The following is a 43,382-nucleotide window of genomic DNA, read 5'->3' on the forward strand; positions in this document are numbered from 1 at the left end:
TGCCGACCGTCACGGTGATCGGGTTGGACCGCGCTTCCTTGCCCCGGGCGGTGACGCGGGCCACGAGGGTGAAGCGGCCGGCGCGGCGCGCCAGCAGCGTAAAGACGAATTGGCGATTGACCGACAGTTGCCCGTTGACGAAGTTGACGCTGCTCTGGGTCGAACTGCCGACGATTTCCAACCCGTCGGCCCCCAGCAGCTCCGGTGCACTGCCGGAGCGGCCTTCCGCGCTGACGACCGCCTGAAAGGTGTCGCCCACCGCGACCGCCGTCGGCTGAACGGACAAGCGCAGCGACACCCCCTGCGCGACGGCGGGCACCGCCGCCAGCAGGCAGGCCAAACAGGCCGCCGCGATCAGACTACCAATCCTTGTCCTCATCCTCATCCGACTTTTCCGTCTGCAACCGTTGCTGCAATTGTTGTTGTTCTTCCTTTTGTAATGCGTCCAGGATGGCCGCCGCAACCGCGGGATCGATCTGGTCGGGAGACGGCGTCGCCTCCTGAGCCTCGCCGGCCTCGCCTTGCTGTTCCTCGGCGGATTGCTGTTCTTGTTGTTGTTGCTGCTGCTGGTCCTGCGGCTGGGGGGTCGATTGCTGCTCGCCCTGTTTTTTCTGCTGATCCTGTTTTTGTTGATCCTGCTTGTCCTGATCTTGCTGATCCTGATCCTGCTTGTCCTGATCCTGCTGTTCCTGGTCCTGTTTGTCCTGATCCTGCTTGTCCTGATCCTGCTGATCCTGGTCCTGTTTGTCCTGATCCTGCTTGTTTTGATCCTGCTGTTTCTTGTCCTGATCCTGCTTTTTCTGTTCGTCCTGCTCCTGTTTTTTCTGCTGGGCGTAAAGCAGGTTGTGCTTGGCGTCCTCGTCGTTCGGATTCAGGCGCAGCGATTGGCGCAGGCTTTGAATGGCGCTGCCGTAATCCTGCAGCGCGATTTGCGCGGTGCCGCGATTGTACAGGGCGCGGGAACGCAGGCCCGGGTCGTCGGTGGTCAGCGCGTTGGTATAGGCCTTGAGGGCGTCGGCCGGATTGCCTTTCTTGAACAGCGCGTTGCCCAGGTTGATCTGCACCTCGGGGCGGGACGGATCGAGTTCGGCGGCCTGCTGATAATCAGCCAGCGCCTCGTCGATCTTCCCCGCCGCGAACGCCTGATTGCCGCGGCTGACCAACCCGGGAACGCTGTCGGCCCGGCTCGCCGGCGCCCAGGCCAGCCCGCCCAGGAACAACAACAGCAGCAGCCATCCCGCGCGTTTCATCCCTGCCTCCGCTTACGCCGCCCCAGCAGGCTTTCCGCCGCCAGCAGCGCCACGGCCGGCAGCAAAAACCACTGGTATTGCTCCTTGTACCGCACGACCGTGCTCGACTTGAGATCGCGGCCCTTCATCGCCGCCAGCGTGCCGGCGATTTTTTGCACGTCCTCGCCGCCGTAAGAGGCAGGGACGAACTGGCCGCCGGTGACGGCCGACAAAATCTGCAACGGTTCCGGTTCGAGCCGCGTGTAGACGATGTTGCCGCTCCGGTCGCGTTTGAAATTCTCTTCCTTGCCGTCGTGAAGCGGAATCGGCACGCCGTGCGCGCCGCCGATGCCGATCGTATGGATGATGAGCTTCTGTTTCTCGGCCTGGCGCGCCGCTTCCTCGATGCCGCCCGCGTGGTCCTCGCCGTCGGAAAGAATGATCAGCACCTTTTCGAACTGCTCGTCGGCGGTGAACAGCTTGAGCGCACCCTCGACCGCCGTCTTCAGCCCGGTGCCCGAGCGGCCCACCGCCTGCGCGTCGAGCGCGTCGATCAGCATCTTGGCGGCGCCGTGGTCGAACGACAGCGGCCAGCGCAGCACCGACGAACCGGCGAAGGGCAGCACCGCCACGCGGTCGCTGCCGATCGCGTCCAGCAGCCGGCCGGCGATCACCTTGGCCTGGCCGAGACGGTCGGGCATGGCGTCGCGGGCCAGCATCGAAACCGATACGTCGATCGCCAGCACGATGTCGATGCCGCGGCGCTGCACCTCGACGTAATCGAAGCCGAATTGCGGCCGCGCGGCCGCGATCACCAGGAACGTCACGGCCAGCGCCTGCAAGGCCTGCCTTAGCGCCACCCCGCCGGGCCGCGCGGTTCGCAAGGCCGCGCGCTGTTCGGCCGCCGGCAACAGCCTTTCCAGCCGCCGCCGCGAGCGGCGGCGCAGGAGCCAGGCGCCCAGCAGCATCAACGGCACCAGGGCCAGCAGCGACAGAACCTCGGGATGCGCGAACCGCATTTACTCCACCTTCCGTAGCGGGCCGCCGCCCAGCAGCAGTTCCAGGAACAGCAGCGCGACGCCGGCCCAGACCAGCGGCTCGAAACGGTCCTGGTAGTGCGTGGCCTTCTCGCGCTCGACCTGCGTTTTTTCCATCCGGTCGATTTCGTCGAAGATGTGCCCCAGGCCTTCGGCGTCGGTGGCGCGGAAATACTTGCCGTTGCCGGTCCGGGCGATCTGCTGGAGCGCTTCCTCGTCGAGCTGGTCGTCGATCGGCACGAGCCGCTGGCGACCGAACGCGTCGCGGATCGGAATCACCGACCGGCCGCGGATGCCGACGCCGACGGTGTAGATTTTCATGTTCAAGGACTTGGCGAGGCGCGCGGCGGTGATCGGGTCGATTTTGCCGGCGTTGTTGTTGCCATCGGTCAGCAGCACGATGACGCGGCTCTTGCCCGGCGCGTCGCGCAGCCGGTTGACCGCCGTGGCCAGCGCCATGCCGATCGCCGTCGAATCGCCGAGCATCCCCGATTGCGCCTGCTCCACCAACTGCACCAGCACCTCGTGATCGACCGTCAGCGGGCACTGGGTGACGGCTTCGGTGCCAAACAGCACCAGCCCCAGCCGGTCGCCCACCCGGCCCTCGATGAACTTCGCGGTGACGCGCTTGGCCACCGTGATGCGGTCGTCGGGCTTGAAATCGAGCGCGCGCATCGACTCGGACACGTCGAGCACCAGTAGGATGTCGATGCCCTCGCTCTTGATGCGCTCGGTCACCTTGGCGGCCATCGGCCGGGCGACCGCGAAGGCCAGCACGGCGATCGCCAGAATCCGCAGCAGCAGGGGCAGTTTGCGCAACCGCTGCCGCCAGCCGGCCGGCAAATCGCGGAACGCGGCGGCGTCGCCGACCAGCAGCGTCGCCTCGCGCTTGCCCCGCCAGCGCAGGACGAGCACCAGCAGCGGCAGCAGCAGCAACAGCAAAAACCAGGGTTGCCCGAAGCTCATGCCTTTTTCTCCCCGGTTTCGTCCGCCGCCGTTTCAGCGGCCGCGGCCGGATCGGCCGCCTCGCCTTCCGGCGCAACGCCCACGGCGGAAGTCGCCACCGGCGGCGCTAGAATCGGCCGCGTATCCTGGACCAGCTTGCGAGCCCCGTCGCGGTCGGCGGTCCAACGCCCCGGCGGCACCGGCAGGCCGGCGAATTTCGCGCGGTCGGCCACGCGCAGCAGATCGGCCAGAAAATCCTCGTGGCCTTTCAGATCCAGCCCGCGCAGATCGGCCAGGATTTCGGTCGTGGTCCGCTCGAGCGCCGGAAAATGGAAACGGCCCTCGAGGTATTCGCGCACGATGTCGGTCAGTTCGCTGTAATAGGGCTTGGCCTCCTGGCGAAACAGCCATGCTTCGAGTTCGGGGCCGACCAGCCGCCGCAGGGCGCGGATGTCGGGCGGTTCGTCGGGTTCGGCCTTTGCGAGTTTGCCGCCGCGCCGGCGCAGCCGGCGCACCAGCCAGACGATCAGCACCACGAGCAGGGCGGCGCCGAGGGCGGCCGCTGCGGCGATCAGGCCGATCTTCAGCCAGTCGCGCTTGATATTCTCCTGCCCCTTGATCGCGCGGGCGTCCTGATCGACGAGCGGCGCCACCACCTCGAGGATCAGCTCCGGCGGGGTGTCGGTTTCGACCTTGCCCGCGGAATCGGTCAGGCGCAGCGGCCAGGCCGGCAACGGCACCTTGCCGGAACCGAAGACGACCAGATCGCAGGCCATTTCCAGGCGGCGATGCCCGCCGGGAAAATCGTGGATGACCGGCTGGGCGCAACCGACCACGTCGAACTGATCGGTCGCGGCGGGCGGGCGCGGCGGCGCGACGTTCCAGCCTTCGGGCCATTCGGCGAACAGGGTGTAGGTCACGTGCTGGGCCATGGAAACCGTTTGGGGCGTGACGGAAGCGCCGAGCACGACCTCGTGCGCGAAGGCCGCTCCGGCCCCGGCCAGCAGCAATCCGAGGGCAAGGAGGAAGGCGCGTTTCATCGACGCCTCCGCTGGCGCGCGTCGAAAAAGCGCATCAGCGCCGGCGCGGCGCCCTCGTCGGTGCGCAGGGTCAGAAAATCCACGCCGTTGCGCGCGAACAGTTCGGCCAGGCGGCGGCGCTGCTGGGCGGCCCGCAATTCATACCGCCGCCGCACCAGCGGCTGCGAGGTGTCGATCCACAGCCGTTCGCCGTTCTCGGCGTCCTCCACCTCGATGAGGCCGACCTTCGGCAACGCCACGTCCAGCGGATCGAGCACCTCCATCGCCACCAGATCGTGCCGGCCGGCCACGGCGCGCAATTCGCGCTCGAACGGCAGCGGCGAACGGAAATCGCTGATCAACACCACCACCGCGCGGCGGTGGCGCACCTTGCGCAGATGGGCCAGCGCCTGGGCGATGTCCGTGCCGACGCCGACGGTTTCGCCGGCCAGCAGATCGCGGATGACGCGCCAGACGTGCTTGCCGCCCTTACGCGGCGGCACGTACTGCTCGATGCGGTCGGTGAACCGCAACAAGCCGACCTTGTCGCCCATGGAAACGGCGGAGAAGGCGAGGATGGCGGCGGCCTCGGCGGCCAGTTCGCGCTTGCCGCGCACCGAGCCGAAAATGCCCGAGGCGCTGACATCGACCACCAGCAGCAGGGTCAGTTCGCGTTCCTCGGTGAACAGTTTGACGAACGGCTCGCCGGTGCGGGCGGTGACGTTCCAGTCGATGTCGCGGATCGGATCGCCCGCCTGGTAGGGACGCACCTGGTCGAATTGCGAACCGCGGCCGCGGAAGACGGAATGGTAGGCGCCGGAAAATCCGGTTTCCACCTGTTTCCGGGTCGTGATCGCCACCCGGCGGATGCGGCGTATGGCCTGTTCGGTCAGCATGGCCCCCGGCTCCCGCGCCTCACGGCACCTCGACGTTGTCGAAGACGGCCTTCACCAGATCCTCAACCGTTTTCTCCTCCGCCTCGGCCTCGTAACTGGGAATGATGCGGTGCCGCAGCACGTCGGGGCCGATGGCTTTGATGTCCTCGGGCGTGACGTAGGCGCGGTGCCGCAGGAAGGCGTGGCAGCGCGCGGCGGCCAGCAGACCCAGGCTGGCGCGCGGGCTGGCGCCGTACTCGAACAGCGCCGCCCAATCCTTCAGGCCCCGAACCTGATCCGGATAGCGGGTCGCGAACACCAGGTCGAGGATGTAGCGCTCGATCTTCTCGTCGACGCGCACCCGGTGCGCCACCTGGCGCATTTCCAGCAGGTGGGCCGGCGTCAGCACCTTGTCGATTTCCGGCAGCACCGCCGAGCCGATGCGTTCGATAATCAGCTTTTCCTCCTCGCGCGTCGGGTAATCGATCCGCAGCTTGAGCAGGAAGCGGTCGCGCTGGGCCTCGGGCAGCGGATAGGTGCCTTCCTGCTCGATCGGGTTCTGGGTGGCGAACACCAGGAAGGGCGACGGCAATTGGTGGGTGGCGTCGCCGATGGTCACCTGGCGTTCTTCCATGGCTTCGAGCAGGGCGCTTTGCACCTTGGCGGGGGCGCGGTTGATTTCGTCGGCGAGGATCAGGTTGGCGAAAACCGGGCCGAGCTTGGGAACAAATTCGCCCGTTTCCTTGCGGTAGATCAAGGTGCCCACGAGATCGGCGGGCAGGAGGTCGGGCGTGAACTGAATGCGGGAGAACTTGGCGTCGATGGCCGCGGCGAAGGTCTTGACCGCCAGGGTCTTGGCCAGGCCGGGCATGCCCTCGAGCAGCACGTGGCCGTCGGCCAGGATGGCGATTAAAATCCGCTCGACCATACCCTTCTGGCCGATGATCCGCTTGCCGATTTCCGTCAACAAGCGATCGACCATCGCCGACTGGTCGACGATTTCCCGTTCGATACGTTCCAACTCGCTGGATATCATGGCCTTTTCTCCTCAATAACCGGTCGAACCACCCGTTGGCGAATACCGGGATTTTGCCACACAGACACCCGGATTCGCCTCCTGGTTTGATCGAATAAAAGCGGATGCAAAATATGTGGAAAATCAACCGGTGGCAAGCCACGCCGCGATCGTCGTTTTTATAAAACGGCGATCCCTTTGAACCGATCAACCGATCGGTCTACCTCGTCTTTTCATTCAAACGGCGACCATTGCGGCTCGCTCTTCAACAGGCACTGGCATTCGCTGCCGACCAGGTCCAGTCGGTTGGCCTCTTTCAACGCCTCGAACACGTACCGTTCGTTCTGCGGCTTGTAAAATTGGAAGAGGCTGCGCTGCAGTTTGCGCTCGCGGTAGGCCAGCGGCCGGTAGACCGGTTCTTCGGAGGACGGATCGATGCCGGTGTAGTACATGCAGGCGGAATCCGTGCCCGGCATGGGTACAAAATCCTGGATCTGGCATTGATCCAGGCCGTGCTGTTTCAGGAATTGGGCGATCTCGATCGCGCTTTCCAACCGGCTGCCGGGGTGGGCGCTGATGAAATACGGGGTGATCGACAAGTCGCCCAGCTCGAACTTGCCCTTCAAATGGTTGAATTTCTCGATGAAGCGCTCGATCGTGCCGTTGTGATATTTGCGCAGGCGCCGATTCACTTCTTCAGAGACATGCTCGAGCGGCAATTTGAGGTGGCCGGAAAGGAAATGGCGCATCACCTCTTCCAGAAATTTTTCGCCGACCGGATCGGCCTCGAGCAAGTCGATCCGCAAGTGGCTCGACAGATAGCAACGTTCCACGCCGTCCACCGAACGCACCGCCTGCAGCAGATCCAGGTAATCCGAATGATCCACCTTCAGGTTGGGACAACGATCGGGTTCCAGGCAACTGCGGCGGGTGCATTGCCCCTTGGCGTCGATGTCGAGCTGGCAGCCCATGCCGTACATGTTCGCCACCGGGCCGCCGACGTTGCTGATCCAGCCCCGGAAATACCGGAACCCGGAAATCAGCATGGCTTCCTTGATGATCGATTCCTTGCTGCGCTGGCTGATGTAGCGGCCTTCGTACTGCCGTTGATTGCAGAACGTGCAATCGCCGAAGCAGCCGCGATGGGTCGTCAACGAGAATTTCACGGTTTCGAACGAGGGTATCGGCCCGGCTTCGCGATACCGCGGATGCGGGGTCCGCGAATACGGCAGCGCGTGGATCCGGTCCAGTTCGCCGGTGGACAGCGGCCGCTGCGGCGGCGTCTGCACCAGCACGCAATCGTCGTAACGCTGCACGAGCGGGCGGGAACCGCAGTGGTAGTCGCTGTTGGCCGCGACCAGCCGCTGAAAATCGACGAAGGTCTGTTTGGAAAGTTTCAACTCGCCGTAGCCGGGCAATTCGATGTATTCCGGCGGCAGCAGCTTTTCCGCCTCGTTCATTTTGTCTTTGGTGATCTTGTAGACCAGGCCGCGAATGTTCCGGCAGTCGAACACCGAGCCGTTGCGCGCCAGCACCTGCGCGACCTGGGTCATCGCCCGTTCGCCGGGCCCGATGAGCAAAAGGTCGGCCGGGCATTCGGCGAGCAGGCCGGGGCGCAGCGCGTCGTCCCAGAAATCGAAATGAGCCAGCTTGCGGCCGGACGCCTCGATGCCCGTCAGCACGATGGGCACGTCCGGAAAGGTGTCGTGAATCAGTTCGGCGTAAACCTTACAGGCGCTGTCCGGGCGCAATCCCGGCAACCGTCCAGGGCTGAAAAAATCGATTTTGCGCGGTCGTTTCGTGGGGCTGTAGTTGGCCACCATCGAATCGTTCTTGCCCGCCGAGACCGCGAAGAACAGGCGCGGTTTGCCCAGTTGTTGAATGTCGTTTTTCGATTGCCAGTCCGGCTGGGCGATATATCCGATGCGCAGACCCATCGTTTCCAACACCCGGCCCAAGATCGCGATCTCAAAGCCGGAGTGGTCGATAAAGGCGTCGCCGGTCACCAGGATCACGTCAAGTTGATCCCAGCACCGCCATTCCATTTCCCGCCGGCTCATCGGCAGGTGCCGAAAAACCCGAGTTTCGTCGTTGGGGGTATTCGCTTGCATTGCTTCTCAGCTCCCTCTGATCCAATAAATGCCGTCTCGGATTCAAGACCCGAGATAGCACCAGCCGGTCGCGGATTCCGCGGCCGGCGGCCAGGCAGTTTGGATTCCTCCCCGAACCCGGCGAATGGATTTCGCCACTGCCTCCGTAATTGGCTTCCCCAAAGCCAGATATCCGGCCGCCATCGAGGACAGCATGCATCCCGTGCCGTGGATTTGCCGCGTTGTCAGGCGTTTGCCTTTCCAAAGGCGCATGCCTTCCGGCCCCGCCAGGATGTCTGTCGGATCTCCGGGCAAATGGCCGCCCTTGATTAAAACGTACCGCGCGCCCATTTCCCGGATTGCGATTGCGGCTTGCTTCATCTCCGCGACCGAGCGGATCTTCATTCCAGTCAGTGCCTCGGCTTCCGGCACGTTCGGCGTCACCAGCAGGACGTACGGCAATAAACGATGCCGAATCGCCTGCATCCCGTCAGGCGCCAACAAATCGCCCCCGGCGCCGGCCCTCAATACCGGATCCAACACGACTGGACAATTCAAAGATGATTTTTTTAAAAAGTCCACGCTTGCTCTGACTATTTTCGTTTCGGCCAACATGCCGATTTTAATCGCCGCCGGTTTCAACTCGGCGATCAATTCATTTAGCGTTCGTTTCACTTGCCGGACATCCACCGGAAAAATGCGAGCAGGGCCACTGGGCCGCTGGGCTGTGAGAGCCGTAACAACTCCCAGGCAACGCGCGCCGACCATCGTTAATGACCGCGCGTCCGCAAGCAAACCGGCGCCCCCGGTTGGATCGAAACCGGCAATGCAAAGAACCAACGGTTCCCGTTTCACGCTATCTCGCATCTTTAATAACCGTAACTAAATGATTTGAAAAGGGGTTTACCAATGTCAGGAGGCACCAAGTGCCTAATGTCATCCGGTGAAAAACTTTTAAAAATACCGGCAGGTACTTTTCCAAAAATTCTTTGCTCTTTTCTGACTCACGGCATTACAGGCCGAATATTCCCCATCTCCCAATCATTCATTACTACTAAAAAGCAAGTGAAATCAAGCCCTAGCCGCCAAGCGACTTTTCGTGGTATTGCAGCTTCCTTCGCAAGGTGTTGCGGTGGATTCCCAAGAGGCGGCTGGCGGCCAATTGGTTGCCGTTGCATTCGCGCATGGCCAATTCCAACAGGCGCCGTTCAAAAAAGCCGATGACGGTTTCGTGGACGTTGCTCAATTCGCCGGGTATTACCGAATGGAGATACCGCAGGCAAAAATGATCGAACGCGCCGACCAACTGGCGATCCATTTTTTCTTTCATGGCTCTTCTCCATCCGTTTGACGCAAGACCTGCGCGGCCAAGGCCAGCATTTCGGCGATGCTTGCGGCCGAGGCGATATCGCGCCGGGCCGCCGCCGCTCCGGGCATTCCTTTAATAAGAAACAAGGCGAATTTCCGCATTTCCTTGGCGGTCCGGACCTCGCCCTTGTAGCGGCACGACAACTCGACGTGTTCCCGGAGCAAGGCCAATCGCCGCAATCCGTCGTAATCGGGCGGTTCCGGCGCGCCGGCCAGCACGGCTTTGACGGATTGAAAAATCCACGGCCGCGCCACGGCCGCGCGACCGATCATCACCGCGTCGCAATGCGTGGTCGCGAGCAGCCGCGCCGCGTCGGCGCCCGATTGAATGTCGCCGTTGCCGATCACCGGAATCCGCAGTTCCTGCTTGACTTGGGCGATGAGCGACCAATTCGCGACGCCGCCGAACATTTGCGCCCGCGTCCGCGGATGCACGATGACCGCGTCGGCGCCTTCCCGCTCGCAGATAGCTGCGCACTCGAGCGCATTGACCTGTTCCGCGCCGGCGCGCAGCTTGACGCTCAGCGGCAGGTCCGTCGCCCGCCGCAGGGCGCGGACGATCCGCCCGAGCAGCGGCGGGTCGCGCATCAACGCCACGCCGTGACCCGAGTTCACCACCTTGCGCACGGGACAACCGGCGTTGAGATCGATCCATTCCACGGGCCGCTCGTTTTGCACGATCCGGCAGGCCGTCGCCAGGTGTTCGGGATCTTTGCCGAAAAGCTGCACGGCCAGCGGATGGTCGTCGAACTCGGCATCGAGCAATCCCATCGTTTTCAGAAAGCCCTTGCTCTGGGGCCGCGCGAGCGCCAGGCTGTCGGCGCTGACCATCTCGGTAAAGGTCAGATCGGCGCCCTGGCGGCGGCAGACGGCGCGGAACGGCGCATCGCTGTAGCCGGCCAGCGGCGCCAGCAGCACCGGCGGCAACGAGCCGAGATCAAGCTGCCGCAATTTCATGATCAGCGACCCGGTTTGAGCAGCAGCGGTCCGGGCCGGTCCAGAATCCGGCCGACGATCGCGGGCGAGGCGACACCCGCTTCGCGCAGGGCGAGGCGGGCTTCTTCGGCCCGTTCCGGCGCGACCGCCATCAGCAACCCGCCGCTGGTCTGGGCGTCGTTGGCCAGCAGCAGGAGATCGTCGGAGATCGCCGCGTCGATCTGCATCCATTGATAGGCATAATCGCGGTTCGCGTACGTGCCGGCCGGGATCAAGCCCATTTCCAGGCACGCCGCCACGCCGGGCAGAACCGGCACCTGGTCGAGCCACAATTCGCCGCCGAGCCCCGAGGCGCCGAGCAGCTCGTGAAAATGCACCACCAGGCCGAAGCCGGTGACGTCGGTGACCGCGTGGGCCGCGACGCGCCGCGCGACGGCCGCCGCCTTGTCGTTGAGGAACGAGCAGGTTTCGATCAGCAACGGTTCGGTTCCCGGCGGATCCATCTCCGCTTTCAAAGCGGTGGCGAGAATTCCGGTGCCGATCGGCTTGGTCAGAATGACCAAATCGCCGGGCCGCGCGCCCTTCTTGGCCAGCAATTCGCGCGGGTCGATCAGGCCGGTCACCGCCAGGCCGTATTTCGGTTCCCGGTCGTCCACCGTGTGGCCGCCGATGATCTGCAGGCCCGCCTCCGCCGCTTTGTCGTAGCCGCCGGCGAGGATCTGCGACAGCACTTCCATGCCCGGCGGCCCCTTCTGCGGAAAGGCGACGATGTTCAAGCCGGTCAGCGGCGTGGCGCCCATGGCGTAGATGTCCGACAGGCTGTTGGCGGCGGCGATGGCGCCGAAGGCCCGCGGCTCGTTGACGATCGGCGTAAAGAAATCGACCGTCTGGACCAAGGCCAGGTCGTCGCGCAGCAGATACACCCCGGCGTCGTCGCCCAGGCCGAGCAGCACCCGGGCGTCAGTCGGACGAGGCAGTTTCTCCAACACGGCGGCCAGCTCACCCGGAGCCAGTTTGCAGGCTCAGCCGCTGCCGTGGGATAGCTGCGTCAACTTGACTTTGTCCACCACGCTCCCCATATTTGGTTCAAGCATAAAGAATAGGCGATCGCCCCCGGGCGATGCAACCTGATCCGAATGAATTCTTCGTTCCCGACAAAAACAGGAGCGGTCCGCCAACCCGTCAGCAAATGGCCGGAGGGAAGTACTCATGGTGCGTAAAAAAATCACGATCGTCGGCGCGGGCAACGTCGGCGCGGCCCTGATGGCCTGGGCCGCGGCCAAGGATTTGGGCAACCTGGTGCTGGTGGACGTGGTCGACGGCCTGCCGCAGGGCAAGGCGCTCGACCTGATGGCCGCCGCGCCGCTGATCCGCTTCGACACCAAGATCGTCGGCACCAACGACTATCGCGAAACCGCCGACTCCGACGTCATCGTGATCACCGCCGGTATGGCCCGCAAGCCGGGCATGAGCCGCGACGACCTACTGGCGGCCAACGAAGAGATCATGAAATCCGTCGTGCAGGAAGTGACGCCGCTCAGTCCGCACGCGATCCTGATCATCGTCAGCAATCCGTTGGACGCGATGTGCCACGTGGCCAAGGCGGTGTCCGGGTTCCCGCGCGAGCGCGTCATCGGCATGGCGGGCGTCCTCGATTCCGGCCGGCTGCGTACCTTCATCAGTTGGGAACTGGGCGTTTCGGTGGAGGACATCAGCGCCCTGGTCCTCGGCGGCCACGGCGACAGCATGGTGCCGCTCATCCGCTACTGCTCGGTGGGCGGCGTGCCGCTCGAACAATTGATCTCGGCCGACCGCATCGCCGCGCTGATCGAGCGCACCCGCAACGCCGGCGCGGAGGTCGTCTCCCTGCTGAAAACCGGCAGCGCCTTCAATTCGCCGGGCGCCGCCGCGTTGCAGATGATCGAGGCGATCATCAAGGACGAAAAACGCATCATGCCTTGCGCCGCGTATCTCCAGGGCGAGTACGGCCACAGCGGCATCTATCTGGGCGTACCGGTGCTGCTGGGTATCGGCGGCATGGAACGAATCTTCGAACTGAATCTGACCTACGAGGAAAAGCTGGCGCTCGATAAATCCGCCGCGGCCGTCAAGGAACTGGTCGTCAAACTGCGCTACAAATAAGGGAGGAAACCACGCCTTTCTCCCGCGTTCCGCGGGATAAAGACGTGGCACACCAACTTGGTTTCAACGGGAAAAGACAGGGAAGAAACCACGAATAAACACGAACGGAAAAACAATTGTTGTTTTCTAATTCGTGACTCTCATTCGTGGTGATTGACGACTACCCGGAGTTCAATCCAGTCCGGCTAGCAACCGGACCGTGATCTTTTTCGCTTCGCGATCGACGTTTAAGACTACGTCGTCGATATAGGGCAGCAGCCACTCGCGACCGCCGCCGGTTACCTGCAGAACGTCGTTGGCGCCGGTGGGGATGATCGATTCCACGCGGCCGAGGCGGCGGCCCTCCTCGGTCGTGACTTCCATGCCGACCAATTCGTACCAGTAGAATTCGCCTTCCGGCAACGGCTCCAAATCTTCCTGAAGCGCCAGAATCTCGCCGCCGACCAGGCGTTCGGCCTGCTCGATCGAATCGATGCCCTCGACCTGGAGAATATAGACGGGGCCTTTTTGACGACAGGATCGCAACTGCGCGGCGAATCGATTGCCGGCGGGATCGGCGACGGTCACCCGGTCGAGAGTGGCGAGGTTAGCGGATTCGCCGCCGTGGGGAAAAACGCGAAACTCTCCCCGCAGTCCCTGGGTTTTAATGATTTTACCCAATGAGACGAACAAGGGAGCTCCGCGAAAGCTTGTCGTAACGGAAGACAGTTACTCCAGGATCTCCAGCACGGCGCGTTTGCGCACCTTGGTGGAGGCCGCCGACAAGATGGTCCGCATCGCGCGCGCCGTCCGGCCGTTCTTGCCGATTACTTTTCCCAGATCTTCCTTGGCGACGCGAAGTTCGAGAACCGAAGTGGATTCACCGGCGATCTCGTTGACTTGGACTTCATCCGGATTATCGACCAATGCCTTGGCGATATATTCGATCAACATTTTCATGACTCACAACCCCCTCGATGCACCACATGCAGCGTCAGAATGAAATCGCTCAGCTCAGGCTTTTTTCGCCAGGAAACCCATCGCTTTCAGAAAACTCCGAACGGTTTCGGTGGGGATCACGCCCTTTTCGAGCCAATGCCGAACCTTGGTTTCATTGAAAACCACTTTGTTCGTTTCCAGTTTCGGGTCGTAGGTGCCGACCTGGTCGACAAACCGGCCGTCGCGGGGAGAGACACTTTCCGCAACCACGATGCGATAGAATGGCTTTTTCTTTGCGCCAAACCGCGCCAGCCTCATTTTCAGCGCCATGTTCCGTATCCTCTCGAACAGTTGATGGTTGAACGTTAATAATATACTCAGTTTTCCCTTTAGCGAAAGGGGAAACTCACGACCGGTTTTTTGCCCTTCTTGCCTTTTTTAACCTTTTTTCCCGCCGGCCCCGATTTGCCGCCGCCGGCGCCGGACGGCATCATGCCGCCGAACATCTTGCCGCCGCTCTTGGCCATGGTGCCGATCATCTTCTTCGCCTGGACATACCGTTTGAGCAAACCATTGATGTCCTGGATCGAGGTTCCCGATCCCTTGGCGATCCGCAACCGGCGCTGGCCGTTGATGATCATGTGATTGCGCCGTTCCTCGGCGGTCATCGAGTCGATGATGGCGATCGTCCGCTTCAGCTCGGAATCGTCCAGTTGCATGCCCTTGAGCGCCTTGAGTTGGCCCATGCCCGGCAGCATCGACAGCAACGATTCGAAGCTGCCCATTTTGGCAAGTTGTTTCAGCTGATCGCGGAAATCCTCGAGATTGAACTGGTTTTTACGCAGTTTCTCCTCGAGTTTGGCCGCCTCCTTCTCGGAAATGGTCGATTCGGCCCGTTCGACCAGGGTCAGGATGTCGCCCATGTCGAGAATGCGGCTGGCCATCCGGTCCGGGTGGAACACCTCGATGGCGTCCATCTTTTCGCCGACGCCGACGAGCTTGATCGGCTTCTGGGTCACCGCCTTGATCGAAAGCGCCGCGCCGCCGCGGGCATCGCCGTCCATCTTGGTCAGCACGACGCCGGTGATCGTCAGGCGTTCGTTGAAGGTCTGGGCGACGTTCACCGCGTCCTGGCCGGTCATCGCATCGGCCACGAAGAGGATTTCGGCCGGCGAAATCGTCGACTTGATCCGCTCCAACTCGGCCATCATGGGCTCGTCGACCTGCAGCCGGCCGGCGGTGTCGATCAGCAGAATGTCCTGCCCCCCCAGTTCGGCCTGGCGATAGGCCTTCAGGCAGATATCGACCGGATCCATGCCGGTATTGGAATCGAAAACGGGCATGTCGATCTGCGCCGCCAGGGTCTTCAATTGCGTGATAGCGGCGGGACGGTAGACGTCGGCGGGTACGAGCAACGGCCGGCGGCCTTTCTTGCGGAGCAACATGGCGGTCTTGCCGACCGTGGTCGTTTTGCCGGAGCCTTGGAGACCGACGAACATGACCGGGACCGGCGGTTTTCCGCCCAGTTGCAGTTCGCTGGCCTTTTCGCCCATCAGGCCGACCAGTTCCTCGTGCACGATCTTGACGAAAACCTGCCCGGGAGTCAGCGAGCCCATCACCTCGGTCCCGAGCGCGCGGTCCTGCACTTGCTGCAGGAACTTCTTCACGACCCGGAAGTTGACGTCGGCTTCCAGCAGGCTCAGCCGCACGTCGCGCAAGGCATCCTGAATGTTGGCCTCGGTCAATTTGCCGTGGCCGCGCAGGTTTTTAAAAACCTTGCCGAGTTTATCCTGTAGGTTGTCGAACATGGCTCGCTACTCGTTTCGCCCTGGGGCGATCTCCTTTCGTCGTTTCGGCCGGCAAATCGGCAAACAACAACACCTCCCCCGGCATCCCGGCGGGCAGGATGCAGGAAGATATAGAAGTTTCGGCCGACAAGTCAAGCCGCCTCGCCTTCATTAAATATATCGGTGAAAAACGCGCAACCCATAAAATCCCCTTGCCGCGACCCCGGCGGACCGTTAAAACAGGGAACGGGTCGGCGATGACTCGCACCGGCCCCATGGAGGAACGGAAATGCGCCCCAAACTCTGGCATATCTTGGCAACCTGCCTGACGGTCGGTCTGCTGGTTTTCGGCCTGGTCGCCGCCTGTAACAACGGTGATGACAAAGAGGATGACGACTCCTCCGTCACCGTCGATATCAAGGTGCTGCGTGACGATCTGTTCGATTTGAAGAAGGATCAGGTCATCGGCGCGGCGAAATTCGACGTCAGCGAGGGACAGATCGGCCTGCGCATCCACAGCCAGGTTCTCGTTGAAACCCTGTCGCGTTTTCCCGATCAGAAGATCAACGCCCGCCTGGAATTGATCAACCAGGATGCCGCCAGCGAGGCCTGGGACCCGATCGAATGGGTGCAGGACACCAACATTAAAAACGTCGAATTTGTGATTCCGCTGGTCGAAACCATCCCGGTTTTCCTGAATTTCCGCGTGTATTTGTATTACTACGATTACAACAGCGAAACCTCGTCGATCCAACAGGACGCCGAGGCGGATGACGATGATGACAACGACGACAACGACGATAACGACGACAACAACGATAACGACAACGACAACGCCGATGACGACTCCAGCGACGACGATGATAACGACGACAACGACGACAGCACCCCGGAACCTGACCGGGTTTTCGACGCGGAAGCGGTGTTCAGCTATCTGGTCAACAAGGGGACGCCGGGAACAGGCAACTGAGCCCTCCATCGCCGGAAAACACGCAATCGGTCGGAAAGGCGGTCGGCGCGAGCACCGCGTTTTTCGTCGTTCCGTGCGCAAACCGGAATCCAAAAAAGACGTTTTTTAAGCTATGACCTTCACAAGGTAAGCGCCCGTTCGAGGGCGTCGATGACCACCGGGTCCAGGTGCGTCCCGGCCATTTCCCGCAGCTTGTTCATCGTCTCCCGCATGCTTTCCAATTCCTTGTAGGTCCGCGACGCGGTCAGGGCTTCAAAAACGTCGGCCACCGCCAGAATCCGCGACTCCAACGGAATCTCCGCCGCGGCGAGGCCGAGCGGCCCCGAGCCGTCCAGCCGTTCGTGATGGCCGGCCGCCACGTTGGGGACGTCGGCCAGCGCGGTCGGAAAATCGATTTGGCTGAGGATTTCCTTGGTGTGTCGGGCATGCCGGTTCATGACCTGGCGATGTTCGACCGACAACTTGCCCTTGCCGACCAGGATTTCATCCGGCACCCCGACCTTGCCGATATCGTGCAGCAAGGCGGCGTATCGCACCACTTCCAGCCGTTCCGGCGGCAAATGCAGGGCCACGGCGATTTCCATCGCCAACGCCTGCACCTTCAGCGAATGCGCGCTGGTATGCGGATCGCGCATGTCCAGCACCCGCAACAAGGCTTTGACGCTCGACAGAAAAGCGCGATTGAGTTCGCGGATCAACCGCAACTGGCTGGCCGCCAGCGACCCGTGGTAGACGAAGAAAAGCAGCATTTGCAGGTCGTTGGGATTGAATTGGGCGGCGTCTTCGGCGCGTCCACCAGGACGATGCCGACCACCCGGTTCAGATCCCAGAGCGGCACCGCCATGACGGTCCGCAGGTTCGTTTCGAAGATGGAGGCGGTCGGGATTTCCTCGGCGAGGTTGGTGATGATCAACCCGTTTTGCCGCTCGATGATCCGTTTGACCAGCGTCTGGCTGATCGGCAGGTCGCCGGCGGGTAGCGGCTCGCCGCGGGCGTCGACCGCGAACCGGACGGTGGCCCTTTCCTCCGCGTCCACTTCCAGCAGAATGGCCCGGCGGGCCTGGTCGAACAACAGCACCGCGGTGCCGGCCAGTTCCTGCAGCACCGCCTGGTCGTCGGTCGCCGACGCGACGTGACGCATGAACCGATGCAGCAGTTTCAGCGTGCGGGTTGAAACCGAGGATAAAACCGTATCGGAGACTTCCAGGTTTTCCGGCCCGATGCCGCCGGCGATCGTCAGATCGGCCAGGGTGCTGTCTTCCTTTCGCAGGCCGATTTCGATCTCGCAATTCTCGATGACCAGCCGATCGCCGTCGCCGATTTCCACCGGCGGCCGCTTCCGGCCGAGCAGCAACAATTCCCGGCCGTCGGCATACTTGATGCGCGAACCGTTGGCGCTGTCCAGGTCTTGATACAACCACTTGCCGTTTTCCAGCACCAGCCGGCCGTGCCGGCCGGAAACCGTCGGCAACGAGAGGCGGACCTCATTGAAGTCGAGCCGGCCGATCTGGACAACGGGCAGGGAAAAGTTCTGGCGTTGACCCGCCAACGGACCCGAATTGAAGGTCAAAACGATCATCCGCGCCGATCTCCGCTTCGCCTAACAGCCACAGCAGCCGTCGTCATTGTCGTCGTCATCCCCGGATGGGTTGGGCGTCGGCGACGCGTCGTCATCGTCGGGCGATTCGTCGTCGTCGAAAACGATCGGCTCCGGATCCGTTTCATTCACCGTCGGATCCATGATTTTCAAACCGGTGATCGAGTACGGCGGCAACGCGACCTCGAAAATCGGTTCGGTCAGATCGCCGACATACTCGCCGCCCTGCAACAGGACCTGGTTGCCGGAACCCGGATCGGAGTTTTCGTTGTCGGCGTCGAGCGACGCGCCGAAGAGCACGCTTTTCAGAATCACCAGATCCGCCGGCAGATCCAGCCGGCTCAGGTCGACCCGCGTCCGGATCGTCTGCTCGAGATCCTTGTTGACCAGCAGCACGTTGACTTCGTCGCCCTGCCGGCCGACCACCGCGCGCACCAGGGGCGTGCCGCCCAGGCTGTCGGCCGTCCAGGGATGGGTGCCCAGAACGCCGTCCATTTCCAGGGTGCGATAATCGCCGCAAGCCGCGTCGCGGCAGATGTCCACCGCGATGCGGGGCGCGTACAGGTATTCGTCGCGGTACATCCGGATGTTGTCGAAGTACGCCACGCCGTTGTCCTTGCGGCCTTCCTTGCGCCGCAGGTGGACATTGATGAACGCCGTGTTGGCGCGATCGGCGAGTTGAAAACGGAAATCCTGGGGCGTCCAATCGGCATCGCCGAACAGGCCATAGGATTCCTCCGCCTGCAGCAGTTGATCCGCCGCGTTGCGGCCTTGTGCCTCGATGGTCACCGGCCCGTCCAGGTTCGCGGTTTTGATGTAACCCACCACGTGGTAGGTGTCCGGATCGGCCAATTCGGGCGTCGCGTTGTTGACCAGCCAATAGCGCTGCCGCACATGGTAATACTCGGGATTACCGAGAATCGGCACCTCCACGCACAGGCTCCCGTCGTAGCAATTTTCCGCCACGATGGCGGCCGGCGCGGGCGTGCTGGAGTACTGGACCCAATAAGCGTTGGCGTAGGCGCCTGGCGTCGAGGTGTATTCCCAACTCGGATCGCAAAGCAGGTTCTGGGTTTTGACCGCCAATTCCTGCGCGGCGAAATCGAAGCTCAACCGGTAGCGGCCTCCCGGCTGCACCGCGACCGTCTGCGCTACCGCGCCCGGATAATCGGGGTTGTTGCCGGCCGTGTCGGCGAATTGAATCCGCAGCGCGCATTCGTCGTCCTCGCACAACCGCTCGGTGGTCACGCCGGTCGGATCGGCAATCGTTTGCCAACCCTCGTCGAGCGGATCGGTGAAATCGCCGTTGGTGAGCAGTTCCACCGCCAGCGCGGGCGGGATGTTGTCCTGCTTGAGCGACAGATTGTCGAGGAAAAACGAGCCGGAAATCTGGCTGACCGGGTCGGGATTGTAAATATTGCCCGTTCCGCATTCCAGGGTATTTTCCACCGGCTCGCGGTGCCGGAGAACGCGCACCCGGATGTAGTTTTCGTCGGAACCGACGCTGATGCTTTTGTAACTGGGGGTGCGGCCGACCGCCTCGTTGTCGAAGGTCGAGGCCGAGACGATCGATTGGAGAATCTCTTCGTTGCGGAAATCGTGCGCCGCCAGTTTCATCATCAAGGCGTTGGGGCGTTCGACAACGGTTCCCTCGCGCGGGTAAGCCATGCCGTAAGTGCCCGGATCTTCCGCCTCGGTATCCATGAAAGTCCACTGCGCCGCGCCCAACAGCCGGTCGGTATACGGCATCAGCGTGAACAGGACGTCGGCGTTGTACACGGCCGCGCCCAGACTCACCGAGAGATTGCGGAACGGACAAAGCGGCGGATCGTCGGGGCCGGGATAGTCGGTGTAATTTTCGGCGAACAGCAACTGGGTGTTGTATTCGCTGATGAAAACCGGCACGTCGGCCTTGTAACCGCCCCAGGCGTCGTCGATCGCCGCGAAAAGATTGCCCAGCCGCGTTTCCAGCTCGCGACTCGCGGCGAACGCGGCCGCCATGATCCGCCGCAGTTCGGCGTCCAGGTCCGCGCCGTAAAGATTACAGATGTCCTTGTCGAAATTCGGCCGGTAAAAACTCATCACCAGGTAGTCCGGCCACAACGAGGTATCGGCGCCCGAGGCGGCGAACGCCTCCAACAACCGATAGGTGTCGGCGGTGCCTTTGTATTCATAGGATACCGCGCCCAGGCGGATGGACGGGTCCACCTCGCGCAGCACCTCGCTGAGCCGCAGAAAAGCCTCGGCGTACGCCTCGGGCGGCACTCGCTTGTAAGCCACGTCCGGATTCGCCGAACTGACCGAGTTTTCCCAGGTGTCGCTGTCCACTTCCCAATAGGTCACCGGACCGAACGGCGAATCGTGATTGACGTAGTCGACCCACATGGCTGCGGCCGCGATGACGTCATCGGTGGCGAAGGCGCCGTTTTGCGGGTCGTACAGGCTCAGGGTGATCACCGGCGTGGCGCCGGTGCGTTGGGTCAGATACAGGTATTCGTCGGTGCCGAAATAATAATCGCGTTCGGCCGCCGGCCCGACGCCGGCCCGCCAGTCGTAACTGCGCACCACCCGGCCGCCCGGAAAACGCAGCAATCCCGGCTGCAAATAATGAAGCAGATTGAACGAGGACGGTTGGTAGCAACCGACGATCCCACCGGCGCAGGGCGAACTTTCGGGAGTCCACAGACCGCCGGCGTCGTCGCCGAAGTGATCCGCGGCCAGCAGGTTCAGGCCGTACAATTCCGGCGCCAGGGTGCCGACCGATTGGTTCGTGACCAGTACGATCGCCGCCACCTCGTCGCCGGACGTGTCGTCATCTTGCGCCAGAGCCGGCATCGCCGCGCCGATCGTCGCCAGCCAGACGACGGTCAGGATCCAACACCATGAAACGCATCGCACCCGTCGCTTACTCATGGTATCTGCTCCATTCGGATGGTTCGCGCCGTGCTCCCCTTGCGATCCATCATAAATTACCCGATCCGAAATGAGCAACCGGATAAAAAGCCGCGCGGGTTCGCCTTTTCCGAACGCGCGGCGCCGCCGCCGGCGCAACATTCTAAAGTTCCGGCGGATTTTTACCGAAATACCGGATAGGAAACGAAGGGGAATGGTTTATGGATCCCATCAGCGCTCTGACCCAGGCCGATTCGCTGCAATTTCAGCAAAAATATGCCGTCGCCATCCTGAAAAAAACCAACGAAATGATCGAACAAACCGGCCAAGCGGCGGTCAAGCTGATCGAATCGGCGGCGGTCGCGACCTCGCCTTCCGGCGGCGACCGCGGGCAGAATATCGACATCGTGGTCTGAGGTACCTGTTCAGCGCGACTTCTTGATCGGCCCGCCGAAGAATAATCGACCATCAAAATGTTCTTGCCGTCGCTTCCCGGCTCGTGTTAATTTATCGTTTCAGGGAGGAAATAAAAAAACTCATGCCGGAGACTCATTCCGACCAATTGCAAAGTGTATCCGGAGCCAAGCTGGCCCAGGTTTTGGAATTGGCCTGCAAGGAGCACACCCGACTGAAGCTGTCCGGCGGCACGGATCACTTTCCGTTTTACACTTTCATGCGGGAGATCAAGCACACCCAGGTTTTCGTCACCAAACTGGAACCGGCCTCGGCGCAGGACGACCTGCTGGTGGACAGCGAAATCGACATCGTTTTCCCGCTGACCTCACGGATCTATTTCTTCGGCAAATCGAATTACCACGGCCTACTGACCCAGCCGCTCGACGAGGCGATCCATATCATCGACAAGCCCGAGGTCATGTACTTCCGGCGCGAACGGCGGGTGATGCGCGTGCAGCCGACGACCAGCCTGCCGGTCACCTGCCTGGCGGTCGGCGGCGAAAAATTTCTGGATACGGTACTGATTAAAAACATCAGCCTGGAAGGCATCTGCCTGTCGTTCCCCTTCCCGATGAATTACAAACCGGGCGGCTTGATCAACGGCATCAAGCTGAAGCTGCACGGCAGCAACTACCTGACGCTCGACGGCTCCATCCGCCACACCTACATCTCGCAGGACGGCAAATTCTGCGTCGGCCTGATGTGGGAGCCGATGACCAAACCGCAGTTCCTGACCCTGATCACCTACCTGCGCCTGGTGCTGTCGGCCCACGGCCTCGATCCGAAAAAAGAAAAAAATCTCACCCTCACCTTCGAATTCGGCCCGCCCGACCCGGCAAAGTAGCGTTTTTTCTTCGACAATTGCCCCGCATTGCCCAGGCTGCTATCGTCGATCCGAACCACGGATAAAGAATTGACGAACATGCGACGTTTCAGCGGCCGGAAAATCGAAGTGAAGCTGGACGGAGATCCGCCCGCGCCGGCGGAGGTCGTCGACGGCGAGCGGGTCTGGCAAGTCCGGGAAGTCGTTCGCGAGTGGTTCGACATCGGCCACGGCTCGCTGCCCGCCCGTGCGCAGACCTGGCGCACCCGCCGGCACCGCAAGAATTTCCTGCTGGAAACCGCCGACGGTTCGCGACTTTTGATCTACCTCGATTATGCCCGCGACGATCGCCGCGTCTGGCACCTGGTGACCGTCGAAGAGCCGGAAAGGTAATTGATCGAACCAACCCTTGACCCCTCTCCCATTCGAGGGAGAGGGTTAAGCGGATTTCCCTTCTCCCTTTGATGGGAGAAGGGTTAGGGATGAGGGATCGGCTACTCGAAAATCTTTTCGTCCGGCGAATTCGCGTTCTCGGCGTCGGCCTCGCTGTCGCGTTTTTCGGCCCGTTCCGCCTCCTGCTCCTGTAAAAATTCGTGCTGGATGAGCAGGCTCATGATCTCGTTGGTGCCGGTCCAGATCATCGTCAGGCGGGCGTCGCGCAGCATGCGCTCGACCGGGTAAACGTTGGTGTAACCGATACCGCCCATGATCTGCATCGCGTGGTTGATGACCTCCCACGCCGCCTCGGTCGCAAATTTCTTGGCCTCGGAAACCATCCGGCGCGAATCGAGCCCGGCGTCGATGCGCTTGGCCGCCGCCCAGACCAGCGCGCGCGCCGCGTCCAGCCGCGTGACCGCCTCGGCGATCCGGAACGAAACGCCCTGGAACTGCACGATGTGCTTGCCGAAGGCCCGCCGCTTGGTGGAGTAATGCGTCGCGATTTCCAGCGCCGCCCGCGCCAGGCCGAGCGCGCCGGCCGCGCTGGTCATCCGTTCGGGAATCATCATCCGGTTGAATACCAGGCCGCCGCCGTTTTCCGGGCCGATCAGGTTCGCCGCCGGCACGCGGGTGTCGTGAAACACCAGCCGGCCGGTGCCGCCGCCGCGCGTGCCCATCAGGCCGTAGACGTGCTCGACCTGCACCGTGTCGTCGCGCTCGACGATGAACGCCGAGAGCGATTTGTGCGGGTGCGCGTCGGGCGCGGTTTTCGCGTAGACCAGGAAAATATCGGCTCCTTCCGAGCCGACCACGAAGCGTTTCTGGCCGTTCAAAATGTAGTAATCACCCTCCCGGCGGGCGCGGGTCGTGGCGCCGAAAAAGTCGGAGCCGCCGCGCGGCTCGGTCAGCGCCTCGGCGCAGAACAGTTCGCCGCGCAGCACGGGCGCGAGCCATTTGGCTTTTTGTTCCGGGGTGCCGAAGACGTGCAGCGCCTCGCCGATGATCGACGGCAGGGAAAAGAGGCAGCCCAGCGACATGCCCAGGATGCCGATTTCCTCGAGCGCGCCCACCTCGGCCGACCAGCCCAGCCCGTGACCGCCGTACTGTTTTTCGAAGCGGATGCCCAAGAGCCGTGCCTCGGCCAGCGCCTTAACGTACTCACGCGGGTAGCGGACCTCGTCGCGGTCCATCGCCTTGAGCAGTTCGGACGAAACCTGGTCCTTGGCGAAACGGCGCGCTTGGGCTTGCAGTTCCAGTTCGGCGGGCGACAGCAATTCCTTGAACATGGGCGCTACTCCTCGTCCGGCAGATTCCAGAGCGCCAGGCCGGTCGCCGCGTCCAGTTCGCGGACCAGCTCGACGTCGTCGTATGCCGTGATGTGAAATTCGCAGACAAACACTTCAGCCTCGACCAGGTGGCCGGAGATCATTTTCGTTTCACCGTTCTCGTGCCAGCAGGCATTGAGGTGCAGGTGCGGAAAAATCTCGCCGTCGCGGAGCGAAAAGTTGCCTTGCAGGCTCAGCACCTCGGTCATGCCGCGGCGTTCGAGGGGTTCCTTGTATTTTCCCGTCGCGATGTCGAATTCCGTGACTTTCAAATGCGTCACGCCGCCGATGGCCCATACCCGTCCGGCCCGGACATTGAATTTCCGGGCGACCGCCACCAGGGCCTCCGGCAATTTTTCGTACCGATTCAACCGGCCGACGATCATCCGCGTTTGCTTGCTTTCCTTCGCTCTCATCTCGGGCTCCTATTTCTTCAGGGCAAATCGCCACAGACAATAGCCGTTTCCGCAATCGTCGGGCGGACACCGCAGGCACTCGGTTTCGATTCGTTCGTCGACCGTCCGGGCAAACCCGCCGTACTCGACCAGACCGACCGGTTTGCAGGGAAAGTCCGGCAAGCCCTTGCGCCGCCGCGCCTCCTGCACCCGGCATTCCTTCATTTCGTAGATCAGCGCGTCGCCCTCGCGGCGCAGTTCCTGCTCGTTGACGCAGGCGTACAGCCGGTAACCCACCGCCTTTTCCAGCGCTTCCAGGCCGCCGCCGGCCGGAATTCCGAAGGTCTTCATAATGCGCTTGGCCTCGGCCACGGTGAAGCGGCGCCATGATTCGATATCCAGTTCGATCGCCGTCTCCAGCCCGAACCGTTCCTCGCCCGCCAGAAACCAGCAGCCGTCATGGGCCAGCCAATTGTGGGCGTAAACGGAAAGCAGTTTCAGCAGATCGGCGCGGTCCAAATGAGCGAACTTCCGCTCCAGGTCGTCGGCGGGCATGCTTTTCTCCGGATCAAGGTTGCAGGGTTTCTTTTAACGGCTGGCGAGAAAATCGACAAGCCCGGATTGCCGGAATCCAAAGCCGGAGATGTCGAAAAAAGTAAGGCGTTGTTTTACCCATGAGCGAAGGTTTCATGGTGGCCGAAAATGGTCCGTCAATTTTATTGGAAGAGACAAATCTATTCACAAGCCCACCCGCGCCGCCGGGCGACCGCTCCGGAAAGAAAAAATGCCCCTTTCTTTAACCATTGCCGGATTCCGGCGATCCAACCGTTATCCTTCTTCAGGAAAGGATGGGGGTTGCTTTCGACCTGGGCGAAAAACGGCAATTGACGAACCTATCGCCCCGAGTTAGTGTACGCCACAAATTTTGGGATACGGAGCACGAACATGAAACCAATGCGTTATTTGCCTCTGCTGTTGATTCTGGGTCTGGCCCTGTTTCTCGCGGCTTGCGAAGCCAAAGACCCCCAGGCCGTCGTCGATAAAGCCGACTTCGATTTCGGCACCGTCGAACAAAACACCGACGTCAACCACACGTACATCATCACGAACAAAGGCGACAAAGACCTCGAAATCAAACGGACCCGCACCACGTGCGGCTGCACTGTCGCGCAGCCGAGCAAAAAGCTCGTGAAAAAAGGCGAGACCGTGGAAATCCAGGTGACGTTCAGCGCCGGCTCCCGCAAAGGCGCCCAGAACAAGAAAATCACCGTTTTCACCAACGATCCGAAAAACGAACGCCTGACGCTGACCATCTCCGGCACGATCATCGAACGGCTGGCCTTCGATCCGCAGCGCCTGCGCTTCAACGACGTCGAACCGGGCCAGGATCTGACCGAAACGGTCACCGTGACCAATTCCGGATCGCGGCCGATCACCATCAGCGAATTGAAAATCGCCAAACCCGACGAGTTGAAGGCGGCCATCGATTTCAACGGCCAGTCGACCCTGCCGATCACCGTGAAAGAAAAGGAACAGTTCAAGATCACCTTCACGCTCAACCTGCCGAAGGACCAGGCCTTCTTCCATAGCCGGGTCGATCTGGTGCCGCAGGATGCGCCCGACAATTCGGTGATCTATTATGTTTCCGGCCGGCAGAAGGGCGCGGTGGAGAAAGCCAAAAAGGTCGGCAACGTCAATTCGAAATTCTCGGCGACGGCAAACCCCGGCGAAAAAATGACGAAAATCAAGAAAATGAAGAAAAAGCAAAACGACGAATAGCGCGTTTACCGGAACGGCGTCGAACGATTCGTTCGGCGCCGTTTTTCTATTTAAGCGGCGAAATTGCTGCCACCGCACATCGGGCAGCGGCGGCGCAGCCGCGGCACCTCGCCTTGCCAATCGCACGAGACACAGTGGACCTGCACGGTATCGACGATATCCTGCACGCCATGCTTGTGACGGCCGATGGTAAAGGCGCGAACGGTGGTGATCAGGATGGAAAGCGACAGCAGGCCGACGACCGCCAACCAGATCAACTGCGGAATTGAAAAACCGAAATACATGGAGCGAATCCTTTGCTTGAAATCGAACCCCGTCCCAGCAGAATGTTGAAAAAGGCCGTCCTGGCCTTTTTCAACACCCGGCTAGACGGTTTTAACAACCGGCTCGCGGAGTGTCAATCAAACAAGCGGGACGCCTTGTCGCCCTCGCGGACCCTTGTTAGGATGCGCGCCATGAAAAAATTCACGTCGATCCTCCTGCTATTGCTGAGTTGCTGGCTGCTGCCGGCGTGCCAGAAGACGAACGAACAAGCGGCGAACAACCTGGCCGGCGACGACGAGCGCGCCCGCCAGGAAGCGATCGAACGCCTGAGCAAAAGCGGCGAGAGCATCTCCGCGCAACTGGCCAGCGCTCTTTCCTCCGACAACAAAATCGAAAAACAGGCCATTTTCGAGGTCATGCGCCGCCTGGGCACGAAAGCGATGCCCGAGATGCTGGCCAAAATCGGCTACGTCTGGCGCGACAAGGAAACCCTGGACGGCTTCGTCGATTACTTTCGCAACCAGGGAGACGAGGGCTACAAGGCCTTGCTCAACGACCTGAGCGAAGCCGGACGCCTGGCCGCCGGGGAAACCGACGCCAAGGGCTCGATGGCGAAGCTCGCCGATTACTACCACCATTTCGAGTCGGTCAGCCTCGTGCTGGAAAGCCTGACCAACCAGTTGGACGTCGGCCAGACGCCCGCCCTGTTGCGCCATCCCTACGGAAAAATCCGGACGCGCGCCGCCTACCTGCTGTGTCTGAAAGGCTGGACGCCGCAGGATTCGACCGATCGGGTAATCTTCTATTCCAGTCTGGCCGGCACCCTGCCTTGCGGCAACGTGCCCGAACCGCTGCAAGACGCGGCGCGAGCGGCCGCCGCCGATTTTCCTTTTTTCACCCAGGTGGAACGGCAGTATCCGGCGACCGGCGACATCCGCTACAAGATTCTCGCCGCGGCGGCGACGGACGAAATCGCCAAATACATTTACGCGGAAGCGCGAAAAACGACGAACGAATTCGTGCTTTACAATTATTACGGCGCGCTGGCGAAAATGGACAACGAAACCGGCCGGCGCTATGCCGCCCAGCTATTGAAGGATCCGAAAACCGGCAAGAGCATCAAGGCGCTCGATCCGTCCGCCGGCAAGTGATTCATCGCCCCCGATCTATTTTTTTTCTTCCGACCCGCGGCCCGCGCCGCCCAGGCCGATCGACAGCCGCACGAAAAGCGAATGGGTGAAATCGTCCGGCAGGCCGTCGACGGTCTTGTCGCCTTCGGTCCACTCGCTGGCGATCGGAATGCCCTGCCAGCCGATGGTCAGGCTTTCAACCGACAAGAAGGCGAATTTTGTGTCGTCCGGCCAGGCGCCGAACAGATCCGCGCGAAAACCGGCCTCCAGCATCATACCCGCCTGCCGCAGATCGGCGCTGCCGTGGCGCGGCAAGTGTTCGAGATCCAGCAAGCCCAGATCGCCGTCGAGCGACAGCGTATGGGCCGCGTAGCCGATGCCGAAGGTCGGCGACAGCATCACGATTTTGCTTTTGTTGACCGCGCCGCCCCACCGCGCCATGATTTCGTAACCCGACAGCTCGGCGTCGATCCGGTCGCCGCCGGTTTCCGTTTTGTAGAAGCCGCCGCCCAGGGTAAAGATGCCGTTGCCGGTCGCCACGCCGCCGATCTCGAAATTCCAATCGTCGATGTAACCGGTGAACGGGGTCCGCGAAGCCACGGCGAGGCGACTGTTGAGGCGGTCGAAATCGAACATCCGCACCGCCTTGCCGGCCGAGACGAAGAGCCCGAAATCGATGCCGCCGGCCTTCGCCTTTTTCATCGGGCTCGGAATGTCCTTCGGTTCGTCCTCCTGCCCCGCCGCGTACACCGCGCCGGTCCAACCCAAAACGATCATCACCAGAAACAGGATCGCCGTCCGCCGCATGATTTCCTCCCGTTGCTCGAACGAGTTTCACGATTTTTTTTGCCGGGAAGGAACCCCGCCGCCGCGGTGGGGTTCACTCTTGGGTACAATAAACGATTCAAGGCGGGATGCAAGAATCGGCAAATCGGCGCGGGGAACCCCGGAAAAATTGTCGAAGGTGTTTTAAATTGATAAAGTGCGCCTTATCACCTCCAGCGGAGATGAGAAAGCGCACCGTGCTGGGTTCCGGTAAAACGAGGGCGCGTTTCGCGCAGGGAAGGTTTTACCGACTAGAGTTGCTTATCGACCTTGAGCATGTCTTCGAAGTAGGTCCGCACTTCCACCGGCAGGGTGGCGGTGCGGCGATAAGCGATCGGATCGTTGATGATCTCGAGCATGAACATCTCGCCCCGGTTCTTGTGCAGACGGATGCGATGGTTCCGCTTGGGATCCTCGATCTCTTTCTTCAGGGACATGCAGGTGCGGTAATAAGCGAACAAACGGCGACCAAAAGGAGTGGAGAACTTGTCGAAGCAGCGGTTCCGGCTGATTCTCTCACTAGCGCCTAGCTCCAGCAGTTTTCGCAGTTCAGCAGCCATGCAATCGGAGTCGTTGAGCATTTTCGCCATCGTATCACCTCTACCTCGTCCGTTCACTTCATTCGGACGGATCTGGAATATATCAGAACTGGAGAATCAATGCAACCAATTTTTGCGCATTGCGTTATAAGCTTTTTTCCTTTCACCAACTACAGTTACCTAACCTCATGACCATGAAAAAGAATCTCTCGAGAAAGAAGATCCTTGTTGGGGTCATATTTTTATCCGCTGCCATCCTTATAACATATTTCGGACGGGTTGGCTACAGTGTTCATCAAGAAATAAAGAAACAATGGCTCCTCGAAGCCAAACCCGTTCCTACCAGAAGAATAAGCACTCAGGCGCCGAAACAAGTTCACGACGGTGTAAAAATTTTTCCATACCTGGCCGAAGTCCGTGCTGTGTTGGCAATTAACCAAGTGATTTTGATAGCTTCCGATTCAGGTCTCGGAATTGTAAAATCCAATAAAGTGGAGGTTCTCACCCGCGCCAACGGGTTACCCGGCTCGGGTTTGTCTCATTTAGAGATGGTTAATGGGAAAGTGCTTGCCTTGTCTCCGGAAGGCCTGCTGGTCTTGCACGGAGACTGGGCGGCGCCGGCCCCCACGGTCGAGATCGAACGGTTTTTCCCCGCGGACGGGGCGACGCTGGTCGATCTGTGGACCGACGGCCAAACCGTTCTGTTGCTGGACAACCGGGGCCGCGTTCTGCAATTCGCCGAAAACCGCTTCGGAGAAATCGCCCGGGCAACTCCCGATCCGACCGCGCGCCTCGGCCTGCTCAACCGGCAGCCGGTCGTCGGCAACGCCGGAGGCGATCTGGCGGTCTGGGAGCCGAAATCCGAAAAAATGCGTTCGCAATCCCTCTGGCCGAAGGAGGTGGGGGAACGGGCGGTGCAAGCGATCGCCGTCGATCAACAGGGTCTGCTGGTCGGCACGGCGACCGCGTTGTGGCGGGTGGACTCCCTGGGCGCGACCCGGCTGCTCGACCATTTCGCCGTTTCGGCGATCGCGATCTGGAACGACCAAATCTGGGTCGGCGGGCCGGCCGGGGAAGTGCGCGATCTGTCGGGCGAGCATCGGATCAGCCTGGGGGTTCCGGTCCATCGCCTGCGGCCGGACGGCGCCAGGTTGCTGATCGCCGCCAACGACGGCCTCTTCGCCGCCGATCCGTCCGGCACCGCCGTGTCGCTCATCGCCGCCGAACAACTCAAACCCGTGCCCGAAGGCTATCTCGCCGCCCTCGCCGGCGCGGGCGACCGGGTGCTGGTCGGCACGCTCAATCGCGGCCTGTGGGCGCTGGACCCGGAAAATCCGCCGGCGCGGCCGGCCGCGTTGGAAAATCTCGGCATCAATCAGATCGTGCCGGACGGCCCGAACACCTGGGTCGCCACCACCAACGGCCTTTTCCAATTGGACGGCAGCCTGAAACCGGTCCACCGCTGGACTGACCGGGACGGATTGCCGCATCGGTACGTCACGGCGGTCGTAACTGAAAACCGGCGGCTGATCGTCGGCACCAGCGGCGGCGTGGCGCAGATCACGCCGGGCGGCATCCGGGCCGTCGACGCCTTTCACGGGCTGGCCGGCAACCAGGTTTATTGCCTGGCGCCGTTCGGCCGGGAACTCGCGGCGGGCGGGCTGGCCGGCTTGACGTTGCTCGGCGGCGCGGACGGGCTGACCGTGCAGCGCAACCTGAACGTCGCCTCGGGCCATTTGCCGCACAATTGGGTCAATGCCCTGCTGCCGCACGAAGAACGCTTATGGGTGGGAACCTACGGCGGGGGTATCGTTGTCCTAGATGCCGAGGGGCGGGCGCAACCGGCCGCCGAAACGGCGGGAGTTTCCATCAACGGCGGCGCGGCGATCAGCGTTGGCAATGTAGCGATCTTTGGTACACTGACCAAGGGTCTGGCGGCGAGCCGCGACGGGCGCCGCTGGATATTCATCGACCGACCGCTGCTGTCGCCGAACGTGACCGCGTTGGCGGCCACCCCCGGATTCCTCTGGGTCGGCGGCGACCGCGGGTTGGTCCGCCTGCCCTGGGATTTGCTGCGACGAAGACTGGAATGAAAGGGACTGACGCATGTCGCGCACCGTTTTAATCGCGGTTAGCCTGCTGTTGCTCCTGATTTGCGGCGTGGCCCGGGCCGACACCGGAACGCTGACTCCCTATTTCGACTCTGAACCGCAGGCGGCCGAACAGCTCACCCTGTCCGACCTGGAAATCCGGCTGACGCTCGATCACGGCCTGGCGCGGGTCGAGATGATGCAAATCTACGCCAGCCACGACGACCGGACGCTCGAGGGCCGTTACCGGCTGATCATCCCCGAATGGGCCGACATCAGCGGCTTCGCGGTGTGGGACGACCTGGTGCGCATCCCCGGCGTCATCCTCGAAAAAACCAAGGCCCGGCGGCTCTTCGACGAAATCGTCCGCGCCGCCATCGACCCCGGCCTGATGGGCGGCGAGGACGAAACCAGCGTCGTCAACGAATTCACCGTGCAGGTGGCGCCGATCGCGCCGTACGGCACCAAGCGGCTCGAACTCACCTACCGGTTTCCCGCGCCGATCGAGCGCGGCCGGCTGGACTTCACCCTGCCGCTGCGGCCCGACGAGGGCAACGAGCAGACGGTCGACCGGCTGACGATCGACATCGCCGCGACCGACGGGCTGAAAATCGCCGCGCTGGCCTTCCACGGCGAACGCCTGCTGCCCGAGGTCACCGAACAGGGCGAGACGGGTTTTCAGGCCCGCTTCACCGCCGCTCATTTCAACCTCGACGAGGATCTGAGCTTCACGGTCGAATATGAAATGCCCGACGCGACCGTCGACCTGACCGCCTACCGCGACACGGAACAGGTCGATTGGAACCTCGGCCCGACCGGCGGCCATTATCAGGATCGCGACGGCTTTTATCAGGCCCGGGTGCTTTTTCCGCCGCAACAGGGCGCGGCGGTCGGCCGGCGCAACATCGTGCTGGTCGTCGACGGCAGTCTTTCGATGCTGGGCGACAAGCTGCTGCGCACCGTCGAATTGATCGGCGAACTGGGTCGGGAATTGTCGCCGGGCGACGAGCTGACCCTGCTGTTCGCCAACAGCGAAACCACGGTCGCGGCCGGTCCGCCGCAGCCGGTTTCGCCGGCCTGGCTGGCGCGGCTCGACGAGTTTCTGCGCGCGCAGACCATCGCCGGCGGTTTGGACCTGTCCGCGGCGCTGGCGGCGGCCGGCGAATTGTGCGTGCCCGGCAAGGCCAACCAGATCGTCCTGCTCAGTGACGGCCACCCGACCGTCGGGCTGCTGCGTTACCCGGCGATCATCGAGGCGTTTCGCCGCTCGCCCGGGCCGGCCCGCGGCGCGCGCCTGTTCGCCGTCGGCATCGGCGACGACGCCAACCGCGTTTTGCTGACGCAACTGGCCGCCTCGGCCGACGGTCACTACGCCTGGTGCGCCGACACCGCCGATGCGGCGGCTTTGGCCAAGGCCACGGCGGCGCGGCTTTCGGCCGCGATGCTGCGCGGCATCCGCCTGCTGTTCGGCCGCGCCGACAACGTCTTCGATTCCTACCCCGCGACGATTCCGGCGGTCTTCGCCGGCAGCGAAACCACCGTCGTGGGCCGCTTTAAAAAGCCGGGTGACGACCGGCTCATTCTGAAGTACCAGGCCGAATCCGGACAGGCGGTCGAAAAGGCCGTCGCGATCCAATGGCCCGAGAAGGCGACCGATCACGAGGGCATCCGGCGGCGCTGGGCCAAGGCCCGCGTCGATTACCTGGTCGAGCGCATCCGCAACGAGGGTGAAAAACAGGAATGGGTGGACGAGATCGTCGCCCTGTCCAAGCGCTTCACCTTCGTGACGCCTTACACCAGCTTCCTGGCGGCGCCGCGCGCCCTGCTGCGGCCCCGCGTCATCCGCCCCGGCGATCCGCTGCTGCGCGTGCGGACCAGCCCGGAGATCGTCCGGGTCGCCGCCGTCTTCCCGTTCGGCCTCACCGCGCCGCTGCAATATCTGGCCGACGAGGACATCTGGCAGGTGCGCTTCCTCGCGCCGCCCGACTATCCGGACGGCTCGTACATCTGCCGCCTGGTGCTGGTCGATCGCGACGGCCGTCAATACGTCGAAGCCAAATCGTTCGTGCTCGACAGCCGGGCGCCGGTCGTGAAACCGGCCATGGCGACCGTCTGGCGGGCCGGTTCGGCGGTCCGCGTCGCCGTCACCGCCGACGCCGACACGCGCCGCCTGCTGGCGCGACTGCCCGGCGCGCCGACGGTCGGCCTGCATTGGGACGAGCGGGCCAAGGCCAGCGTCGGCACCCTGGACGTGCCGGCGGGCGCCCCGCTGGGCAGGCAACAACTGGAAATCTATGCGGAAGACTTCGCGCACAACGTCAGCCGCACCCTGGTCGCCGTGGAGGTGAAGCCATGAACGCCCGGCGCCGCATCCCGCGTTTGGCGATCGTTTTGCTGCTGTTGTCGCTGCCGGTCGGCGGGCTGATCGCCTATTGGCTGCACCCGGCGGATCGACAGGCCGGCTGGACGAAGATCGGTCTGCCCGGCAGCCAGGAGCGCATCGCCGCCTTTCCGGAACTGGTGAAACTCACCGCGAACGAAACGCGTCCGGCGGTCGATCTGCCGGCGCTGCCCTTTGCGCTGGACGAAACGCCCGGAGCGGTCGCCGCGCCGGGCGTCGAGCGCCAAACCCTGCTCGGCGCCGACAGCTTCGCGCCGCGCGCTCCCAAGGCAATCATCGCCGCCGACGCCGCCCGGTCCAATCTGACCGCCGCGGAGGCCGACGTCCTGGTCGGGGCCTATCTCGACCTGGGTCGGATCGACGAGGCGATCGCGCTGCGCCGCGCCCGCGTCCAACGCGATCCGCAAGACGAAAGCGCACCGGAAGCCCTGATCGGCGTGCTCGACGGTCAGAACCGGGTGGACGAGGCGTTGACCGCGATCGACGCTTATTTCTCTCTGCTTCTGGAAAAAGGCCGCACCGCCGACCGGAAGGAGCGCGGGAAAAAGCTGGAGCGCGCCAGGCGCCTGCTCGACCAACGGACCGAAATCAACCGGCGCGCGCTACGGCCGCAAACCGGCGTCGACGAGGCCCGGCTGCGGCTGCTGGACGCGTTTCCGGAAAACGGCGAACTGGCGGTCGCCTATGCCCGCGAATTGTTGGAAAACCGCCGGTACGACGAACTGATCGCGGCGCTGGAGCCGCGGGTCGATCGCTATCAGGAAAATCGGTGGGATCTGTGGGATCTGCTGGCCAAGGCGTACGAGAAGCGCGGCCGGCTCGACCCGCTGCTCCAACGCCTGGAAGAACAGTTGATCGCCGAGGGCGACGACTCGCTGCGGGAGCTCTACGGCAACATCCTGCGGCGGACCAACCTCATCGAATCGCGCCGGAAACAACTGGCGGAGGCGCTGCAAGCCCGGCCGGACACCGCCGCCCTGTGCCGACTGGTCAATCTGGATCTGGCGATCGCGCATTACGAACCGGCTCGCGCGGCGCTGGAGCAAACTCTGCCGCGCATCGCCGCCGGCGCGACCGCGCCACAATTGCTCGGCCTGGCCGACCTGGCGCACAGCGCCGGGATGGCCGATCAGTCCGCCCGGCTCGCGGCCGACGCCGCCTTGCTGGCCGGTGACGATCCGAAACTGCTGTTGGCCGCCGCCACGCGGTTGAATCGCGGCGCCGCCCTCGCCTGGCCGCTGGCCAATTCGCCCGCCCAGGCTTTCCAGCCGGGATTCGCCGACCGGCAACCGGGCGTGGCCGGCGGGTTGCTGTCGCTGGGCACCAACCGCATGGAAGCGCCCGCCGCCCTGAAGAACATGCCCGCGACCGGCAACCGCTACGCCAACCGCCAGCAGGCGGTCCGCCTGGCCTACCGCGCGCTGGAACTGTTTCCCGACGCGCCGTCCGCCTTTCCGGCCGCGAGCCTGCTCGCGGAAACGTATCGGGACGTCAAAGACCCCGATCGCCTCGACAAGCTGGCCGATCAACTGGCCGCCCGCTTCGGCGACCGGCAACCGCGCCTCGGCCATATCCTGCAATGGAAAGCCGACGCCGCCCGGATTCGCCAGGACAAAGGCGCTGAAATCGACGCCCTGCGCCAGGCCCTCGCCGCCGCCTTGCGTCTCGACGAGCCGGCGGACGCGGCAGAGATTCAACAACGGTTGATCGCTCTTCTATTGAAGGAAAAGCGCTATCCGGAGGTTCTGGCGCTCAAGTGGGAGCGGGTCGAACGCTACCCGCAGGACGAAGCCGCGATGCGCGATCTGCTCAAGTTCACCGAGGAGAACAAACTGTTCGCCGACGAGGAACGCGCCTATCGCCGCGCCATCGAACAATTCGACCGCCGCGCCTGGAGCGACAAATTCGCCCGCTGGCTGCTGCGCCAGGAACGGCGGCAGGATTTCGAGGCGCTCGTGCTCGACGCCGCCGCCAAGCTGGGCGAAAACGAATTGTCGAAATTCATGCAAAACCTGGTCGGCGAGGAATCCCGCCAAAAGGCCGGCGACCTCTTTTTCGAAAAAGCCTACATCGTGGCGCTCGGCCGCTTTCCGGCCGACATCGGCATGAGCCGCCGGCTGCTCGACTTCTACGAAAGCAAGGGCTGGAGCAACGGCGGCGAGATCGCTTACCAAGACAAGTTCATCGATCTGGGAATGCGCGTCTTCGCGCTGGATGCCGCGCTATCGCGGCGACTGACGCAGCGGCTCGCCCAGCGGGGCATGATCGCCGGTCTGCGGCAGCGGCTCGAGGCGAACCGTACCGTGCGCCCGGTCGAGCTGCTCCTCTGGACGCGCCTGCAGGAACACGACTCGCAATACGAAGCGGTCCGCCAGGGGTACGCCGCGCTGGACGGCCTCTGGCCCAAGAGCCAGCGCGCGACCCTGCCGCTGGCCGTGGCCTCCCGTTCGCTGGCCGACAGTTACCGGGTGCGCGACGTTTCGCTCTACGCTCAGGCCGCGACGGCTTACGGCCAACTGGCCGACCGGTCGCCGCTGGAGACCGAAAACCGCGTCTTCCAGGGCGAGACGCTGCTGGAAGCGGGCCGCCCGCGCGACGCCGTGGCGAACTGGGAAAAGCTCATCGCCGCCGCGCCCGGCGACGCCAACCGCTGGTTGGAACTGGCGACGTTGTACTGGGATTACTACCGCCCGGTCGAAGCCAAGAACACGATCGCCGATGCCCGCCGCACCCTGACGCAGCCGGAATTGTTCGCCAAGGAAATGGCTTATCTGCTGGAGGACGAGGGGCGCATCGACGCCGCGGTCGACGAGTTGGTCATCGTGGTGCTGAACCAGGATTATTCCGCCGGCATGTACGAGGCGAAACAACGGCTCGACTACCTGGTGCGGGCCCGCAAGACCACCGACGACACGGTCGACGCGGCGTTCTGGCGTCGCTTGGAACGGCCGGAGGGCAAGAGCGAGGAAGGCCTCGCGTATCTGCAGTGGCGGCGCGACCGCAACCAGGTCGAGGCGGCCAAGCGCGCCGCTTATCGCCTGCTGCCCAAGTACGGCGACACCGTGTTCGCCGAGGGGGCGAACGAAATGTTCGCGACCTACGGCGACGATCCCGGCGTGAAAGCCTGCCTGGAACGCTTGCTGGCGATCAGCGACCACGACCCGGTCATGGTGCAGCGGCTGGTCGTCTACCATGAAAACCGGCGGGAAACCGCCGAGGCCGATCGGCTCGTGCGTGAACTGGTGGACCGCGCCGCCGACTCGTCCGCCCGGGCCGCCGCCCGCCGGTTCGCCGCCGACTATTTCTGGCGCACCGAACGGCGCGCGACCGCCCTGTCGTATTACCGCTTGCTGGCCCAAGAAGGCGAAGATTACGGCCGCACGAACCGCTGGCTCGTTTACGCCGACCGCTGCCTGGAGGACGACCGCCCGGACGACGCGCTGGCGGCGCTGGCCGAGTTGCGGCGCGTCGAGCCGACCGACGCGACCATCGTGGGCGCCATGGCCAAGGCGTACGCCGCGAAAAACGACCGCGCCGGTCTGGTGGCGTTTTACCAAGAGGTCCTGAAAAACCTGCGCGACGCCCAATTGAGCGGCGACACGAAAAAGGATCGCGAAATCGAACTGCGCGGCAAGTTGATCGAGGCGCTGACCGCCCTGAAACAGCCGCGCGACGCCATCGAGGAGCACATCAAGATCATCAACCGCCTGGCGCCCGACCCCGCGCCCGTGCTGGCGGCGCTCCGCTACGCGAAACGATACGATCAGACCGCGCCGCTGCTGGCCTATTACGAACGCGAGGCCGAGCGCGCCCACCGCGACTTCCGCTGGCAATACGTCACCGCCCTGCTTGACGAGGGCCTGGGGCGTTACGCCGCGGCGGCCGCCATGATGGACAAGGCCGTCGCCAACGAACCGCAACGGATCGACCTGCTCGAAAAACGCGCCCAGCTGCTGATCAAGGCCGGCGATTTCGACCAGGCCATCGCCGTCTACCGCACCCTCGACAGCCGCCGCTTGTCCGGCGTCGATTATCAACAACGCGTCGCCGAGGTGCTATACCTGGCGAACCGGCCCGAGCAGGCCGAGCAATGGCTGAACCGGATGCTGGCGGCTCCCGACGTGGACGTGTCCCGGGTGGTCGCGGCGGCCCGGCTGGCCGAACGCTTCAACCGGCCTTACGCCTCGCGCGGTTTTGCCGTGCAGGCCATGAATCTGATTCTCGATCAGCCCGACAGCCGGCAGGCGGACGGCGATTTCTATTGGCTGTGGCTGCGCGGTTGCCTGGAAACCGGCGGCATCGACCAGGCGATCGTCGACCTGGACGGCGTGCGCCGGCTGCTGCAAACCGCGCGCGAAAGGACCCATCCGATCGGCCGGAAGAAAATCGACGAAACCCTGGCGAAGATCGACGCCCTGAGCACCAGCGCCTTGGCGTCGTGGCTCGGCCAGTTCGCCGACGGTCCGGCGCGCGCCAAGTCCGCCGACCTGTTCGCGTCGCTGCTCCGGCAAAGCATTCCCGCCGATCCGGCCAAGCGGCAGGAGGCGTTCGGCAAGGCCGTTCGCGCGGCCTCCGTCGCCATGCTGCCCGCCGTGGCCGATCAACTCGCGCGCGAGCAGTTACGCGATTTGGACACCCAGTTGGCGAGCGCGACGGACAAGCCGAAAATCGACGCGCAGTTGGCGGCGCTCCTGCGCCAACAGGCGAAAACCAGGCCATGGCCGGCGTTGCTGGCCGACGCTCTGGCCCTGCCGAACGGCGGCCGGGAAACCGCGACCCTGACCGAACAGGCCGTGCTGGCGCGGGCGAACGGCGATTCCCGGGAAACGGAAATTCTCGGCCGGCTTTACGGCCGCGGCACCGACAAGACCCTGCGCCGGCCCCAGCCGTTGCAAAGCCGTTATTTCGGCCTGCTCGGCGACGCGCCGCTCGATCAACTGGTGAACGGGCCCTACGTGCAGCCCGGCCCGCTGACCTACTGGCTCGCCGAGCAAGGGCAGACCGCGCGCCTGGTCGCCGCGTTGACCAACCACTATCGCGACCAGGATCCGCGCTGGCTGCTGTCGAAAAAAGCGCTCGCCTACCAGGCCGACCCGGCCTTCGCCAAACAGGCCCGGGAAGCCGACGCCGAATTGCTCGGCCTGCCGCTGCAGATCGGCCGCCGGCTCGACGCCAAGCCGGCGCCCGGTCAGGTGAAGGAAAAACTCTGGACGCACTACGCCACCGGCTATGCCAACTGGCTGCTGTCGCAAAACGATCCGGCCGGCCTGCCGCTGCTGTACGCCGGGCCGGAACGGCACCCCCTCTCCGCCGACGCCTATCTGCAAGCGGCGACCGATCTCGACCGCGCCGGCCGCTATCCGGCGGCGGAAACCTTCCTGGAGCAGGCGGCGCAATTGGCCGCCGGTGACGAGATGATCGTCGCGCGCGCGCTACATCTGTCGCGGCAGGGCAAAAACGGCGCCGCCGCCGATCTCTTGGAAACCTTGATCGCCAAACCCGAAACGCCCCTGCCCACTGTTCGCCGTTACGCCGAGTTGATGGCGCAAGTCGACCGCGCCAAGGACGGCCTGAATCGCTGGCGCGAAATCCTGCTCGCCCGGCTGCCGTTGTTGACGGCTTACGCGCGCCGCGACGCGGCCGGTGAATGGCTGTCCTTCGCCCGGCAAAATCTCGGCGACCACTGGACCGCGAAACAGGCGCGCGACCTCCTGGCCGACGCGAGTTTTTCCGCGGCCGACCTGAGCACGCTGATCGATGAAGAAACCGTGCCGCCCGCGTTGACCGCGTGGCTCCGGTCGTTGGTGCTGGAACGGGCCGGCGGCGACGTGCGGCTGACCGTCTACGCGCGGCGCGGGTTCGCCGAGGCCGCCCTGGCCGATGCCCTGACGGCCCGCGACAAGAAGCTGGCGCAACGGGCGCTCGGCTTCCTTGCCGCCAACGACCCCGGCGCCCTGGAAGAAAGCGAAACGCGCCTGCAGCGTCTGCGCGCCGCCGTTTACTTCGAAAAGCCGGAGACCGCCGAAGCGTTGGCCAAACAGTTCGTGAAAGACACCACCGATCAGAATCCGGTCGAGACCATCCGGCAACTGTTCGTGGCCGAACACCGCGCCGCGGCCGCCGATCGCGTCTGGCTGGCCTTCTACGAACCGATCCGCAACGACGAGGCGAAGTTGGAACGGTGGGATAATGAAAACGACCTGACCCGCGTTCCGGTCTCGGCCGCGTTCGTCGCCGATTTGCGCAGCCTGGAGGCGTTTCTGCGGCTGGGCGATCGGGCCGCCGCCGAGGAACGGATGATCGAACTCGAGGAAGCCGCCGGCGAGGATGAAAGCGGCCTCATCGAGTTGGCGAAAACCTTGCGGTCGACCGGGCAGTTCCCGCCGGCGGTCCGCCTGGCGGACAAAGCCGCCGCGTTGGCACCGGGCGACTCCGCGGTGCTGGCCGAGCGGATTCGTGCGCACCTGGCGGTCGGACAAAGCGCGGCCGCGGCCCAATTCCTGTCGGTTTTCTGGCGCCAGGGATCGGGCGGGCAGTTCCAACTGGACGGGTTGTTGCAAAGCCTGGCTTCGATCGCGGCCCAAAACAAACCGCAGGATTGGCGAACCGCCGCTCAATCCCTGCCGTCCGAGTTGCGCCCGTTCGTCCTGGCGCACCTGGAGCTGGCGGTGCAGGACGGCGCGGCGGCGGCGCGAATACTGGCGGCGGTGCCGGAACCGCTGCGTTACCCGGCGATGACCTGGCGATTGCGGGCCGCGGCGTATCGGCTGACGGGCGATGAGGCGGCGGAAATGCCGGCCGTCGCCGCCTACCTGCTTTACCAGCCCTACGACGCGCAGTTCGCCCGGCGTCTTGCCTGGCTGGAACTGAAGGCGACGCCGTTCCGCGGCCTCGCCCGCCTGGCCTACCACGGCCTGCCGCTGTCGCCCTGGCAGCGCGTCGACCCCTTGGAGTCCGCCGGTAAGGCGAATGAGCTCAAACTCTGGCTCGCTTCATTGCCGGTCGACGAGCAAAACCATCTGGTCGCGGACATCGCGCGTTCGTTCGCCAAAATCGACTGGCCGGCGGCAGGCGTGGGGATCGGCGAAGTGTCGCTCGCCCTCCTGGGCGACCAGGCGACCGACGATCTGCGGCAGGTCGTGAGCCGCCTGCAAAAACAGGTGGCTGACGCCAAGGCCGCGCGCCCGCGGCGCTTCATTCCCACCGACCAACTGGCGCAGTAGGAGCAAGCCATGCGCAAAGCAATCTGGTTACCGATCGTTCTGGCCGTGCCGGTGGCGGCATTGCTCGCGGCGTTGCTGGCGGCGGCGCCGCTGCGGTCCGCCGACAACCTGCTGACCCTGGTGCCCGGCCGGCCGCTCGTGGCCTTTCACACGGCCGACTTCGCCGGCCTGACCTCCCGCGTCCGGGAACTGCCGGCGGCGGGCGAATATCTGAAGAGCAAGGCGCGCGACGCCTACGCCGATTCCAAGCTCGCACTCAAGCTGGCCGATCGCGCCGAACGCCTGGGCGCGCTGGCCGGCATGCCGCTGACCCTGGAGGCGCTGGTCGCTCACGCCCGCTCCGAAACGGTGCTGGCGCTGTACGACATCGGCGAATTGCAGTTTTTGCTGATCCTGCGCCTGCCGGCCGCCGAGCAGGCCGAACTGGCCTTCGTGAAAAACAAGGCGAAGTTCGCGCAGCGGATTTACGAGGGCCGGACCTATTGGTCGCAGATCGACTACGCGACGGGGATCGGTTTCCTGTTTTACCAGGAAGACGACCTGTTGTTCGTCGCCACCGGCGCCGACCTGCTCGAAGGCGCGCTGCTGGCCAAGGCCAAACCCGACGCGTCGCCGTTGCTCGTCCACGAGGCCGATTTCCAAAAACTGCCGGCCGTCAATCCGGAAGTCACCCATGCCGACGCCACGGTGTTTCTCGATCTGCAGCGCCTGCGTGACGACCGGTATTTCCGCGCTTATTGGGTCTGGCGGAACCGCGCGGAACTGGCCGCCGCCGACGCGGCGCTGGTCGGCTTCTCCTGCGACGGGCGCGCCTGGCGCGAGCAACGCGCCGTCCTCGGATCGGCGACCGCCGCGGCCGCGCCGGAATTGCGCTACGACGGCCGTGGCCTGGTCGCCTTTCAATCCGGCGGCGAGGGCGTGACCGCGCAATTGCGGTCGTTCCTCGGCTGGGACGCCGCCGCGTTGAATCTCGAAAACACCGCGACCGCCCGCCTGCTGGTCGCGGCGCCGTACCTCGATCCGCAAACCGGTTTGTGGTCGCTGCACGCCGGCGCGGTCCTGCGCGAAACGACCCGCACCCCGGCCGAGGTCGCCGGCACGGCCGCGGCCGATCTGCGCCAAACGCATCCGGCGCTCGCCGACCGGCTGTCACCCCAAAGCGCCGCAGACGGCGTCGTTTGCCTGGGCACGATGGCGGGCGCGCCGGGAATCTGCACCGCGCGGCAGGGCGATTTGTTGTTCCTCGCCGAGAGCGACGCCTTCTTGCGCGAGCTGCTCGCCCGCGTGAAGTCGGGCGAACCGGGCCCGTTGCACCGCGCGACGGTCGCCGGCGGCGCGGCGGCCGACCTGGCGAAATTTTTACGGCAGGCCGACGACCTGGGCGCGATCACCGACAGCGGTTCGGAATTCGCCTCGACCACCTTGGTCGACCTGCTGCGCTCCGCCGGTTCGTTCGCCGCCCTGTCTACGGTCGCCGTGCCGGTGACGGGCGGCTGGCGCCAGGAAACGGTCTGGCAGTGAAAATCCGGCTGATCCTTTGCCTCTGGTGGGGGGCGGCTGCCGTGTTGTGGGCCGCCGCGCCCGATCCGCCTTCCGCCTCGTATTGGCTGCTCTTGGACGCCGCGACCGGCCAGGTGACGGCCGAATCGGCCACGGGCCTGCCGCCGGACATGGGGGGGCGGCTCGTTCAACCCGGATCGACGTTGAAGCCGTTTCTGCTGGCGGCGGCCATGGAAGGCGGGCTGAAACCGGAACGGGCTTTCTATTGTCCGGCGCGGCCGATCACCGATCCGCCCGAGCGGCGCTGCTACCTCGCGGCGGGCCACGGCGGCGTCAATCTGAGCCAGGCCCTCGCGCAATCGTGCTCGGCCTACGCCCGGCAAGCCTGCGCGTTCGTCGACGCCGATCGCTACCGCCGCCTCCTGGAAGAGTACGGCTTGCGGGCCGGACTGCCGTCGCCCGAGCGCTTTCGCGCCTTGGGTTGCGAGGTTTGGATGGGCGCGAAACCCGGCCTCGCCGCGACGCCGCTGGAATTGGCGAACGCCTATCGCGCCGCCTTCGGCGGTGCGGCCAAAAGCAAACCGTTGACCGGACTGGCCTGGTTGCGCCAGGGATTGCGCGAATGCTGCCTCACCGGCACCGGCCGGCGCGTGCGGCAGGCGCAACCACTGCTATCGATCCTCGGCAAAACAGGCACGAGCGAAACCGCCGCTGGCCGCCAGTTGGGCCTCTTCGTCGGCCTGACGCCCGCCGAAAATCCGCGCCTGATCCTGGTTGTCCTGGTGGAAAACGCCGACGGCGCCGCCGCCGCCGAATTGGCAGGAAAGGTGGTCTGGAGTAGAAACCAAAACCGATGACGAACAGGGACCCGAATGAAAGTGCGAAAGATTGTTGACACTACCATGATTTTGACCGCTGTATTGGTTTGGCAACCCAGGATGTATTGTATATCCTCACTGCTGTCCAAAACGATTCTAACCTGATTTAGCCTTCCTTGAAATCATGGCGTTTTTTGGACAGGTTTTCCCGGTTTACGGACGAGGTGGTCGGTTTCGAAGCGCGCCTGCTGTCCCAGACTCGGCAGGGGCAGGAGCAATTGGCCGATTTCCGGACCCAGAGGCGGCGTTTCGAAGGGATGCCTCGGAATTCCGCTCGAATTCCGGGCGAATTCCGGGGCGAATTCCGGGGACACATTACTTATCTCCCTCCGCTTTTCGGGCGAATTCCGTCTGGAATTCCGGGGACACATTACTTATCTCCCACCGCTTTTCGCTTTTCGGATTTCCGATGGATTTAGAGGGACAGTATCTACAAATTGGAATTTCTGGAGCATTATTTAACTCCATCCTTCGACCACCGTCGGAATTTCTCACA

Annotated in this window: 37 protein-coding genes; 12 read left to right on the forward strand and 25 right to left on the reverse strand. The window is 63.4% G+C overall.

Annotation, left to right across the window (positions count from 1 at the left end):
- The 12 genes from GX444_03595 to selD all read right to left on the reverse strand — a co-directional run.
- Positions 1-379 (reverse strand): protein BatD (locus GX444_03595; GenBank protein ID NLH47670.1); only part of this gene is annotated, 379 nt, incomplete at its 3' end.
- Positions 360-1,250, reverse strand: a complete 891-nt coding sequence (locus GX444_03600; protein NLH47671.1) for a tetratricopeptide repeat protein — start codon at positions 1,248-1,250, stop codon at positions 360-362. The genes GX444_03600 and GX444_03595, both read right to left, overlap by 20 nt.
- On the reverse strand, positions 1,247-2,248 hold the full coding sequence (locus GX444_03605) for a VWA domain-containing protein (protein ID NLH47672.1): 1,002 nt from the start codon (positions 2,246-2,248) through the stop codon (positions 1,247-1,249). Before GX444_03605 ends, GX444_03600 begins: the two co-directional genes overlap by 4 nt.
- Complete coding sequence (locus GX444_03610) at positions 2,249-3,232, reverse strand: VWA domain-containing protein (protein NLH47673.1); 984 nt, start codon at positions 3,230-3,232, stop codon at positions 2,249-2,251. It lies immediately after the preceding gene.
- Positions 3,229-4,251 carry a hypothetical protein gene (locus tag GX444_03615; protein ID NLH47674.1) on the reverse strand — a complete coding sequence of 341 codons (1,023 nt, stop codon included), beginning with the start codon at positions 4,249-4,251 and terminating at the stop codon, positions 3,229-3,231. The genes GX444_03610 and GX444_03615 overlap by 4 nt, the downstream gene beginning before the upstream one ends.
- Positions 4,248-5,126, reverse strand: a complete 879-nt coding sequence (locus tag GX444_03620) for a DUF58 domain-containing protein (protein NLH47675.1) — start codon at positions 5,124-5,126, stop codon at positions 4,248-4,250. Before GX444_03620 ends, GX444_03615 begins: the two co-directional genes overlap by 4 nt.
- Positions 5,127-5,145: 19 nt before the next feature.
- Entirely contained in the window at positions 5,146-6,141 is a 996-nt protein-coding gene (locus tag GX444_03625; GenBank protein ID NLH47676.1) for a MoxR family ATPase, read from the reverse strand.
- Positions 6,142-6,353: 212 nt separating this feature from the next.
- On the reverse strand, positions 6,354-8,231 hold the full coding sequence (locus GX444_03630) for a YgiQ family radical SAM protein (protein ID NLH47677.1): 1,878 nt from the start codon (positions 8,229-8,231) through the stop codon (positions 6,354-6,356).
- A gap of 42 nt (positions 8,232-8,273) precedes the next feature.
- Positions 8,274-9,065: a bifunctional hydroxymethylpyrimidine kinase/phosphomethylpyrimidine kinase gene (gene thiD / locus GX444_03635; GenBank protein NLH47678.1), complete on the reverse strand. Its 792-nt coding sequence runs from the start codon at positions 9,063-9,065 to the stop codon at positions 8,274-8,276.
- Positions 9,066-9,288: 223 nt separating this feature from the next.
- The gene (locus GX444_03640; GenBank protein ID NLH47679.1) at positions 9,289-9,528 is read right to left on the reverse strand and encodes a Fis family transcriptional regulator; all 240 of its coding nucleotides are present in this window, start codon (positions 9,526-9,528) and stop codon (positions 9,289-9,291) included.
- Positions 9,529-9,536: 8 nt separating this feature from the next.
- Positions 9,537-10,535 (reverse strand): tRNA-dihydrouridine synthase family protein, encoded by a 999-nt coding sequence (locus GX444_03645; GenBank protein NLH47680.1) that lies wholly within the window; start codon positions 10,533-10,535, stop codon positions 9,537-9,539.
- A gap of 2 nt (positions 10,536-10,537) precedes the next feature.
- The gene (selD, locus tag GX444_03650) at positions 10,538-11,503 is read right to left on the reverse strand and encodes a selenide, water dikinase SelD (protein NLH47681.1); all 966 of its coding nucleotides are present in this window, start codon (positions 11,501-11,503) and stop codon (positions 10,538-10,540) included.
- Between the two features lie 223 nt (positions 11,504-11,726).
- Between selD and mdh the strand changes: the two genes are divergently transcribed.
- Complete coding sequence (mdh, locus tag GX444_03655) at positions 11,727-12,656, forward strand: malate dehydrogenase (protein ID NLH47682.1); 930 nt, start codon at positions 11,727-11,729, stop codon at positions 12,654-12,656.
- 171 nt (positions 12,657-12,827) lie between these two features.
- Here the strand turns inward: mdh and rimM are convergent, their stop codons facing one another.
- From rimM to ffh, 4 genes are read right to left on the reverse strand one after another with little or no spacing between them, the layout of a single operon-like run.
- The gene (gene rimM / locus GX444_03660) at positions 12,828-13,328 is read right to left on the reverse strand and encodes a 16S rRNA processing protein RimM (GenBank protein ID NLH47683.1); all 501 of its coding nucleotides are present in this window, start codon (positions 13,326-13,328) and stop codon (positions 12,828-12,830) included.
- A 36-nt stretch (positions 13,329-13,364) separates the two neighbouring features.
- On the reverse strand, positions 13,365-13,595 hold the full coding sequence (locus tag GX444_03665) for a KH domain-containing protein (GenBank protein NLH47684.1): 231 nt from the start codon (positions 13,593-13,595) through the stop codon (positions 13,365-13,367).
- A 54-nt stretch (positions 13,596-13,649) separates the two neighbouring features.
- Positions 13,650-13,904 carry a 30S ribosomal protein S16 gene (gene rpsP / locus GX444_03670; GenBank protein NLH47685.1) on the reverse strand — a complete coding sequence of 85 codons (255 nt, stop codon included), beginning with the start codon at positions 13,902-13,904 and terminating at the stop codon, positions 13,650-13,652.
- 59 nt (positions 13,905-13,963) lie between these two features.
- Complete coding sequence (gene ffh, locus GX444_03675; GenBank protein NLH47686.1) at positions 13,964-15,382, reverse strand: signal recognition particle protein; 1,419 nt, start codon at positions 15,380-15,382, stop codon at positions 13,964-13,966.
- A 268-nt stretch (positions 15,383-15,650) separates the two neighbouring features.
- Between ffh and GX444_03680 the strand changes: the two genes are divergently transcribed.
- Positions 15,651-16,331 (forward strand): hypothetical protein, encoded by a 681-nt coding sequence (locus GX444_03680; GenBank protein NLH47687.1) that lies wholly within the window; start codon positions 15,651-15,653, stop codon positions 16,329-16,331.
- A 119-nt stretch (positions 16,332-16,450) separates the two neighbouring features.
- Here GX444_03680 and GX444_03685 read toward each other — a convergent pair whose 3' ends face one another.
- Genes GX444_03685 through GX444_03695 form a run of 3 tightly spaced genes read right to left on the reverse strand, consistent with a single transcriptional unit; the run spans position 16,451 to position 20,841 of the window.
- Positions 16,451-17,080, reverse strand: a complete 630-nt coding sequence (locus GX444_03685) for an HD domain-containing protein (GenBank protein ID NLH47688.1) — start codon at positions 17,078-17,080, stop codon at positions 16,451-16,453.
- A complete protein-coding gene (locus tag GX444_03690) occupies positions 17,026-17,910 on the reverse strand; it encodes an FHA domain-containing protein (protein NLH47689.1) in 885 nt (294 codons plus the stop codon). Before GX444_03690 ends, GX444_03685 begins: the two co-directional genes overlap by 55 nt.
- A gap of 21 nt (positions 17,911-17,931) precedes the next feature.
- On the reverse strand, positions 17,932-20,841 hold the full coding sequence (locus GX444_03695) for a hypothetical protein (GenBank protein ID NLH47690.1): 2,910 nt from the start codon (positions 20,839-20,841) through the stop codon (positions 17,932-17,934).
- A gap of 200 nt (positions 20,842-21,041) precedes the next feature.
- Here GX444_03695 and GX444_03700 point away from each other — a divergent pair, with 200 nt between their 5' ends.
- The 3 genes from GX444_03700 to GX444_03710 all read left to right on the forward strand — a co-directional run bounded on the left by GX444_03700 (position 21,042) and on the right by GX444_03710 (position 22,492).
- On the forward strand, positions 21,042-21,236 hold the full coding sequence (locus GX444_03700; GenBank protein NLH47691.1) for a putative motility protein: 195 nt from the start codon (positions 21,042-21,044) through the stop codon (positions 21,234-21,236).
- Between the two features lie 122 nt (positions 21,237-21,358).
- Positions 21,359-22,120 (forward strand): PilZ domain-containing protein, encoded by a 762-nt coding sequence (locus GX444_03705; protein NLH47692.1) that lies wholly within the window; start codon positions 21,359-21,361, stop codon positions 22,118-22,120.
- A 78-nt stretch (positions 22,121-22,198) separates the two neighbouring features.
- Positions 22,199-22,492, forward strand: coding sequence for a hypothetical protein (locus GX444_03710; protein NLH47693.1), 294 nt, complete (start codon positions 22,199-22,201; stop codon positions 22,490-22,492).
- A 101-nt stretch (positions 22,493-22,593) separates the two neighbouring features.
- On the opposite strand, the gene GX444_03715 is transcribed toward GX444_03710, so the two are convergent.
- From GX444_03715 to GX444_03725, 3 genes are read right to left on the reverse strand one after another with little or no spacing between them, the layout of a single operon-like run.
- Positions 22,594-23,823: an acyl-CoA/acyl-ACP dehydrogenase gene (locus GX444_03715; protein NLH47694.1), complete on the reverse strand. Its 1,230-nt coding sequence runs from the start codon at positions 23,821-23,823 to the stop codon at positions 22,594-22,596.
- Between the two features lie 5 nt (positions 23,824-23,828).
- Positions 23,829-24,278 (reverse strand): DUF296 domain-containing protein, encoded by a 450-nt coding sequence (locus GX444_03720; protein NLH47695.1) that lies wholly within the window; start codon positions 24,276-24,278, stop codon positions 23,829-23,831.
- 9 nt (positions 24,279-24,287) lie between these two features.
- Positions 24,288-24,812, reverse strand: a complete 525-nt coding sequence (locus GX444_03725) for a hypothetical protein (protein NLH47696.1) — start codon at positions 24,810-24,812, stop codon at positions 24,288-24,290.
- A 390-nt stretch (positions 24,813-25,202) separates the two neighbouring features.
- Between GX444_03725 and GX444_03730 the strand changes: the two genes are divergently transcribed.
- Entirely contained in the window at positions 25,203-26,036 is an 834-nt protein-coding gene (locus GX444_03730; GenBank protein NLH47697.1) for a DUF1573 domain-containing protein, read from the forward strand.
- A gap of 50 nt (positions 26,037-26,086) precedes the next feature.
- Here the strand turns inward: GX444_03730 and GX444_03735 are convergent, their stop codons facing one another.
- On the reverse strand, positions 26,087-26,320 hold the full coding sequence (locus tag GX444_03735) for a hypothetical protein (GenBank protein ID NLH47698.1): 234 nt from the start codon (positions 26,318-26,320) through the stop codon (positions 26,087-26,089).
- 171 nt (positions 26,321-26,491) lie between these two features.
- Here GX444_03735 and GX444_03740 point away from each other — a divergent pair, with 171 nt between their 5' ends.
- On the forward strand, positions 26,492-27,451 hold the full coding sequence (locus GX444_03740; GenBank protein ID NLH47699.1) for a hypothetical protein: 960 nt from the start codon (positions 26,492-26,494) through the stop codon (positions 27,449-27,451).
- Positions 27,452-27,466: 15 nt separating this feature from the next.
- Here the strand turns inward: GX444_03740 and GX444_03745 are convergent, their stop codons facing one another.
- Together GX444_03745 and GX444_03750 are read right to left on the reverse strand one after the other, a co-directional pair.
- Positions 27,467-28,237, reverse strand: a complete 771-nt coding sequence (locus GX444_03745; GenBank protein NLH47700.1) for a hypothetical protein — start codon at positions 28,235-28,237, stop codon at positions 27,467-27,469.
- A 269-nt stretch (positions 28,238-28,506) separates the two neighbouring features.
- Positions 28,507-28,845, reverse strand: coding sequence for a hypothetical protein (locus GX444_03750; GenBank protein NLH47701.1), 339 nt, complete (start codon positions 28,843-28,845; stop codon positions 28,507-28,509).
- A 521-nt stretch (positions 28,846-29,366) separates the two neighbouring features.
- Between GX444_03750 and GX444_03755 the strand changes: the two genes are divergently transcribed.
- Genes GX444_03755 through GX444_03775 form a run of 5 tightly spaced genes read left to right on the forward strand, consistent with a single transcriptional unit; the run spans position 29,367 to position 42,865 of the window.
- Entirely contained in the window at positions 29,367-30,887 is a 1,521-nt protein-coding gene (locus GX444_03755) for a hypothetical protein (protein ID NLH47702.1), read from the forward strand.
- A gap of 13 nt (positions 30,888-30,900) precedes the next feature.
- Positions 30,901-33,240 carry a VWA domain-containing protein gene (locus GX444_03760; GenBank protein NLH47703.1) on the forward strand — a complete coding sequence of 780 codons (2,340 nt, stop codon included), beginning with the start codon at positions 30,901-30,903 and terminating at the stop codon, positions 33,238-33,240.
- On the forward strand, positions 33,237-40,508 hold the full coding sequence (locus GX444_03765; protein ID NLH47704.1) for a hypothetical protein: 7,272 nt from the start codon (positions 33,237-33,239) through the stop codon (positions 40,506-40,508). The genes GX444_03760 and GX444_03765 overlap by 4 nt, the downstream gene beginning before the upstream one ends.
- 9 nt (positions 40,509-40,517) lie before the next feature.
- The gene (locus GX444_03770) at positions 40,518-42,029 is read left to right on the forward strand and encodes a hypothetical protein (GenBank protein NLH47705.1); all 1,512 of its coding nucleotides are present in this window, start codon (positions 40,518-40,520) and stop codon (positions 42,027-42,029) included.
- Entirely contained in the window at positions 42,026-42,865 is an 840-nt protein-coding gene (locus GX444_03775) for a hypothetical protein (protein NLH47706.1), read from the forward strand. Before GX444_03770 ends, GX444_03775 begins: the two co-directional genes overlap by 4 nt.
- Positions 42,866-43,382 lie beyond the last annotated feature (517 nt).

Source organism: Myxococcales bacterium (genome assembly GCA_012517325.1).
Taxonomy (GTDB): domain Bacteria; phylum Lernaellota; class Lernaellaia; order Lernaellales; family Lernaellaceae; genus JAAYVF01.

Coding starts and splice junctions, on each gene's coding strand:
- GX444_03600 (NLH47671.1), bottom strand. CDS start 1,250: ATGAAACGCGCGGGATGGCTGCTGCTGTTGTTGTTCCTGGGCGGGCTG.
- GX444_03605 (NLH47672.1), bottom strand. CDS start 2,248: ATGCGGTTCGCGCATCCCGAGGTTCTGTCGCTGCTGGCCCTGGTGCCG.
- GX444_03610 (NLH47673.1), bottom strand. CDS start 3,232: ATGAGCTTCGGGCAACCCTGGTTTTTGCTGTTGCTGCTGCTGCCGCTG.
- GX444_03615 (NLH47674.1), bottom strand. CDS start 4,251: ATGAAACGCGCCTTCCTCCTTGCCCTCGGATTGCTGCTGGCCGGGGCC.
- GX444_03620 (NLH47675.1), bottom strand. CDS start 5,126: ATGCTGACCGAACAGGCCATACGCCGCATCCGCCGGGTGGCGATCACG.
- GX444_03625 (NLH47676.1), bottom strand. CDS start 6,141: ATGATATCCAGCGAGTTGGAACGTATCGAACGGGAAATCGTCGACCAG.
- GX444_03630 (NLH47677.1), bottom strand. CDS start 8,231: ATGCAAGCGAATACCCCCAACGACGAAACTCGGGTTTTTCGGCACCTG.
- GX444_03640 (NLH47679.1), bottom strand. CDS start 9,528: ATGGATCGCCAGTTGGTCGGCGCGTTCGATCATTTTTGCCTGCGGTAT.
- GX444_03645 (NLH47680.1), bottom strand. CDS start 10,535: ATGAAATTGCGGCAGCTTGATCTCGGCTCGTTGCCGCCGGTGCTGCTG.
- GX444_03665 (NLH47684.1), bottom strand. CDS start 13,595: ATGAAAATGTTGATCGAATATATCGCCAAGGCATTGGTCGATAATCCG.
- rpsP (NLH47685.1), bottom strand. CDS start 13,904: ATGGCGCTGAAAATGAGGCTGGCGCGGTTTGGCGCAAAGAAAAAGCCA.
- ffh (NLH47686.1), bottom strand. CDS start 15,382: ATGTTCGACAACCTACAGGATAAACTCGGCAAGGTTTTTAAAAACCTG.
- GX444_03680 (NLH47687.1), top strand. CDS start 15,651: ATGCGCCCCAAACTCTGGCATATCTTGGCAACCTGCCTGACGGTCGGT.
- GX444_03685 (NLH47688.1), bottom strand. CDS start 17,080: ATGCTGCTTTTCTTCGTCTACCACGGGTCGCTGGCGGCCAGCCAGTTG.
- GX444_03690 (NLH47689.1), bottom strand. CDS start 17,910: ATGATCGTTTTGACCTTCAATTCGGGTCCGTTGGCGGGTCAACGCCAG.
- GX444_03695 (NLH47690.1), bottom strand. CDS start 20,841: ATGAGTAAGCGACGGGTGCGATGCGTTTCATGGTGTTGGATCCTGACC.
- GX444_03700 (NLH47691.1), top strand. CDS start 21,042: ATGGATCCCATCAGCGCTCTGACCCAGGCCGATTCGCTGCAATTTCAG.
- GX444_03705 (NLH47692.1), top strand. CDS start 21,359: ATGCCGGAGACTCATTCCGACCAATTGCAAAGTGTATCCGGAGCCAAG.
- GX444_03710 (NLH47693.1), top strand. CDS start 22,199: ATGCGACGTTTCAGCGGCCGGAAAATCGAAGTGAAGCTGGACGGAGAT.
- GX444_03715 (NLH47694.1), bottom strand. CDS start 23,823: ATGTTCAAGGAATTGCTGTCGCCCGCCGAACTGGAACTGCAAGCCCAA.
- GX444_03720 (NLH47695.1), bottom strand. CDS start 24,278: ATGAGAGCGAAGGAAAGCAAGCAAACGCGGATGATCGTCGGCCGGTTG.
- GX444_03725 (NLH47696.1), bottom strand. CDS start 24,812: ATGCCCGCCGACGACCTGGAGCGGAAGTTCGCTCATTTGGACCGCGCC.
- GX444_03730 (NLH47697.1), top strand. CDS start 25,203: ATGAAACCAATGCGTTATTTGCCTCTGCTGTTGATTCTGGGTCTGGCC.
- GX444_03735 (NLH47698.1), bottom strand. CDS start 26,320: ATGTATTTCGGTTTTTCAATTCCGCAGTTGATCTGGTTGGCGGTCGTC.
- GX444_03740 (NLH47699.1), top strand. CDS start 26,492: ATGAAAAAATTCACGTCGATCCTCCTGCTATTGCTGAGTTGCTGGCTG.
- GX444_03745 (NLH47700.1), bottom strand. CDS start 28,237: ATGCGGCGGACGGCGATCCTGTTTCTGGTGATGATCGTTTTGGGTTGG.
- GX444_03750 (NLH47701.1), bottom strand. CDS start 28,845: ATGGCGAAAATGCTCAACGACTCCGATTGCATGGCTGCTGAACTGCGA.
- GX444_03760 (NLH47703.1), top strand. CDS start 30,901: ATGTCGCGCACCGTTTTAATCGCGGTTAGCCTGCTGTTGCTCCTGATT.
- GX444_03765 (NLH47704.1), top strand. CDS start 33,237: ATGAACGCCCGGCGCCGCATCCCGCGTTTGGCGATCGTTTTGCTGCTG.
- GX444_03770 (NLH47705.1), top strand. CDS start 40,518: ATGCGCAAAGCAATCTGGTTACCGATCGTTCTGGCCGTGCCGGTGGCG.